Origin of the sequence: Sulfuricurvum sp. (assembly GCF_028713855.1) — a bacterium.
Taxonomy (GTDB): domain Bacteria; phylum Campylobacterota; class Campylobacteria; order Campylobacterales; family Sulfurimonadaceae; genus Sulfuricurvum.
On the sequence record NZ_JAQTNN010000002.1, the window covers coordinates 1 to 56580 of the forward strand.

Genomic DNA, 56580 nt, shown 5'->3' on the forward strand with positions numbered 1-56580 from the left:
AAGGGGTTCTTCCTAACGATAAAGCATTCGAGCTTGGCGTTGGCGGTGAAGTCCTTTGTACAATTTGGTAAGGAGATAAGATGTCACGTATTGGAAAACTTCCTATTTCTGTCCCAACTGATGTAAATGTAACTCTCGATGGAACGGTACTTACCTTCGTAAAAGGTGCTACAACACAAACTTTGGATACTCTTGGTAACTGTGGTGTTGTTCTTGAAGATAATACTTTGACGTTTAGCACAAATTCTGACCAACGTGCGGATCGCGCTTTCTGGGGTACATACCGTGCACTAGCAGCAAACATCGTTACCGGTTTGACAACAGGTTTTGAGAAAAAACTTGAGATCAACGGTGTTGGTTACCGTGCATCGGTTGAAGGTGCTATTTTGAAACTTCAACTTGGATTTAGCCATGATATCAATTTCGATATCCCTACTGGAATTGCGATTGCAGTAGAGAAAAACGTTATCAGTATCAAAGGCGCTGACAAACAACAAGTTGGTCAAGTTGCTGCTGTAATCCGATCATTCCGTCCACCTGAGCCTTATAAAGGTAAAGGTGTTAAATATACCGATGAGACTATCCTGCGTAAAGCCGGTAAGACATCTAAGAAATAAGGAGCGATGATATGACAGGTAAAACACTTAAAATTAAAACGGCTAAGCGTACTCAACGTAAACGCCGTATTCGCTCTAAAATTTCAGGATGCGCGTCATTGCCACGTGTCTCTATCTTTCGTTCGAACCGTTACATCAGCGCGCAAGCGATTAATGATGAAGCAGCGGTAACGTTAGCAGCAGTACACTCAAAAACTTTGGGTCTTAAAGCAAACAAAGCGGACGCTGAAAAAGCAGCTGCAGTATTTGCAAAAACCCTCAAAGATGCCGGTATCAATGAAGTTACGTTCGATCGTAACGGATTTTTGTATCACGGTGTTGTAAAAGCGTTTGCCGAAGCACTTCGTGCAAATGAAATCAAGTTTTAAGGCACGATGATGAATCCAATTAACAGAGAAGAATTTTCAGAAGCGATTGTAAACATCGGTCGTGTAACCAAAGTTGTAAAGGGTGGTAGACGTTTTCGTTTTACCGCTCTCGTAGTTGTAGGAAATAAAAAAGGAACCGTAGGTTACGGAGTCGGTAAAGCCAAAGAGGTTCCCGATGCTATCCGTAAAGCGGTTGACGAAGCGTTCAAAAACTTGACTAACGTGAAGATCAAAGGTACTACCATTGCTCACGATATCGAAGTTAAATACAACGCAAGTCGTATCTTGCTAAAACCTGCATCTGAAGGTACAGGGGTTATCGCCGGTGGCGCAACCCGTCCTGTACTTGAGCTTGCGGGAATCCAAGACATCTTAACGAAGTCTTTGGGTTCTAACAATCCAAACACCGTGGTACGTGCGACAATCGACGCACTATCACGTATCAAAGGATAAGTTATGGCATTAGAAAACCTTACTCCTGCTGAGGGTTCAACCCACAGCACAAAACGTCTTGGCCGTGGCCAAGGCAGTGGCCAAGGTAAAACAGCCGGTAAAGGTCACAAAGGGCAAAAAGCACGTAAAGGTTACAATGAAAAACGTAACTTTGAGGGTGGACAACAGCCCCTTGCTCGCCGTTTGCCAAAAATCGGATTTACATCACGCGTTATTAAACCGTATGTGATCAACGTAGAGCGCGTATCGGAAGTTGCTGCACTTGAAGAGATCACAATGGATAGTATCCGTGCTGTACATCGATTAGCTAAATCGGTTACAAGTGTTAAACTTGTCGGCGCTAGCGCTATCAATTTAGCATCTAAAATCAAAGATGAAAACGTTACAACAACTGGTAAATAATGAACCAACAAATTGTAAACAAGATCTTAATTACGATCGGTTTTCTCTTTATCTACCGACTACTGGCATACGTGCCGGTACCGGGTGTTGACACAGCCGTCCTTGCTTCTTTTTTTGACTCCCACCAAGCTGACGCGCTAGGTTTATTTAATATGTTTAGCGGTAAAGCCGTGGAACGTCTCTCCATTATCTCTCTTGGTATCATGCCTTATATCACTGCTTCAATTATTATGGAACTTTTGGCTGCAACATTTCCGAATTTAGCCCAAATGAAAAAAGAACGTGACGGCATGGTTAAATACATGCAGATTATCCGTTATGCAACGATCGTTATTACCATTATTCAAGCAATCGGTGTAAGTATCGGCTTACAAAGTATGACAGGAAAAGATGGTGGAAGTGCCATATTGGTCGATCATTCAACGTTTGTTCTTTTGGCAACAGTATCAATGTTGGCAGGGACAATGCTGTTGATGTGGATCGGTGAGCAGATTACTCAAAGCGGTATCGGAAACGGTGTCTCTTTGATTATTTTTGCCGGTATCGTTTCGGCAATTCCTAGCGGATTATCGCATGCGATTTCAATGGTAAATACGGGCGCTATGAGTATATTTTCGTTGTTAGCGATTATTGCACTTATCGCTGCTACGGTATTGGTTATTATCTATGTCGAATTAGGTGAACGCCGTATCCCGGTTACGTATGCTAAAAAGACAATGCTCCAAAATCAAAATAAACGGGTTATGAACTATATTCCGGTCAAAGTGAATCTTTCAGGGGTTATCCCGGTTATTTTTGCTTCAGCAATTTTGATGTTTCCGATGACGGTTATGTCATCAAGTACGAACCCTTATGTTCAAGCGGTAGCGGATGTTTTGAATCCGAATCACTACTTCTTTAATATTTTACAGTTTACATTCATTGTATTCTTTGCGTTCTTTTATGCGTCTATTGTATTTAACGCTAAAGATATTGCCGATAACCTAAAACGCCAAGGTGGATTTATTCCGGGCGTTCGTCCGGGCGAATCGACTAAAGAATTTTTAAATGACACTGCAGGTCGTCTTACCATAACAGGTGCTATCTATCTTGGTTTGATTGCAACCTTGCCATGGGTTATTGTCAAAGCGATGGGAGTACCGTTCTTCTTCGGAGGGACGGCGGTTCTAATCGTGGTTCAAGTTGCACTGGACACAATGCGTCGTATTGAAGCACAGGTTTATATGTCAAAATATCAAACCCTTAGCGCGGTTGGCCTGTAACAATGGCGATTGCGCTACGCAAAAATGATGAAATAGCCAAGCTTCGTGCCGCGAATCAAATCGTCGGTGCGACGCTGGAACTGTTAGCTTCCCAAACTAAGCCTGGGATGACCCTGAAAGAGCTTGATGCCATGGGTGAGGAATATATCCGAAGTCAAGGTGCCATCCCCTCTTTTAAAGGTCTCTATGGTTTTCCAAGTGCCGTTTGTACCTCTGTCAATGAAGTCATTATTCATGGCATACCGACCGATTACGCTTTATGCGAGGGTGATATTGTCGGATTTGACGTTGGGACAAAAAAAGGGGGATATTTTGGAGATGCTGCAATTTCTGTCGGGGTTGGAGCAATAAGCTCTGAAGACGAAGCCTTGATTGCATGCTCTAAAGATGCCCTCTATTTTGCGATCGACATTATCAAAGATGGGATGCGTTTTAAAGAGCTCTCCTATGAGATAGAGCAGTTTATTCTTGGACGGGGATTTGTCCCTTTACGAGGATTCTGTGGTCACGGTATTGGGAAAAAACCGCACGAAGAACCTGAAATCCCAAATTATTTGGATGGGACGAATGCGAAAGCAGGCCCGAAAATTAAGAATGGAATGGTTTTTTGTTTGGAACCGATGATTTGTCACAAAGAGGGAACCTCTAAAATTTTGGCAAATGGTTGGGATGTGGTAAGTACGGATGGGCTGAGAGGCTCTCATTACGAGCATACGGTTGCAATTATCAACGGTAGAGCTGAAATATTATCAATCGCGTAAAGGAATATATATGGCAAAAGATGATGTCATTGAAGTAGACGGAAAGATTATTGAGGCACTACCCAATGCAACGTTTCGTGTTGAGTTGCCAAATGGTCATGTAATTTTGTGCCATATCGCGGGTAAAATGCGTATGCACTACATCAAAATTCTCCCAGGGGATACGGTGAAAATCGAACTAACCCCTTACAGCCTTGATAAAGGGCGAATTACGTATCGCTACAAATAAGTGTCACTGCTTAGGCAGTCGACACACTTATGTATTATAATAGTGCATCTTTTTAAGAGAGAAATTATGCATAACCATCCAAAACATCCTCTTCTCCAGTCACTAGTCAATACGCTTCGAGACATAACTCTATCCCCATTGGTCTTCAGACACACACTCAAAGAAATTACTAAAATATTACTCTATGAATCGATGAGAACATTTCCAATGCAACTTAAGTCTTTTATGACATGGCGTGGTGAACAACACGTAGAATGTATAGACGAATCGCAGATTATGGTTGTATCGGTACTTCGAGCAGCGTTGCCGATGCACGATGCGGTTATTGAGACGCTAAACCTCTCCGTGTCAGGATTTTTAGGAATCAAGCGGGATGAAAATACCCATAAAAGTCATCTGTATTACGATAGGGTAGGGGATTGCAGCGGTAAAACCGTTATTTTAGTTGATCCGATGGTAGCAACAGGCGGTTCGTTATGTGATGCGATTGAAATTCTAAAGAAAAAAGGGGCGGAAAAGATTATTTCGCTCAATGTTATCGCTTCACCGGAAGGGATTGCAACGATAGAAACTATGTATCCCGACGTTACAATTTATATAGCTCAAATCGATGAACGGCTTGATGAAAACAAATTTATTATTCCGGGATTAGGTGATGCAGGTGATCGAGCATTTAATACCCTCTAAGATGATGAAAATAGTGCAATGGATGATCATACTTGTATGTATTGGGTATGCTAGCAGCATATTCGCGGATGAACTGAATGGAAATGAACCGCAAAAATCCTTTTGGGAAACCTATACGTCGGCATTGCGTGGCGATAAAGTTTCACAGTTTAATGTCGGAGTGATTTATGAGCGGGGGATTGGTGTCGATAAAAATCAATCCATGGCGGCAAATTGGTATCTTAAAGCAGCCGAGCAGGGGCATGTAGACGCACAATACAATGTCGCGATAATGTATGTTACCGGACGGGGTGTGGATCAAAACACAACTGCCGGTATGATGTGGCTCGCCTCTGCAGCAAAACATGGGGATAAAGAGTCACGAAAGCTTTTACTGGAAGTAATTGACGGCAAGTATGATAAAGTAGCCAAACCCAAACTGGATAAGGGTATTTCAATCATAGCACTACGGATGAAAACGATTAAAGACACCATGATATGCGATGGTGCAGGAGAATGTAGCCCCATTAAAGCTCAAACGACAGTAACATCAAAAGTCAAAAATGGAAGTTACTATAAAGTAAGCGGTATCGGTGGCAAAAATGGGTGGGAACCGTATGAAAAAGAGGGTTGGATAGACGAAGCTAGCGTCGAAATCCGACGCTAAGGCAATTATTTAACGAAACTACAGCAGTAGTCTGAAACGGTTTTAACTTGTAAATGAAATGCGCTGTTGGCCGGGACATCAAAACTTTGCGGTCCTGTGATAGTAACCCATGCTTCTGAATCCGGAAGTTGAACGTCCATCTCACCACTCATGATTTCCATGATCTCAGCATCACCTGTGTTAAAGGTGTATTCACCCGGTAACATGATCCCTAGAGTTTTGATGGTTCCGTCTTCAAAACGAAGGGTTCGGCTGGTAACTTTTCCGTCAAAATAGATATTGGCTTTTTTATCAGCGGTGACGTTAGTAAATTGTGACATAGATTTCTCCTAAAAATAATGGTGCAATTATAGCGGATTGAGCTCTTGCTTGATCTTTTTAGGCAAGTGGGCAAACGGGAAATCGGTGACAATCTTCGTCTGATCCCCATCTTTGATATGAACTTCTAAGAGCATCGTCTCTCGGTTAAAGCTGATAAGGGTAAACGTTTGGTCATTTTCGCTGTATACGAGGTTACGCGCTTTTAGGTGACTAAAAGGGCTTTTGCGTGGTCTATATCCCATAAATTCCGTTCTCCTGAACTGTTATTTTTTTACTATCGACGAGTTGTGTTAATGCGCTTTTAAAATTCTTTTTACTTAATCCAAATGTTTTTTGAATCAAATCGGGGTCGCTTTTGTAGTTGTACGGGAGCATTCCACCGTTGGCTTTTATCATCGCGAGAATTTTATCGGCGGCATTAGAGGCTTTTGCTTTTCCGACCATCTGAAGTGAGAGATCAAATTTGCCATCCGGTCTGAGAAGTTTTACAAATCCGTTTTTAACCTGTCCGACACGAACATCTTCAAAAATTTCGTTGCTATAAATCATCCCCTCGTATTTGTGATCGACGATAACTTTATACCCCATAGGCGTTTTGGCAATAATCATAAAACTTACGGGGGTGTTAGGATAAAAAGTTTTCGGAGGCATCTCTAATGCCCCGCTGATTTTCTCAGTTCCGACGAGGCGGTTAGTTTGCTCATCCAAGATAACACGCACGAGTCGTTTTTCTCCGACGGTAAAAGGGCGCTTCTGCAATGTTTTGGGGACGAACAGATCTTTCGGCAACCCCCAGTTGACAAATGCACCGATAGGTGTGGTATCAACCACCTCGACAAAGGCGATCTCATTCACCATTGCTTTGGGCATTACGGTTGTCGCAACGGGGCGGTCTTCACTATCGGTGTAGACAAATACATCAATCGTATCACCGATATGCATTGTATCCGTGACGTATTGGTTAGGCAATAAAATATCGCTCTCATCCAATGCGCGTAAAAAAAGTCCGGGTGTAGTGTCCCGGTCGATAACGAGGATATTAATCTCCCCGATTTTTAGTGTTTCATTCATGGTGAAATTATAGCGGGTTTAAGGAAGTATCATAAGTTTAACAATATAATATGAAAGATAACATATAAAATTGGAATATAAATGAAAACAGTATTTTTAGGCTTTGTTGGAATATTACTAATTATGGTCATAAGTGGATATGTAATTTTAAAAAATAGTGCGGTAGCAGGTGATACGATTTTGAAAAATAGTTTTGTGATGGATGATATATTTTTTAATAACATTGCAATTAACCAAAATCACGGCTTTAAGGACAGAGTGACTGCTCTTGCATTTAATAAGAATTCTACAATGTTTGCTGTTGGATATGAATCTGGAAAAGTAGACGTATTTGATGGAAAAAGTTTGAAGTTAGCATATGGTTTTTTTCCCTCTTCAACACGTACTGATATTTTAAATTTTTCTAATAATGGGAATTATTTAAGTACGGGGGGTTATTTTGATGGTAATACAAAAATTTATGATTTAACAAATGGAACATTGAAATTCAATATTAATGAAAGTATGGGTCGAGAAACTTTTACAAACGATGGTGATTTTATCTATATGGCTGATACTGGAAGTTTTAAAGTTTTTGATCTAAAGAAAGAAAGTTTTGTAGGTAAAACATATGAGTGTGATGGTGTTATTACATCAATAGGTAAAGATAAAAATGAAAATTATCTTGCAGTTGGTATGACTGGTAGTATACAAATATTTGAAATAAATGGATTTGATCCTACCGTGTTAAAGTTGGTAAGCACACAAAAACCTTATGAATTGCAAGACTGGATAACTCACGTGTGGTTTGATAAAAAAGATATGAGCTTTATAGATACAATATTTGATAGTCTGTTTTATCATAAGAGCACAACTTTAATTACTATTAGTAGATTTGGTCATGTGGATAAGTGGTCAGTTCCTGAGTTGAAAAAAATTGATAGTATCCATATTGTGTCAACAATGGTTCAAGATGCTCTAATAAGCGAAGATGGAAAATATGTAATCATTTTAGGGATTAATGAAAATCGCAGGGATGGGGAATATTTTGTAGAAAGAATAAATTTAGAAACAAAAAAGTCTGAAATTATTGGACAATTAAGTACAAATTCCTCGAATATTACTTCATGGTTTAAAAAGGATGGCGTTGAATATGCGTTTGTGGAACATAACGGTAAAAAAGAATTAGTTAAATTTTCTGATAAGTGAGGAGGAAGTTATCTTATGACGCTTATGGAACCTGAATGGCAAAGAATTGTAGCCGGAAGTGGATTTGCTTCAGCTATTCTAGGAGTGGTGTTAGTAATGCTGAAAAATAAAATAGAGCATAAAAATAGGCTTAAACTTGGAATTGTATTGATAGCAGTTGGTGCTGATATGTTAATGCTATTTTTACGAAGAACACCAAGCTTTGATATAGGGTTTAATGCGATGATATTGATGGGGGTATGGGGAACATATTATTTTTCATTGTCAGGTGAAGAAGAAACACGGTGTAATCCACGCAAACTAAAAGTATTAGAAATGAAAGAACAACGGCAGATGTTGAATGTTGAAGAAGAAAAACCTTATCTCTATATTTTGACCGGATGTTTTATTGTTAAAGTTTCGATAGTGACATTTTTTATAGGGGTTATTGCTAGTGCATTACGGACTAAAATGGGGTATTGAATCTTCATAATTCCAGACGTCACATACCCTTTTGGGTAGACCAGGAATGACGGACGTGAAGATACATCAAGATAATCAAAACAATGGCTAAAGGATAATCAAGCAGTGATTGAAAGTATAATTCGCGTAAAGAGAATATAGTGAATGGATTGAGACGGTTCTAATAGGGAGAGATTTATGCGCATAATTATTACCGGTGCAAGCAGCGGATTAGGTGAAGCATTGGCGATTCATTATGCGACGTGTGATAATCAGCTCGTATTGATTGCCCGTCGCGTTGATCGTTTGAACGATGTAGCACAGCGATGTCGAGAGAAAGGTGCCGAGGTGGAGATGATTGTTGCCGATGTCAATGATTTTAAGCGGATGGGAGAGATCGGGGAAAGTTTATGTGAGAAGAGGGTTGACCGCATCATCCTCAATGCGGGGGTGTCGGTCGGTCACGGTGGGGGAGTAACCCCATTTGAGGATTTTCATCGAGTTTTTCAAACCAATTTTCTGAGTATCCATGCTCTTTTGGAGCCAATGATTCCAAAACTAATGGAACAAAAAGTGGGAGAGATTGTTTTTATCTCTTCGCTGGCATCCCTCTTTACGATGCCGACTTCGATCGCCTATAGCAGTTCAAAGCGTGCCATTAATGCGTATGCTGAAGGATTACACTATCAGTTAAAACTGTATGGAATAAAGGTAATGACCATTATGCCCGGATTTATCGATTCGGAGATGACGCAGAAGAACCGATTTAAAATGCCGTTTTTGATGACAACAGAAAAGGGGATAGCGCGGATAACCCATGCGATTGAACGGAAAAAAATACGCTACGCTTTTCCTTTTAGATTTTACTTAATGATTCGAATTGTCTCGCTACTTCCGCAGTCCTTAAGAGACAAAATTGTAAACTTCACTAATTTTAAAAAGGGTGCATAACCCGTACTATCAAGGAAATATCCGATGGTTATCGACAGCGTTTGTACCTATTGCGGCGTGGGATGCGATATTTCCGCTGAGGTTGAGGATAATAAAATCCAAAAGATCTTCGCAAAAGAAGAGGGAACCGTCTCTCAAGGGCGGCTTTGTATCAAGGGGAAGCAGGGGTGGGATTTTGTAACCCATTCCAAACGGCTTCGTAATGCCCGTGTTCGAAAATCATTTTTAGCTAAAAATGCCGCACTGTTTGCTGATCTGGACATGGATTATCTCGAACCGGTGGATCACGATTTTTACGAGATCAGCTATGAGAGTGCGTATGAACTCGTTGCCCGTAAACTCCGAGCCATTACCGATGAACACGGCGCGCACAGTTTTGCAGCGATTGGTGGAGCCAGAACCAGCTGTGAGGGATCATACCTTTTCCAACACTTTACTCGCCACGTGGTCGGTTCTCCGCATGTCGATAACTGCGCCCGTGTTTGCCATTCTCCATCGCTGAAGGGGATGCGTACGACGATCGGCGAGGGGGCGATGACCAATCCGTTTGATGATATCTACGAAACAGAGTATATGGTGGTGATGGGTTCCAACACGACCGAAGGGCACCCGATCGTTGCCAACCGTATGCTCGATGTGATTAAACAAAAAGATATTGAGCTTGCCGTGTTAGACGTGCGCCGTATCCAGCTCTCCAAATCAGCAACAAATCATCTAAGCATCCCGTACGAAGCCAATCTGATGATCCTGAACATGATGGCCTACGTTATCCTTTCTGAAAATTTGGTCAATACAGATTTTGTGAACAGCCGTACCAAAGGGTATGAGGAGTACAAAAATTCTATTCTCAACGATCCGTATGCCAACCCTGAATATCTTCTCAAAATTCCGGGGTATGAGTCGTTAATTGAGGAGATTCGCACCGTTGCCCGTAAATATGCAACCCGTAAAAGTCTTTTTTTCTGGGGATTAGGAATCACTGAACATCTTGATGGGTCGTATGCCGTAATGGCGATTACCCATTTGGCAATGTTGACCGGAAATATCGGTAAGCGCGGAGCGGGGTTAATGCCGCTTCGGGGACAGAATAACGTTCAAGGGACATGTGATGTCGGGATGCTGCCGTATTATGCTCCTGATTATCAGCCACCGAAAGAAGTGGGGATGATGACCCCTGATTTAATCAATGCGATGGTTGATGGGAAAATAAAGGCGCTTTACAATATCAGCGAAGATATCGCCCATATCCATCCGAACCAAAATAAAATTCACGCGGCTTTGGGAAATCTCGATCTTTTGGTTGTCAATGAACTCTTTGATAATGAGATTACCAAATTTGCCGACATTATTTTCGGAGTCAAAAGTGCGTATGAGAAGACGGGTGTCTATATTAATGCGGAACGCCGCCTCCATCTCTCTCAGCCTCTGATCAATGTTATGATGCCCGATGACTGGGAAGTGATTGCGGAGATATCTAAACGCTACGGAACCGATCTCGGATTTAAAACCACTCGGGATGTTTGGGAAGCGGTACGTATCGACGCTCCTATCCGTTTCGGCGGCGCGAGTTATGAAAAACTGGAAGCAAACCGCTTACGCGGGTTACAATGGCCGGTTCAGGAAGAGGATATGCCGGTACTGCATATCGATACCTTCCGAACGAAAGATGGATTCGGCACCTTTCATTATCATCAGTATGTTCCGCGTGGTCAAGTCGAAGAACTGCTCAATGCTAAAACGCATGAAGGATATTATCTCACGACCGGACGGGTGTTGGTTCATTACAATAACAGTGCCCAAACCAATGCCTGTGAGAAACTCAACCGCAGTCACAGTGAAGATACGCTGTTAGTCAGTGTTGATGATGAAGATTTCTTCGAGTACAAAGACTTTGTCGTACTCAAAAGCGAATACGGGCAAAGTGCCCCTTTGCGCGTAAAAGTGAGCTCTACGGTCAAAAAAGGGACCCTTTTTACGACCTTCCACCATGCTAAGAGCCAAATCAACTTTTTATTCGGTGACGAGTCCGACGAGTTGATTAAAACGGCACGGTTTAAATCGATCAAAGTCGAGGTGATTAAACCCGACTATCTGGATTAAATACAATGCACACTCGTGCCAGAGGAAATATTGCCGAAGAACGAGGGTGTGAGTATTTACGAAATAAAGGGGTCCGAATTATAGACCGTAATGTCTATAACCGTTTCGGAGAGATTGATATTATTGCCATGCATGAGAATGTGATGCACTTTGTCGAAGTGAAAAGTGCCCAAAGCTATGAGCAAGCTGTCAATAATATTACCCCCTCAAAACTGCAAAAACTGAACCGGACTATCCAAACGTACCTCCAGCAAAAACGGCTAACTCTTGATTATTGCATCGATGCGCTTATTGTCACCGATAATAATATTGAGTGGATTGAGAATATAACGCTTTAGAGCGGAAAAACAGCAACGGGATGCGGAGCAGGTTCATAAAAAAAGAATCCTTGTGCGGAATCAATTCCAAGCTCTGAGACGATATTGGCAATCGCTTTGTTATGGACAAATTCAGCAACGGTTTCAATCGAAGCACTTTTTGTAAAATTGACAATCGTTTGGACGATCGTGATTGCTTTATCATCGGTATCGAGATAACGTATCAGTGAACCGTCAATTTTGATGATATCGATGGTCAGATTAAGAATACGGGAAAAATTCGAATAGCCGCTTCCGAAATCATCAATAGCAATACGGCATCCGTAATGGTGCATTTTAGCAATGAAATGGGCAATACCTTCGTATTCTTTGATTGCTTCGGACTCTAATATCTCAAAAATAATCCGTTTACCGATGTCTTCATGCTGTTCTAATATTTTCTCGATCATTGCGACTGTCTCGCTGCTGTTAATATCTTCGATGGATAGATTAATGGAAAATTCTCCCGGATACTCAGCAATAACTGCCAGACTTTGAGCAAGGATAGTATGGGTAATCTGAGAATACAGATTTGATTCTTTTGCAATAGAGAGATACGGGAAGATGGAATGAACCTGCGTATCCTTCATGATAATACGTGCAAGCACTTCATGTTTGGTGACTTTACAGGTTGAAAGATCTATAATCGGCTGAAAATAAGGGATAACCCGTTTTTCTTGAAGAGCATCTTTTAGCTCTTTGACTTTTGTAACATTATCTTGAATAACTTGACGAAGGTTGAGCCCTTCGTGATAGATAATAGGATTTTTATGTGAATTGCTTTTAAGTGCCATGTCGGCAGTTTCCAAAAGCGGCTTATAGTCTGATGCAGAAACAACGATAGAAGGGGTACGTACTTCATTATTGATGATAATCGGTGTTTCTGAAAATGCGGATAAAACTTCCTTGGCCAATGTTTCGAGGGCATAGGTGGAAGTTTGTTCAAATAAAATACCAAAATCATCGGCACCCAGACGATAATAGGTAGGATTACTTCCGGAAAAAGGCATTGTGCTGATGTGTCGGGCCGTTTCAATCAGTAATCGATCTCCTTCTGAAACACCGTAAAAATCGTTGTAATGTTTAAATTTACTGATATTTATCAAGATGAGTGCCAAATCATTAATGGAGTGCTGTATCCGTTCTTCATAGGCTTTACGATTTTTTAATCCTGTAAGGGTATCGATTCGAGACTCTTTTTCACTGCGAAATAAAAAGAAGGTGATGATTCCAAGGCTGAGAATATACAAACCCATTAAAAAATAGGAGAAAAAGGTAACGGATCGAAGTTCATGCGCTGATTCGTCAAGATAGATTTTTTGGATCTTTTTTAATGTTGTTTGAGCTAAGGGATTATTAATGTCATTCATCAATTGAAGATAATGGGGAAAATAATCTTCGATGACCTGAAAATTGGAAATAACCCTTTGTGCGAGTTCTTCTTTCTCTTTATCATTAAAGTGATATCGGGATAGTTCTACGATATCGGAATGCAAAGAGGCGATGAGATGCAAATCGTGTGCATTTTTCCCTAGTAAAACCGTTCCGCTGATTTGATTCATGGTTTGTAGAAACTGCCGTTCTTTCGGATTGGCAGTATCCATTATTTCCAAAACCCGTTGTTGTAACAGCGGAATGGTCGATGTTGAGTTTTTAACCACGGTATTGGTCGTTTGAAAATCGTAGATAAGGTTCACTTTGTGTTCGAAAATTTGAGAGTATTGTTTGAGCATAACTCGGGTACTCGGGTGCTCTTGTATAATATTGGGATGTTGGATGAGCTGTTCGATTTGCTGACGTACAGCATCTATTTGTGTATTGACGGTATCTTGATTGGTGTAAAGGAAAAAGGTATTGTGTAAAATCTCATAATCGAGTTTTTGCTGCGTTGTTTCGATGGCATTGATTTGGAGTTCAATTGCATTGCGCTCAATAAAATATTGCATGGTAAATGTTTTAAAGAAAATCAAAGCGATAACGGCACTCAGGCCGAGTATGATGACCAACGTGAATTTATAGGATAGTTTCATGGATAGGCCTGAGCCGGGATCTCTCCGTTAAGTGTAGTTAAAAATGCAATCAGGGAATCGATTTCGGACGGCGTGAGTTTGACCCCCAAATTGTGGTAGGACATTGTTGAAATAGCCTTTTTAAGGGTTCCTGCACTTCCGTCGTGAAAATAAGGAGCAGTGCGTGCGATATTACGTAATGTCGGTACTTTGAAAACATTTTTATCTTGTTCTCGTCCTGTCAGGACAAAACGGTCATCTATATGGGCATTGTGCTTAATAGGGACGATAACACCCATTTTTTGATAAGAGTTTCCACCCACATTGACCCCGTTATGACAGCTTATACACCCGAGAGTTTTAAATAAAAGATACCCTTCGGTCTCTTTGGGCGTTAGGGTACTTTTCCCCTCTAAATAACGGTCAAATTTTCCATTTGGGGTTATGAGTGTTTTTTCGTATTCAGCAATCATGACGGTGATATCGTTGGGTGTGACCTTGATACGTCCGGTGATTTTAGAAAAAGAACGGCTGTAAGCAGGATCCGTCTGAAGACGTAATGCCGCTTGCTTTAGAGAAAGACCCATTTCGACAGGGTTATGGATGGGGCCTAGTGCTTGTTCTGTGAGGTTTTTTGCTCTGCCGTTCCAAAATTGGTTAAAATTAAAGACGGCATTAAGAACCGTCGGTGCATTCATGGATCCTTTTTGACGGTGTATGCCGGTTGAGACATTTTGGGCGTCAGCTCCCCCTTTGGAAAAATCATGGCAGGAAGCGCAGCTTATTGTGTAATCATGAGAGAGAATCGGATCAAAAAAAAGTTTTTTACCTAAAGCGACTTTGGCAAAATCGTGTGGAATACTTTGCGGTATCGGAGAGATCGGTTCTTGTGCATACAGCATGGTTGAAACCATGAGTACGACTATCCTAAATGCATTCACGATATTCTTTTCACTTTAGTTTGTAAGTAAAGACTATTATGGCGCAAACTATCTTAAAATATTTCCAAACTATGCATGCCCTGAGAAAAAATGTGAGGGTTATGTAATAAGTCATTTTAAAGATTGGGGCGTTATAATGACCCGATATAAACATTGAACTCAAGGAAGTCACATGGCTAAATACACTGAATTGACAGTATCTAATTTTGACGAAGTAACCAAAGAGGGTGTCTCATTGGTAGATTTTTGGGCTCCATGGTGTGGACCTTGCCGTATGATCGCTCCGGTTATCGAAGAATTAGCAGGCGAATTTGAAGGAAAAGCAAAAATCTGTAAAGTAAATACAGATGAAGAACAAGATATCGCTGTAAAATACGGTATCCGTTCTATCCCTACAATCCTTTTCTTTAAAAATGGTGAAGTGGTTGAACAAATGGTCGGTGCTGCTTCTAAACAAGCATTCGCAGATAAACTAAACGCATTACTGTAACAATCGCACTTCTAAATTTTGCCCTTCAGGGCAAAATCTTCCCTCTTCTCTAAAAATTTTCTAAAACGATTTTTTGCTTAACTGTCTTTTGGTATGGTTTAACTACAAATGAGTATGATACGTCAAATTAAAAGCGGAGGCTTTGGATGTTGGATTGTGCGATCATCGGAGGAGGACCGGCAGGATTAACTGCTGGTTTGTATACCACACGTGGCGGTTTGGATAATGTCACTATGTTCGAAAAAGGGATGCCCGGCGGACAGATTACGATGAGTTCGGAAATTGAAAACTATCCCGGAGCTACAGGGCATATTTCAGGGATGGATTTGATGATTCCATGGCCTGAACAGTGCCAGCGTTTTGGCCTCAAGCATGAGATGTCAGAAGTGACCCGGGTATCGCGCCGTGAAGATGGAGTTTTTAGTATCCAAAAATCAGACGGTACTGCGGATGAAGCGAAAAGCGTTATCGTGTGTACTGGATCTGCTCCTAAACGTGCCGGATTTATCGGAGAAGATGCTTTTTTCGGTCGGGGTGTGAGTACGTGTGCAACGTGTGACGGATTTTTTTATAAAAATAAAGAGGTCGCGGTTATCGGCGGGGGTGATACGGCTCTCGAAGAAGCGTTGTATTTGGCAAAAATCTGTACCAAAGTTTATTTAATTCATCGCCGTGATACCTTTCGCTCCGCTCCCAATACCATCGCGAGAGTCAAAGCGGCTGAGAATATTGAACTCGTTGTAAATGCTATACCTGAAGAGGTTTTTGGAGATGCCAAGGGCGTTAATGGAATCCGTGTAAAGCTCCAAGATGGTTCATTACGTCAAATTGATGTTCCCGGTGTATTTGTTTTTGTCGGCAATAATGTGAATAATCAGGTATTAATCCAAGCGGACGGATCTTTTTTATGTGATATGACACCGTGGGGTGAAGTCAAAGTTGATTTGAGTATGAAAACTTCTGTGCCCGGTCTTTTTGCAGCAGGTGATATGCGTGCTGAAGCTCCGAAACAAGTCGTTTGTGCCGCAGGTGACGGTGCAGTGGCTGCATTGCAGGCGATTGCTTTTGTGGACGGACATCAATAGCTTTTAAACACTATGACGCTAAAATGTCATCAGAATAATGCAGTATAGGGATTGTCCAAAATGATAAGAGCAGGTGTATTTGGCGCTGGCGGGCGTGTCGGAAAGCTGTTGATTGAAGATTTACGTCATGAAAGCGAGATTTCATTGGGTGCGGTATATGTCCGAAATGAGCTCAATTTTTCAATCGATCCTTCAGTCTTGGTGACGAATGATATGGCAACATTGCTCAAAGGGTCTGATGTTGTTATCGATTTTTCGTTGCCCGAAGCAACACAAGTTTTATTAGAACGTGCGATTGAGAATCCTAAACCTTTGGTTATTGGTACGACAGGATTGGATACTCATCAGATGAATCTCCTCAAAACGGCGAGTGAATCGATGCCGATTTTGTATGCAACGAATATGTCTCTTGGGGTGGCACTTCTGAATCAACTCGTTCATATGGCGGCTAAAACATTGGACGGATTTGATATTGAGATTGTTGAGCAGCATCACCGTCATAAAAAAGATGCCCCAAGCGGGACAGCATTAACGTTGGCTCATTCAGCGGCAGCGGGACGAAATCTCGATCTCGATGCCGTACGTGTCAGCGGACGTAACGGTAACATCGGTGAACGTACTAAAGATGAGATTGCGGTGATGGCATTGCGCGGCGGAGATATTGTCGGGCGTCATACGGTCGGATTTTACAACGATGGCGAGTTTATTGAACTGCACCATACCGCGACCACTCGCAATACCTTCTCCAAAGGTGCCATTCGTGCCGCAAAATGGCTGGCCGGAAAACCAAACGGTCTGTACAGTATTCAAGACTGTTTAGAACTTGCATAAGGAAACACAGTGCGTAGCTTAAATGAAAAATGTGCAGTAGTCGGTATTTTTGACCATGCAGAGGCGTCCAAATTGGCTTATTTCTCCCTCCATGCTCTCCAGCATCGGGGTCAAGAAGCCGCAGGAATCAGTACCAGTGACGGTGAAAAACTCTATACGATCAAAGATCGCGGATTGGTGACGCAGGTTTTTGACAATCAAAAGCTCACCACCCTCAAGGGGAATATGGCAATCGGGCATACCCGTTACTCTACCGCAGGAGATGATTCGATTCTTGATGCACAGCCGGTATTTGCCCGCTATGATCTGGGAGAGATGTCGATTGTTCACAACGGTAACCTTACCAATGCTAAAGAGGTACGTGATGCTCTGATTAAAAAAGGGGCGATTTTCCAAACCTTTATGGATACGGAAAATCTGATCCATTTGATCGCCAAAAGTGATCAGCATCATCTAACCGACCGTATCATCGATGCGGTCAAAAAGATTGAGGGTGCTTATTCTCTCGTTTTCCTAAGCCGCTCTAAAATGTTCGCGATGCGCGATCCGCATGGCTTCCGTCCTCTGAGCCTCGGACGGGTCGGAGATGGGTACGTAGTAGCGTCTGAAACGTGTGCGTTTGATTTGATCGGTGCCGAATATATTCGTGATGTTGAACCGGGCGAACTCCTCATTTTTGAAAAAGGTAAAGCACCGAAATCGATCAAAGTGTTTGAACCGACCCCAAAACACTGTATTTTTGAATACGTCTATTTTGCCCGTCCCGATTCCAATGTTTATAATCAGAACGTCTATGAAATGCGTAAAGCGATGGGAAAAGCACTGGCACAAGAGCAGCCGATTGAAGCGGATATGGTTGTTCCGGTTCCTGATGGCGGCGTACCCGCTGCGATCGGATATTCACAACAAAGCGGTATCCCTTTCGAGATGGCGATTATGCGTAATCACTATATCGGGCGTACGTTTATCGAACCGACCCAAGAAATGCGCGATTTGAAAGTCAAAATGAAGCTCTCTCCGATTAATGATCTTATACGTGGGAAACGCCTTATCGTTATCGATGACTCTATCGTTCGCGGAACCACTAGCCGTCAGATCGTTCGTATGCTTAAAGCTGCGGGAGCGGCAGAAGTTCACATGCGAATCTCCAGCCCTCCGACAACGGATCCGTGTTATTACGGAGTTGATACACCGGATAAAGAGAAACTGATTGCAGCGAACATGACCAATGCGGAGATTTGTGCATTTATTGAAGCGGATTCACTCGGTTATCTGAGCAACGAAGCACTCTTGCAGAGTGTCAACGGCAAAGAAGAGAATTACTGTACTGCCTGTTTTACCGGCAAATATATCATCTAAGCGTCTTTTATGCGGGAACAGATTTTTACGTTTGGGCAATATTTGCATCGTAAATTCGGGGTAAAAATCTCAAAAGTTCCCGTCTCCATTTCCGGGTTTACCTGTCCCAATATCGACGGTACGGTTGCTAAAGGGGGATGTACTTTTTGTGAAAACGATTCATTCAGTCCAAGTCTGGATCACGCTCGTGAGCTTAAAGGTTTTTTTCTCAACCTCACTTCTTCAAGCAACCCTAATTTAGATAAACAGCTTCAGCAGTTACAATGGCAGTTTGATGCCCTCTCTAAACGCCTTCGAGACGAAAACAGTGCTGAAAAGTTTATGGTCTATTTTCAAAGTTTTACCAATACCTACGCCCCTTTTGATACCCTCAAAGCCCTCTATGAAAAAGCTCTCAGTTTTGAGAACGTTGTGGGGCTAAGTATTGGAACCCGATCGGATAGTATCAGTGATGAAACATTTGAATATCTCGCAGAGCTTTCCAAAAAAACCGAAATTTGGGTCGAATTCGGGATTCAATCGATCTACGATGAGACATTGGTACGTATCAACCGTGGGCATGACAGTGCTAACGTCAAAGAGGCGATTCTCAAAGCGAAATCATACGGGTTGAATGTTTGCGGTCATCTGATTTTCGGGCTTCCGGGTGAGACAAAAGAGATGATGCTTGAGACGGCTAAAGAGGCGTATGCACTAGGAATTGATTCGGTTAAATATCATCCGCTCTATGTGGTAAAACGGACGGCCTTGGCGAATGAATATGCCCGAGGAGAGTTTACCCCTATTTCTCAGGAACTGTATTTGGAAGTTCTTACCGAGGCGGTTCTTATGAAACCGTTAGACGTGAGCGTACAGAGGATCAGTGCGGGAATCGACGATGATTCTTTGATTGCACCGCAATGGTGCAGAGATAAAAAGGATCAATTCCGTACGGTTAATGAAGCGCTGAAAGCGGTAGGGCTTAAATATTAACCTTTAGTGGCCTATGGCCTTTGTTGTGTAGCTTCCGTTGTTGAAATATGGAGGATAGTCAATTAAAAGGGTAAATTGTTTCGATGCTTTTGGCTCGATATCGGTAGCAATGGTATAGTTGTAAGTGAGTTTTTGGGGCAGGTATTTTGAATCTAAAGCTTCATTAAAAGCATGGGGTGCCCCTCCGAAAATTCCTGTTCCCGGTTTCGGTGCATTTTCTATAATTAACTGCAACTCGACTGTATTGAGGTGATATTCTCCCGTGTTTTTTACCGTACCGATAAAGACAATTTGCTCAGTCTGAAGTAATCGGTTGTAGCGCAGATTGTATATCTCCGCTTTTTTAGTCGTTTTTTCCAGCCCGGTGAACATGAGAACTAAAAGAGAAACACTGAAAAATAATGAGGATAAAATAATGAGTAGCTGTGCCCATAGACGTTTGGCGTAAAAAGCTAAAAGGGAAAAAAGAATGAATAAAATGAGGGAGAGGACGATAGCGCCATAGTGCCAAAAGGTAAAATAGATATTCATCGACACTCTGCCTTGTAGGTTAGATTGAAATCTTTATCATACCGGAATGGTTCGATAAAAAGTTTAAAGGGGGCAGACTCCCCTGGAACAATCGGCGTACTAATTGTCAATGAACCTTTTTTAAACGGAATAAAGGGGTATATTCGGTCGATATATCGGTTGTGAGTCACTTTATAAACTCCGGCATGAATAGTACACTCACTAAAAGAACGTTTAGAGGTATTATTGATGTCCCCTTTGATGAGGAGGGCTTCGGTAAACTCCAGTGCTTTGACTTCATGAATAATAATGCTGTGTTTAAAGAGATATTGATGGAGTAGAATGTATCCGGCAACGGGGCCGACCGTTAATACCCCAAATGCGATGAATACTAAAAAAATCGCCAATCCTATTTTATTACGTAAAGCGATAGCTAAAATTAATAATAAGAGAAAGAGGATGAAAATACCTCCGAAGAGGAGGTAATCATAAACAAGAAGGTGATGAATAAAATCGATGATACGAGTTTTCATTTGTTCCTAGAGTTTTTCTCCGCAATACCGCTTATTCCACTGCGGCGAGCGAGTTCTTGTTTAATTCGATCCGGTGAGATATTCTTATGTCCCAATGCCACCAGTACGTGATACACTAAATCGGCACATTCATAAATAATTTCATCTTCATTGCCATCTTTGATCGCAAAACTAAACTCTCCCGCCTCTTCGACCACTTTTTTAAGGATAGCATTGTCACCGCTGCTTAGAAGCTTCGCCGTCCATGAGCTGGAGGGATCGCTGTTTTTACGCGAGAGGATGGTGTGATAAAGCTCATCGATGATTCCATACGTTGCAGCGGTATCGATTTGAGGTTCACTGATAGTCGCACCGCTTTCGATGTCCGTAAAGAAGCATGATTTACGCCCAGTATGACACGCTACACCTTCTTGACGAACGATGATGAGGAGGGTGTCATTGTCACAATCGAGTAAAAAGCGTTCGATATGTTGCAAATGACCGCTGCTTTCACCTTTTTTCCAAAGGCGCTGTTTAGAGCGGGAATAGTAGTGGGCGATACGCGTCGAGAGGGAGAGCTCTAAGGCTTCACGGTTCATGTATGCCATCATGAGCACTTCCATCGTCCCTGATTCTTGGACGATAACAGGGAGAAGGTCGGATTTTGCCCAGTCGATTTGATCAAGATTCATCGATTATTTCCCTGTCGAGCTTATTTTTTGGCTGTCGCCGCTTTTGGTATCAAGCCAAATATTTGGGGTTGATCCTCCGGGGGTAAGGAAAATTTTAGCATCTTTGTTCTCTTTGAGTGCCTCGTTAAATTTACCTTGCACTTGGATTTGCTCTAATTTGAGTAATCCGGGAGTTAATGATGCCCCGATGAGATGGTTGGCTTTGGCTTGAGCTTGGGCTTGGATCGTGATCGCGTTTGCCGTACCTTGAGCCTCAGTCTCTTTTTTAAAGGCCTCTTGTTTAGCTCGTTCAACATCTTGTTGTGCACGCTCTACCTCTTGTTTGGCAACTTGTACCCGCTCGATCTGATCTTTCACTTTTTGAGGGAGAGTGATTTCGCGCAATTGAACCGATTCGAGTGCAGCAGGGGAATCTTTACCGTGCTCAATAGCGCTTCGAATCCCTGATTCAATCTTTTGGGCGATAGTATTGCGCATAATCGGTAACGACTCTGCTTCGTATTGACCGACGACGTTGCGGACGACATCACGGGCAACCGGATCGATGACTTTGTCTTCCCAATTAAAGCCCCAGTTGGAAACCGTTTGAGATGCAAGGTGCGCATTCATGCGGTATTGAACTGTGATGTCGATGGCGACAGGAAGTCCCCGTTTATCAAGAACCGTAATGGCCGGTTTGAGCAAAATTCCATCTCCTGCAGTGGCTACGGTATCCACTTTGGCACTGTAATTGATGATATGCATTTTGGTATCGACAATGTAAATTTGCTGGATTAACGGAATCATAAAATGAAGCCCCGGCATCAATACCTGCTCCCCGTATTTTCCGTTAGTGGATAAAATCCCCCGTTCTCCCTCGGTAATGATGACAAACGGTTTGGCCAGAACGAGTAACAAGACAACACCTGCGATGAGCCACACCATTCCCATTTTATTACCGTTCATATTAAAATCGATCTTGGGTGGTTTAGGGGTATTGAATCCGCCCCCTTTTTGCTCTTCTTTTTTCTTCTTGTTGAAATAGTCGTTCATATCACTTGCCATGCAAATAATCCTTAGTTGATATAGGTTAAGTAGTGTTCGAAGTCTGGATTGCGTCCGTAAACGATGTCAAAATAAGCACTTTGCAGTTTTTCGGTCAACGGTCCACGTCCTCCTGCACCCAGTACTCGTGCATCGACTTCGCGAATTGGAGTTAGTTCTGCGGCAGTTCCAGTGAGGAATGCTTCATCTGCGACATAGATCTCTTCACGGGTGATTTTGCGACGAGACACTTTGACTCCCATTTTTTCTGCCATTTCAATAACCGTTTTTTGGGTGATAGAAACAAGAGAATTGTCGTTCGGAGGGGTGATCAATTCGCCGTCTTTGATGAGGAAAAACGAAGCCCCGCTTGCTTCGGCAACGTATCCCTCATCATCAAGGAGCAACGCTTCGTCGTATCCTGCTTCAACCGCTTCAAATTTTGCCATTTGAGAGTTAAGATAGTTTCCGACCGCTTTGGCTTTACCCATGTTTGATTTGTTATTCGGGCGGCTGAACGATGAGATTTTCAAACGAATTCCCCGTTTCATCCCTTCCTCACCGAGATAAGCACCCCATTCCCATGCTGCTACCGCAACTTCGACGGGGGCATCTTTATGATAAATCCCCATAACGCCATATCCGAGGTAAACGATAGGGCGAAGATAGACATTTTCACCGGTAAAACCGTTTTCGCGAATAACATTGATTTGTGCTTGGTTGAGCTCTTCTAATGTATATGGAACATTTAAAAGGGTCATTTTTGCCGATTCAAGAAGACGCTTCGTATGGTCGTTCAGACGAAAAATTGCATATCCTTTTGGGGTTTTGTAAACTTTTGTCCCTTCGATAACACCGTTTCCATAATGCAATGTGTGAGCAAGGACATGAATTTTTGCGTCATTCCATGCGACAAGATTACCGTTCATCCAAATGTATTTGGCTTCATTCATAGGGAAGATCTCCAAAAGAAAAATTGGGAGATTTTAGCGCAGATGTGATTTAAGGTATATTAAGGGGGTGAATATTCCCGCGTTTGCGGGAAAAATTAATGCGTCGGTGTATTGATCATCCAAATAGAAAATACGTCGATGTACTCCCAAAACGATTGAATGTATTCAGGGTTGATCCCTTCTTCTTCGAGTTTAGGGAGTAAGACAGCATAAAATTCGAGCCATCGGCGGCGTCCATGCTCATCGATACGAAACGGCGCATGACGTCCGACCATACGAGGTTCACCACGTGTTTGAGCAAAAAAGTCGGGTCCTCCGCAAATTTGAATAAAAAAATCGGCAGCATGTTTTTTCGCATTCGAAAAATCTTCTTCATCATTCACCGGAAATAAAAAGGCGATATCGCTGTTACGGATCATTTCATAATGATCATCGACCAATTTGCGAAAACGCTCTTCACCTACTTGGAAATAGAAGCCCGGATGAGGTTTCGTGACGGGAGGGCGTACCCCTAGAACCCCGTCGGTAATATTAAGTTCAAGCATGATGATCCTCTGCGTATTTTTGAGACACATTCTAAAAGGAAGATGAAAAGAAACTCCTTAAAACATCCTCTTCCCCCTCTTTTTAGGTGATGATTTGTATAATTGAAACATAATTTAAGGGTGGAGACGATTGTATGGATGCACATATTTGGATGGGATCACGACAGGTAATTGCACAAAGCTATAGTGACCGTCTCAGTCCGTATGATAGACGTGTCGTTTCTCGTGCCGCTCAGTGCAGTGCAGAGGATGTTCATGAGGCACTTATCATCACGCGAAATGCTGCAAAATCTGCCAAAAAAGTTCCGCTTCATCAACGATGTTCATGGCTGTTGGATGTCGCTTTAAAGCTGGGTGAACAGCGCGAAGAATTTGCTCGTGTCTTATGTGATGAGGTAGGAAAACCGATCACCTATGCACGGATTGAAGTGGATCGATGTATCGAGACGATCACCCTCTCTGCTGAGACTATGCGGACAATGCACGGCGAGACAATTAATACGGATGCGATGCCAAGCGGCCGCAAAGCGCATGCGTATTGGCGACGAGAGGCGGTAGGGGTTGTGGTCGCGATTACCCCGTTTAATTTTCCGCTCAATCTGGTTGCGCATAAACTCGCACCTGCTCTGGTAGCGGGAAATACGGTCGTTCTCAAACCGACCCCCGAAGCTCCTCTTTGTGCGTATAAATTGGCGAAACTCTTTATCGAAAGTCCCTATGCTACCCCTGATGCTCTGAGTGTCGTTTATGGAGATGCTGAAGTGGGAAGTGCATTGGTCGGCAGTGATATCCCTCGTGTTATCAGTTTTACGGGATCGGTCGGAGTGGGAAATATCATCACAAAAAGTGCGGGGATTAAAAAAATATCTTTGGAACTTGGCGGTAATGCAGCGACTTATATCGACACGAGTGCCGATTTCGATTATGCGGCAGGGCGTTGTGCTATCGGTGCATTTGTCAACTCTGGGCAGGTATGTATTTCTCTGCAACGTATTTATGTAGAGAGCAGTATTTATGATGAATTTGCTCTCAAAATGGCAGAAGCTACCGCTAAACTGACCGTTGGTTCGCCGTATAATGAAGACACTTTTTTAGGACCGCTGATTAATGACGAGGCGGCGGAGAGGGCGATGAGTTGGGTTGAGAGTGCTATGGAAGAGGGCGCGCGTCCTCTGACACCGCCACATCGAGAGGGACGGATTTTTTACCCGTGTGTTATGGCGGATGTGACTGAATCGATGAAAATTGTATGCGAAGAGGTGTTTGCACCCATCGTGAGTTTGGTGCGGGTCGATGGAATCGATGATGCAATTGAGCGGATGAATAATTCGCCGTATGGATTGCAGTTTTCAGTCTTTACAAACAATCTTGCTCATGCGACCAAAGCGATTGATGAACTCGATGCCGGTGGTGTGGTAATCAACGATATGCCGACACTCCGCTTTGATATTCAGCCTTACGGCGGGATAAAGCTCAGCGGTGTCGGACGTGAAGGTCCGCGCTTTGCGATCGAAGAATTTACCGAAATTAAATCGGTAGTCATTTTATAAAAAAAGGAAAATAGTATGTTAGAAGTAGGAAGCTTGTCCCCCGATTTTTGTTTGAGTAACCAAGATGATGTAGAGATTTGTTCACGTGATTTACGCGGTAAATGGATAGTTCTGTATTTTTACCCGAAAGATTCCACTCCGGGATGTACAACGGAAGCGTGTGAATTTAGTGCCTCGGTGGATGAGTATGATGATATGGGAGCGATTATCCTTGGGGTAAGCGCGGATAGTACCAAATCCCATCGAAACTTTATCGGAAAACAAAATCTGGAAATCACACTTCTCAGTGACCCGACTACGCAGATGATGCAAGATTACGGTGTATGGTCGATGAAAAAGAATTACGGTAAAGAGTATATGGGGATTGTCCGCTCAACCTATATTATTGATCCGAAGGGGATAGTCAAAGCGGCATGGACGAACGTGAAAGTAAAAGATCATGTGGCTAAGGTAAAAGAGGAATTGGCGAAACTAATAGGATAGTTTTGTCATACCCTATAGGGCACGAGAACCTCTGTGAGGTTCCCGCGTAGGCGGGAATCCAGCTGGATTACCCGATTAAGTCGGGTAATGACGAGATATTTAGAATTTATAACGGATATACGCGCGGATATCTTGAGCTTTGTCGACGATTTGGCTACCGTAGCCTGCATTTACCGCATCGCTCATACTCATAGGAGTACCGGTTGTCGTACCGAAGAAACCATTACTGCCACTATAGTTATAGTTGATATACGTATAACGAAGTTGGAAGGTAAGGATATCATTGACCAACGGTTCGGTAAAGTAGAGTTCATAGGCATCTCCGCGTGCGGCGATTTTGGAGCCGATTAGAGTGTCTTCACCATAGGTGATCGGACGCCAATATTGGCTGCCGTGATTAAACTCGACTCCCCATCGTCCCTCATCGCTGATAAGCGATGGGAACTGTGTACCGATCCAGTAGCTGTAACCGGTTTGACTTTCAAGTGATCCGAGCATCCCTTGTCCCCCGGCATACGGATCAGTTTTTGACATTGCACCGCTGACGAAGATCATTGAATCATCCAAAAACTCGCTCCATCCATCTCCGATACCGTTGACCATGGCAAATGCAGTTGCTGTGTGTAATCCCCCAACCGTAGTCATACCCAACGCAGGGTCAGTCGGATCGACCATATCGATCAGATTGTTAGCGTAGGTATATTGAAAGCCGCTGCTGTATTGTTTATCATCATAAGGGACGACGATAATGCCGACCATATCAACGTTATTGGTTTGTAAATCGGAGCTGGTTGCATAAGGCGCAGCATTAAATCGAGGTTCCGCATTGCTCATCCCACGTCCGGCACAAAGTTTAAAATATGATCCGGTAAGTCCGGTAAGCTCTTCGGTTCCGAATTTCGCACTGGCTCCGTCAAACTCAACGTTTACGGTGTGTGCCAGCGGAGAAGAAGCTTTGACGTCGTCACGGAAGTTGATGAGGTGTCCCTCGGTGGATGGGCGGCGTCCTAGACTGAATGTCCATGGAATATCGAGTCCTGCAAGTTCATCCTCGGTATAGAAAAAATAGGCTGAACGGACACGTAACGTATCATCGTGCGCAGACTCACTACTAACCCAGTCAAATCCGTCATAGGCACTTAATGAGCCATCCGGAGATTTGGCACGGTCTCCAAAAGTTTTATTGTATGCCAACTGGCCGACAAAACTGAGTTTCTTCGTCGCGGCATAACTCATGTTAAGCCACAAACGGTTGCTGAGAAGGGCATCATTTTTCTGTTTGCTTCCATCCGCCATGGTGTAGTGAAGATTGTCAACACTGGTACGGAGGTCAACACCGAATTTCAGGTTGTTGCCGTTCGTTTTTTTGTTTAGATTGCTGAGCTCATCTTGGATGTCTTCAAGTGTTTTGGCAATATCTTTAGGTTCATCGGCAGAGGTAATCTCTACTTTTGTGCTGCTTTTTTCAACCATCGGAGCTTTGGCAATTGATTGTGCTTTTTCTGTTTTGAGAGCATTGAGCTCAGCTTTGAGCGCTGCCATCTCTTTTTCCATTTTATCAAACCGTTGCATTAACGTTTCGTCCGCAAACGCGTTTGTGGTGAGTAACGCGGCAGTGATAACTGAACCTATGATTCGTTGTCTCATTATTTCTCCTTATTTTAATGCACATGCATTGTTGGGCCTGATATTAACAAAAATTATATAAAAGTAATTTGAATAGTGCTATTTTGTGTGATAAAAACGTGACAGAAGCGACAACATTAAACACAGCTAAAATTAAGTGCTGTTTCAGTATAATCCGCCCGATTTTCTCTCCTCATTTTATGACGTAAGAAAAAAATCGCAAGCGAATCGTGCTGTTCTCGTGCATCCGATGTCTCATCGGCTCTGTTTGCGCTCGCCCAAGTAAACGAATGAACAAAAAAATACATTAACACAGGAGCCACTTATGGTAACTATGAAAGACCTTTTGGAATGCGGTGTACACTTTGGTCACCAAACACGTCGTTGGAATCCGAAAATGAAAAAATACATTTTCGGTGTTCGTAAAAACATTTACATCATCGATCTTCAAAAAACATTGCGTTATTTCCGCAATGCGTATCAGCAAGTTGTTGATGCTGCGGCTGAAGGTAAAACAGTTCTTTTCGTAGGAACCAAAAAACAAGCTCGCGTTGCGATCCGTGATGCAGCTGAAAAATGTGGCATGCCATACGTTGACAACCGCTGGTTGGGTGGAATGTTGACAAACTTCCCGACTATCCAAAAATCAATTCGTAAACTTGATATCATCGAAGAGATGCAAGCAAACGGACAAATCAACCTTTTGACTAAAAAAGAAGCGTTGATGATGGATCGCCAAAAAGATAAATTGATTGCATACCTTGGTGGTATCCGTCACATGAAAACATTGCCTGATTTGATGTTCGTTATCGATGCGGTAAAAGAACACATCGCAGTTCAAGAAGCGCGTAATCTCGGTATTCGCGTTGTTGCACCACTTGATACTAACTGTGACCCGGACGTTATCGACATTCCAATCCCTGGAAATGACGATGCGATCCGTTCTATCCAACTTTTCTGTAAAGAAATGGCGGAAGCGATCAATGAAGGTAAAGCACTTCGCAACGGCGGAAACGACGAAGCGGTAGCAGAAGAAGAAGTTGCATCTGAAGTAGCAGTTGAAGCGGCTAGCGAAGAAGTAGCAGTAGTAGCAGAGGAAGCGTAATCATGGCAGAAGTTACAGCAGCGATGGTAAAAGACCTCCGCGCGGCGACTGATGCGCCGATGATGGATTGTAAAAAAGCCCTCACTGAGTGTGATGGCGACATGGAAAAAGCAAAAGAATTTTTGCGTGACCGTGGTATGGCGCAAACCGCTAAAAAAGCGGATCGCGTAGCAGCTGAGGGACTTTTGGGTCTTAAAGTTTCTGAAACGTTTGCGTCAGCTTCTTTGGTAGAAGTTAACTCGGAAACTGACTTCGTTGCGAAAAACGACGGGTTCATCGCTCTTGTCGGAAACACTGCTGCTCACGTATTTACTACGGGTGTTAGCACGGTTGAAGAGTTGAACGAAACATCGTATGAAACAGGTACATTTTCTGAATATTTCACAGCTCAAGTAGCACGTATCGGTGAAAAAATCGTAACACGTCGTTTTGTAACCCTCAATGCGGGTGAAAATGGATGTGTCAACGGTTACGTTCACTCAAACGGCCGTGTCGGTGTTCTCGTAGCAGCAACATGTTCGGATGCAAAAGTAGCAGAAGCGCTTGCTCCGATGTTGAAAAACATTGCAATGCATGCAGCAGCTATGAAACCGACAACATTGACCTCTAAAGATTTCGATCCTGCATTCGTAGAAGCGGAAACTATCGGTCGTATCGAAGCGATCAAAACAGAGAACGAAGAGCTAGCGCGTTTGAAAAAACCACTCAAAAACGTTCCTCAATACATCTCAGCATCACAATTGACTCCTGAAGTTATGGCTGCTGCTGAAGAAGCGATCAAAGCTAAATTGCTCGCTGATGGCAAACCGGAAAAAATCTGGGCAAACATTATCCCGGGATCATTGGCTCGCTTCGTAGCGGACAACACAACTTTGGATAAAGAGCTTGCACTTTTGGATCAAAACTACGTTATGGATGATTCTATGACGGTTGCTGAAGCGATTACAAAAGAGGCTGCTAAACATGGCGGTACTGCTGAAATCGTCGAATTCGTTAAATACGAAGTCGGAGAAGGTTTAGAGAAAAAAGTTGACAACTTCGCAGAAGAAGTCGCTGCCCAAATGGCGTAAAGAAACCTTTCGGTTTATTTTTCGTCATTCCCGCTCACGCGGGAATCTTTCTCTTTTTACTCCCCTTAAACATTTTTTCCCTATAATCCCTTTATGACACTACTAAACGCAATTTCTTTATCCCATGCTTTTGATTATCCCCTTTTTGAGGATATTTCCCTTTCCCTCAATGCCGGAGAATCGATTGCTATTGTCGGTGTAAGCGGCAGCGGCAAATCAACTCTTATGCATATTCTTTCCTCGCTCTTAACCCCTTTGCAAGGACGTGTAGAACTTTTTGGAAACAATATTTATCAGCTTGATGATAAAGCATTGGTGAAGTTACGCCGAAATGATTTAGGTATGATTTATCAAAGCCATTACCTGTTTAAAGGGTTTAGCGCTTACGAGAATCTCGAAGTGGCAACCCTCCTTTCCGGTGAAGTAATCGATCCGATATTATTAAAACGGCTTGGAATCGATCATGTTATTAATCAAAAAGTGACCGAACTCTCAGGTGGGCAACAACAGCGTGTCTCAATAGCTCGTGTAATGTCCAAAAAACCTCGCTTGATCTTTGCCGATGAGCCTACGGGAAATCTCGATCATGCAACGGCAATGGATGTGATGGAAATCTTTGAAGACTATCTCAAAGAGCATCACGCGGGAATGGTTCTTGTAACGCATGATGAGGCTTTGGCATCACGCTGTACCCATATTTATCGTATGCAAAACGGTCTGTTAAAAGAGGTCTGAGAGTATGGAATGGGCACAAATATTTAGCGAGGGGAGAACCATCGCTTTTATTTTGTTATTTACCCGTTTTAGCTCTTTATTCATGGCTGTTCCAATATTCTCTCATGCAAATATTCCTATCTCGATCAAAGCGGCAATGGCTTTTTTCTTTACTATCGTTTTTTTTGGTGCCGTCCCCCCGCTAAATATTCCTACTGATGCTTTGAGTTTGACGGTCGCCATATTAGGTGAAATGCTTTTTGGACTTGCCGTCGGTACAGTGCTACAGTTGGCGTATAATGTTATTACGTTTGCAGGGGGTCAGATATCCTTTATGATGGGGTTCTCACTCGCATCCGCGATTGATCCGCAGTCGGGAGTTTCGATGCCGATTATCAATCAGTTTTTATCGTTAATGGCATTGATGATTTTACTCGTATTTGATCTGCACCATTGGATACTTCTGTATGCCTCAGCCTCGATTGCAGCGGTTCCGTTGGGGGGCTTTATGGTGACTCCGTCATTGTTTAAATACATCATGCATGCTATGGCTAACATGTTTGTAGTCGGGTTTATGATCGCTTTTCCGATTACCGCATTGTCGATGTTGGCCGATGTCATTTTCGGCATGCTGATGAAAACAATGCCGCAATTTAATCTTCTCGTTATCGGGATGCCGATCAAAATTGCGGTTTCGTTTCTTGTATTGATGGCGACACTTGGGGCGACACTAATGATTGTTACCGCGCAGACTCAGGATGCGTATAATTTTCTTGAAAAGCTATTCTAAGTAGGGTTTGGAATCCGTATAGAGTAGTTTGAGAGAGTGTCGGACCGATTCGATCTCTTGAACATCATCACTGCATCGGATACGGGAACGGGTAGATGTTGAACGTTCTTCATCGATCGAGCCGGGAAGAGTACAGACAAGGGTATTATCGACAAGGATAATGCTTGTATCAAAAGGGTGCGCTGTGTATCGGTGGAGCGTGATCCGTTCATACTGAACCATTGAAAGCGGGTCGTTTTGGAGATTACACAGGATCATTGTGACGTTACTGCCATGCTTGGCTGCTTGTAAAAGCCCTTTTTTCAATTCGGAGTGATTAAATGAGGGGGCAGCAATAACGATTTGTTTCGATCCCTTTTTGAATGATTGATTCAATTGATGAACAAAACGGGTTTGGTGATCAGGTAGAATATAAATAGTTTCCCCGCTGTATAGGAGGGTAACGGTAAAAAGAAGTCCAAGAAGTTTTATCATTTAATTTTTTTTTAGTTACAATGATACCATGAAGCTTTTGAGAGAACAAGAGCGAGTAAAAGGGGTCCCAGCAATCATGAAAATTTTGCTTTTTAACGATAATCCGGTTGTCCGAAAACTGGTGGCTCTCAGTGCACAGAAAACGAAAGACGATTTGAGTGTTATTTGGTCAGTGGATGAAGTCGAAGAGAGCGGATATGATTTGCTCATTGTTGATGATGCTCTTTACAGTGATGAGATGTTTTCATCGTTAAAAGAATTGGTCACTTTTAAAAGTACTTTACTAATGGCAACCCGTGGAAAAGCGATTCCGGCAGGGTTTGATAATGTTATCAACAAACCGTTTCTTCCGACCGATCTGGTTGATATGTTTATCCAAATCGAGAAAAAGTTTTCAGATAACCCTACAATACCGGAAGTTGTTTTCGCTGAAACTCCGATTGAAGAAGAAAAACCGGCCTATGCCATCAATCTTGAAGAGACGCTTCCGGATTTGGGACCGGAGGATCTAAATACTTTTGAATCCTTTGATTTAGAAGGACTGGACGATCTTACCGAGGGGTTGGAAATGGATGAGGATCTTGATTTGGATAATTTTGAGGATGCGATCCCTGAAACGGCTATTCTGGACAAAGAAGAGGTTCAAGAAGTTCAAGGATTATTGGATGACACTGAAAATGATGATTGGGATTTGGAAGATGAGATTGAACTAAGCGGGATTGATGAGGCCGAAGAGGTTGATCTAAGCAAAGATGATGATATTGAAATCTCGAATCCAATCAGCTCATCTGCCTCACCTGCCGAAACGCTAGGAGATGAGTTTGATTTTGACGACGAACTTATTTCAGGATTTGAAGAAGAGGATACCGACAGTGAAGCGACACTGCCGGAAATGGATGCAGAAGACCTCCTTTTAGGGGATGAAGAATTGGGTGCTTTAGAATCAGAAATTCAAAATGCGGTTAATACTCTGGAAGCGGATACGTTGGATCAGGAGTTAGAGCCTGAAGATTTTGATATGCAGCTTGATGATAGTTTCCTCGAAGAGTTGAAACTTCCAGATATGGAAGATGACAATTCTTTTAGCGGAGTGGATGATTTGGATATGCTCGATGAACGTGAACTTAAACTTGCTATTGGGGAAGAGGTAGAGGATGAGCCTGAGCCTGATGTAGAAGTTGATCTCCTTAAGGAAGAAGAGGAGATAGCGGAAGAAGAAGATGCAGATACTCTTATTGTTGAACCTGCGGTAGAAATGGGTCATGAAGTGACCCATGCCGAAGGCGTTGAGGCATTGCAGGCACTTCTAAAAGCCCTTTCAAACGAAGATGTGGCTAAATCCCTTAAAGGGCTCAATATCAGTATTAACATCAATTTCGGGAATCAACAGTGAATCGTAGCAGCGGAGCCATATTAGTACTCTCAGGGCCAAGCGGAGCAGGGAAAAGTTCATTGATTGCAAAAATCATTGATCAGATTGGACCGACTTACTTTTCGATATCAACGACAACCCGTCCGATGCGCGAAGGTGAGATTGATGGAGTGCATTATCACTTTGTCAGTGTAGAGGAGTTTAAACGAGAGATCGATGAAGAGATGTTTTTGGAATATGCGGTAGTTCACGGCAATTATTACGGAACCTCTTTGGGAGCAGTGAAAAAAGCACTTAAAGAGGGTAAGCTTGTTATTTTTGATATCGATGTTCAGGGGCATGATGCGGTTCAAAATCGTCTAAGTGATATTACGACCTCCGTATTTATCACCACGCCTACTCTTGAAGAGCTAAAACGCCGTTTACATAGCCGTTCAACAGACAGTGAAGAGGTTATTGCCAAACGGGTTGAAATGGCGAAAAGGGAAGTTCAGCGTATCAGTGAGTACGATTTCTTGGTCGTTAATGATCAGTTGGATGATGCAGCTGAAGTTCTTGTTTCCATAGCCAAAGCGGCTCGGATGAAAATTCCGACCTTACAGATCAATGAATTCGTCCAATTATGGGAAGCTAACGCGTAAGCACGCTTCCAAATCTCATAAGGACTGTTACAGCAAAGCGGCGTTATAATGTTTGCTTAATCTTCCAGTAAAGGAACTACCTCAATGGCAATGCCAAGTGGATCTGAATTATTACTAATTTTCGGGATAGTCGTATTGCTTTTCGGTGCGAAAAAAATTCCTGATCTCGCAAAAGGTTTGGGTCAAGGGATCCGTAGCTTTAAAAAAGAGATGAAAGACGATGAAACACCGCCATCAACGACGGCAACATCGACACCGGTAGAAACGCCAAAACAGGTAGAATCTTCTACAGCAACAATCGTAGAAGCGACTCCTACAGATCACGTTAAACAAGCGTAAGCATTGAAACAGCGAGTCAATGCGCTGTTGCGCGATAAATTTAATTGTGATGTAATCCTCGAGAAACCGAAAGATCGTTCTTTCGGTCACTTCGCTACCCCCATTGCTTTTTCATTAGCCAAAGAACTTCGACAATCACCGATGGTAATAGCCGAAGAGATTGCCGGATCGTTTGGCGATGAATCAATGTTTAGTGCGATTGAATCGGTCAAGGGTTATATTAATTTTCGTCTTTCTGAATCCTTTTTGGACGAGTATGCATCATGGGCTTTGAGCCATGGGGAACAGTTTGGCAGCAGCGATAAAAATGGCTCCATTCTTCTCGAATTCGTCAGTGCCAATCCGACAGGACCATTGCATATCGGTCATGCACGCGGTGCCGTGTATGGCGATACAATGCTACGACTCGGACGTCACTTGGGCTACGATATTACGGCAGAGTATTACGTCAACGATGCGGGTAATCAGATTGATCTGCTCGGTGTCTCTTTACAGCTTGAAGGACGCAGTTCTCTTTTGGGTGAAACGGTTGAATGGCCGGAGAAATACTATCGCGGCGAGTACCTTAGTGATGCGGCCAAAGAAGTTGTAGAACTGTTTGGTGAAGATGCCCTTCGGGATGAGAGCCGTCAAAAAGAGCTTGCTCTTTGGGCAAAAGATAAAATTCTAGCTCTCATCGTGGATGATTTAAAAGCTATTAATGTCCATTTTGATACCTTTGTCGGGGAAGCTTCTCTCTATAATGAGTGGGATCGCGTCATGGCTAAAATGGGTGAGGGTGTTTACCAAAACGAAGGCAAAACCTTTATCCGTTCATCTGAATACGGTGATGATCATGATCGCGTCGTGGTGCGTGAAGACGGACGTCCGACCTATCTTGCGGGCGATATTATCTATCACAACCAAAAGTTTGAACGCGGATACGATGATTACATCAATATCTGGGGCGCGGATCACCACGGCTATATCGCTCGTGTGAAAGCGGCGATTACCTTTTTAGGTTACGATGCCTCCAAGCTGGAAGTACTTCTTTCTCAAATGGTCAGTCTTCTCAAAGATGGTGAACCGTTCAAAATGTCTAAGCGTGCCGGAACCGTCATTTTGATGAGCGATGTGGTCGAAGAGATCGGTGCGGAAGCGCTGCGTTTTATGTTTGCAAGTAAAAAATGTGATACGGCATTGGAATTCGATATTGAAGAACTTAAACGTCAAGACAGTTCAAACCCGATCTATTACATCCAATACGCCCATGCCCGTATCCAAACTTTGATCGCCAAAAGTGAAAAAAGTATGGATGAGATTATGGGGTCACGTTTGCACGGGTTGAGCGCCGATGCAGACGGATTGTTGTTTGAGGCATTATTGTTGCCTGAAATAATTGAAGATGCATTTGAATCACGTCAAGCGCAAAAAGTGCCGGATTATCTAAAAGTATTAGCGGGACGTTTGCATAAATTTTACTATGATACCCGTATTATCGGTACGGAAGATGAAGCGAAATTACTTAAACTTCTTCTGGTTGTAGCCCTTTCTATCAAAACAGGGCTCTCCCTCCTCGGAATTCAAGCTAAAGATCGAATGTAAAAACTTCGATCTTTAGTGCCTCTTTTACCCCAATAACCGTGTAACATTTTGTTGAAGCATATTACTTTGATGCGCCATTGTGATTTGAGCTATATCAAGTTTTAGATTACTTTGCTGAAAGTCACTGGTTGCTTTCGCTATATCTGTATCGGCAATCTGACTTTTAGCCGCTGAAACAGCACTGATTTGATCTAAAAGTGTATACGATGCACTAATGAGACTATTGGTAGTCGAACCGACATCCGAGCCGGCTTGTGTCAAAGAATCTCTGTACGCCATAATCGTGTCTTGATTCTCGATTGAAAGAGATGACGGTGAGAGTTCCGGAATCGAAGAAGAGACGGTTGAATTGCCTAATGAAAATGTTGTATTGTTACCAAATAATCCTTTTCCGTTAAAGCTGGCATTGTCGATACTTTGCTGCATGGATTCAACGGTACGGCTAAATTCGCTTTTAAGCGATTGTTTTTGAGAGTCGCTAAGGGCAGCATTGTTGTAACGGACACTAAGATCATTCAGGATTTGTGTTTGATCACTTAGGCTGCTGATGGTACCGTCAGCTATTTGCATCATGGAAATCCCATCCGTGGCATTGGAAACCCCTTCAGACATACCGGATAAATCACTTTGCATCATGGATGCAAGCAATCGTGAAGCGCTATCTTCCATGTTTAGTTGCTGGGCTGAAGCAATTTTTTCAAGCGTTTTGTCCCTCTTGGACGATTCGGTATTCATTTGAGGCAGGAAAGAAGAGAGAGAATCAACTTTCATACTGGCTCCTTTAATTCAGATGACAATAGAGTAACATTGGATCGATTAACGTTTTATAAGTCCTTGGATATAATTTTAGAAACATTCTGTATGAGGGTAACATGATCAAAGTTGCAGCAATTCAAATGCAAATGGGTGCGGACAAAGCTTCGAATGTGGCAAAAGCAGAATCGATGGTACGTGAAGCGGCGCGTAATGGAGCCAATATCATTTTGATCCCTGAACTGTTCGAGGGATACTATTTTTGCAAAGATATGGATAAAAAGTATTTCGACTGGGCACAACCGCTTGAAAATAATCCCCTTGTCGGACATTTTAGCGCGTTGGCAAAAGAGCTCGGAGTCGTGCTGCCGATCAGCTATTTTGAGCGTGACGGAGAGCGCTATTTTAACTCTCTCGTGATGATCGATGCAGACGGTACTGTGATGGAAAACTACCGTAAAACTCACATCCCTGACGGTCCGGGATACGAAGAGAAGTTTTATTTTGAACCCGGAGATACGGGATTCAAAGTTTGGCAAACCCGTTACGGCAATGTCGGTGTGGGGATTTGCTGGGATCAATGGTTCCCTGAAACAGCACGTTCTCTTACTCTGCTTGGCGCCGATATGATTTTCTATCCGACCGCTATCGGCAGCGAACCCGAAATCGGCGTCGATTCGGCATCGCACTGGCAGAGGGTTCAGATGGGGCACTCTGCGGCGAACATCATCCCTGTTATCTCCGCCAACCGTATCGGTGAGGAAGCAGGGGAGAGTTGTACACTGACGTTTTATGGCTCATCGTTTATCACTGACCATACGGGTGCAAAAGTGGCTGAAGCCTCTCGTGATAAAGAGGAGATTCTTTACAGCGAGTTCGACCCCGCCTCTATTCGCGAACACCGCCACTATTGGGGTCTTGTTCGCGATCGCCGTCCGGAGTGTTATGGAGAGATTGTCAAGCAATAACGATATGGAAAAGCTAGCCACAAAAAATCTTCACGTTTTATATGTCGAAGACGATGATGTGGCGCGTGAAAACGGTATCGAGTACCTCGAAAACTACTTCGAACATATCTATTCCGCTTCGGATGCTTTTGAAGGATTAAAACTCTATCGCGAGGTTCATCCCGAAATCATCATTACCGATATTCAGATGCCTAAACTGAACGGTTTAGAGTTTATCAAACAAATTCGTAAAGAGAATAAAGAGACTCAGATCATAGTCATTAGCGCGTACAGTGACACGACCTATCTTCTTCAAGCAATCGAGTTGCAATTAGTCAAATACCTCATAAAACCGGTGCAGGAGAGCGCTTTTAAAGAAGCGTTGCGGCAATGTATCGAAAGTATCCATCATAAAGATTCGAATATCATTAATCTTCCGGATAACACCTGTTTTGACAGGTACAATCAGACCCTTGTCCGCGATGGTGACGTTGTTGCTTTACGGACGAAAGAACTTCAGATGTTGAGTCTGCTCCTCAAATATAAAAACCGCTATGTCACCTATAGCGAGATCGAAAACCATGTTTGGCGAGAGAGTGCCATGAGTAGCGATGCCCTTAAAACCCTGATGAAAAATCTCAAAGCGAAACTCCCTGCAAATCTCATTTCCAACCTCTCAGGGACAGGGTATAAAATTGAGTACTGAAGCATTCACGCACTTAGCCTACGGCGCGACGTTCGGCATTTTGCTGATGAGTATCGTCTATACGCTCGTGCGCTATGTCTACTCCAAAGAGATCATGTATATTAGCTATTGTGCCATGCAGGTTTTCTCTCTGGGATATATCAGCGCCTATAGTCATCTTTTCCATTTTGCACCTTTTATTCAGGAGATTTTTCTTCTCTTAGCAACGCTAAGTGCCGTTATGTTTGCGATAACGTTTCATGAGGGAAATTTGATTCCAAAGATTGCTAATTTTAAAGAGTTGGTGATCAATACCCTTTTGCTCAATGTCGTCATTTTGACCGCCTTTTATCACTATATCCTTTTTGAATATCTCCCCTATACGGTGGTATATGCGATCTTGTTTCTCTCAATCGTATTTAATCTCCGCTCAGGATTTAAACCGACGATCGTCTATGTCATCGGATGGTCGTTGCTATGTATTTTGCTGTTTGTGTTTCAGCTCAAACAGGTATACGTTGAACACGGTTATATCGATATTGTATTGGCGGCATTTGCAGTGGAAGCGGTGTTGTTTACGATCTCTATTTCGTACAAATACAATCTTTTTAAAAATCAAGCACTCGATCATCAAAACATGCTGTTTCAGCAGTCAAAAATGGCAAAAAGCGGGGAGATGATTGCCAATATTACCCATCAGTTTCGTCAACCCCTCAATAACCTCTCCTACCTGTTGATGAATTTGAAAAATCGGTATGAAAACCGTACGATAGACGATGCATATTTTGATAATAAAATTGCTTCGGCGCAGGAACAATTGCAATTTTTATCCAAGACGATTGATGATTTCAAAGAGTTTTATACCCCTGCCAAAGCGAAAGAGCCTTTTTCCCTCACTGAAGCGATTCGTAACAGCGTTGCCGTCATTGCTCCCGATTTGAAGAGCAAGGGAATCGTATTGGAGGTTGTTGGTTGTGATGACGAGATCGCTATTTTTGGAAAAAAGAATGAGCTCTCACAGGTTCTTTTGGCGTTGATCTCGAATGCGTCGGATGCATTGAGTGGGGTGAGTGAACCAAAGATTATCCTTCGTAGCCACTGCAACGGGAGCGAAGCAATGATTAGACTCGAAGATAACGGGCACGGGATTTCAAGCGATATGCTCGGAAAGATTTTTGATCCCTATTTTACGACGAAATCACAAGGGAGCGGGATCGGGCTCTATTTGTGCAAAATGATCATCGAAAAAAGCTTCGGAGGAAAAATAGAGGTGGAGAGCAAGGTTCGAGAGGGGAGCGCGTTTACCCTCTCGATGGCGCTCTATCACTGAGCTCGCGGATACATAAACGAAATCTCTTTGACGACAGAGATTTTCGGGTCTTCTTTTGCAAAGATAGTCAGTTTGACTTTCAACGCGGTGTCTCTTCGATCCGACTTCGATAGATTTTGATTTGTCGAGATCACCAATATCCGTTTTCGCATTCCATCTGGTTTGAGACTTAGCGCTTCAAAGCTATCGATGTGGAAGTTTTTATCGTCCACTTTGACATCGTAGGTATAGGTTTGTTTTTGGGTATTGTGAATATTGACAATATAGTTGTTGCTCACGATACCGTTTTGCTCTTTGTAGAGTTCGTTTGGTTTATTGATATTGACCAATACCCGTTCTTGTTCCGATGCAAACGCTGCCGCAAACATCAAGGATCCAGCCATAGCGACGAAATACATAATATTGCGTTTGGAAAAAATAGAGCATTTTATGTCATGTAAAACAGATTTTGGGCTTCCCCACTCGATCAGCGATTTTTTACCCAGTTTTCCCATAACAGAAGTGCATGCATCGGCACATCCCAGACAGTTGATGCACTCTAACTGTAGCCCTTGACGTATATCGATATGGGTCGGACATACTTTGACACATGCTTCGCACGTAGTGCACTCTTCAGAACCCATCCATTGTTTGACATCGGTAATTCGTTTTTGATTCTCAGCGTATATCACACCACCTCGATTGGTGTTATAGACGACGTGTTTGGTATTGTCATCATATAGTACGGTTTGAATACGTGAATAGGGGCATAGATAGGTACAAAAACTCTCCTGCATCCAGACAATATCATAAATCAAAAATGCCGCAGTTGTAGCAATGAAAATGATGATAAAGAGATGATCTTGCGGGTGTTGCATGTAAGTGAAGAAATCTTCGGGAGGGACGAAGTACCAGATAAAATTGGTCGATGCGGTTATGGCGATCAGTGCCCAGAGTAAAAAACCGACAACGACTTTGATCTTATTTTCAAGAGATGATGTATTCATCCGCTTTTGTTTGTTCGCATTGTTTCTCAAATCGAGGAGGGTTCCTTGAATCAAATCCCGATAAATAGTTCTAAAAATTGTCTGAGGACATCCCCATCCGCACCAAGCTCTGCCAAGTATGGAGGTGAGGGCAAAAATTCCGATAAACAAAAACATCAACAAAAACGGCATGATGTAAAACTCGTTGACATCGTATGCCAATCCCATAAAATGAAACTGGAGCTTCTCAAAGGAGAGAAGCAAAAGGTGGTTGTCATTGACTCTCATAAACGGAACGGTGAAGATAAAGAGGGTGACAAAGGCATAGAACCAATATCGTTTAGTCGCATAAGACATACAGACTCCTTGAAGATAGAATAGGGAACTGTAAAAGAATAAGGTGTCCTTTTGGTGGTATAGAGAAAATAAATTAGGAATGGTATTTGCTTTATTTGTGCAAATAATACCGCATCGGGGGGATCCGTGAAAGTTGTTTTGCGCAATAACGCTATCTTCGTCCAAGGGGGTTCTAAAACCCTCGAAGAACCGTGGATGGAAGAATTTTTTGACCATCATATTCAAAACACCCTTTTTCTGGATAATGGCGTATTGGTGCTGAACAATGAAAACTCTTCGGATCAAAAAGAGGAATTTTTGGAGAGTCTCAGTAAGCGCTATACTAAAGCCAATGAACTTTCCGGCTCTTTTTACAGCCGATCCCTAAAACGATGCAAAACAGCGGCGATACGGATAGAAATACCGTATCGTACAAGTGAAAAAGTGGATGTTGAACTGTACGCCTATGGTCCCGATCGAGTGAAGTTTAGTGTCTTGATACCGAATGCATGGGTCATGCGATATCTTAAACAGCAGCTCTCCTCCTTCCTCGTAAGTTCGACATCCACTGCCCTCTATATCGATGTCACAACTGCGCAGGCCAAAGCACGGCTTGAAAAAACGCTTAACCGTCGTGAAGTCCTCCATTTCGTCATCAATTATCGTTACGATGATGCGTTTATGAGTCGATTGTACGGAAACTATAGAGGGTGGGGTTATGGAAACGATGCCATCGATAAGATGATACGCTACCATGCGATTTTTGAGATTCCGATGGGTTCATCGACTGAGGATTTGAAAAAACGGTATCGTATGCTGGCAAGACGATATCACCCTGACCGCGTTCAAACCCAAAGCCCGGATATCATTAACAAATACACCCAGAAATTTCAGCTTCTCCAAGAAGCGTACGGTGCATTACAAGCGGTCAGTTAACGGAGATAAATCTTCGGCATAAAAGCGGTAGAGCCGTTTGTCTTTTAGGGTATTTAATTCATTCGAAAAACCCCGTTTGGTAAAAAGCAAAATCTTATCAGGTGATATGGAAAGTTTGGTACATTTTTCTTCGAGTTTATGAAACTCTTTTTTGTTGACTTTGTGGTTCGTCCATTTGCACTCCCCGACCCAGATTTCCCCTTCCATCGTTTCGGTGAACAGATCAATTTCCACTTCACGATCCCAATAACTTCCTGAATCGAGGATATCGCTTTTAAAGTTGGGTGCAAAAATTTCTTGAATATACATATTGCATAACTCTTCGAAGGTAAAACCGACGAATGCGTTAAAATAGGTATGAAAATGCTCATAAAAGCGCTCAGTATTACCCTCTTTGATCGCTTCGCTAAATGGTTCCACAAAAGCGAACCAAAAGCGCAAAAATGGGGAAGTAAATCGGTATTTATGGGAAATCCGATGATGTTCGATTTCTTTTTTAAATCGCTGTTTCGGATGGGCTCGCTGTAATGGCATTTCACGTGAACGTTCCAGTGTGAGATAACCGTTATAACGTAAAAATTCAAAAGCCTCAGCTCCGCGCTCTTTGCCGATACGGGCACGACGATAGGCAGATCCTTGCCGTCGATCGCCAACGGCTACTGCGTGCAGAAGGTTGAGATAGAGCGGATCGTCTTGAAGCGGCGCGAGGAGGTGATCTCTGTGGGAATCAAAGGGTTCAAGTATATGACGGAGGATAAGCGATTCGACCGGCTCATCGGTATTGATGGGCTCATCGTATCCGCCGAAGATAGAGAAGAGTTCGATACACTGCTCCATATCTTGGGGGAGATTACGCTGAAAAAAATCGCTTAAAAGTTTTCTGTCCATTCGAGAGATTATAACGAATAACTGAACTTTCCACTATGCTGGAGAAACTAAAGGGGGAAAGGTACCGTTATGAAGCAAGTACGGTTCCTATGTTTTTTAAAATTTTATTGACACGCTCTGAATATTCGGCTAATTTGTCGGTATAGGTGTTCTCGGCGGTTGCATTGATTTCAAGTTCTCCTAGAACATCCATCATTGAACGGATGAAATCGCGGTGATTAGCACATTCATGGCATACCGTAGCATTAGCACACATGCCACTGTTCATAATAAAATAAGCCTCTTCAGTTGCAATACTCAGTTTGGTAAAATAGTCAGTATTTCGTTTTTCCTGATTGGTTAACAAGCTATTAATACCTTGAAATTGCTTTTTTGCTTCACTTAAAACATTTTTCATAGTTTCCTCCTGTTTTTTTTGAATTTTAAATTGTACCTCAAAAAACGGTAGAATACAATTACAAAATAATTACCAGTGAAACGAGAATCAATGCAATATCGCTATATCGGGCGCAGCGGTCTGCGCGTATCACCGATTTGTTTGGGAACAATGACATTCGGAAGCCAGTGTGATGAAAAAACCGCATTTAAAATTATGGATAAGGCGTATGAATCGGGAATTAATTTTTTCGATACCGCTGAACTATATCCTGTTCCGCCGGAAGAGAAGCTGGCCGGTTTAACGGAAGAGATGGTGGGACGTTGGTTAAAATCCAAACCGCGTGAGAGTCTTATTCTGGCAACAAAAGTGGCGGGTGCCGCTTCGGGATGGTTTGTGCCGCCGATTCGTCACGGATATACCGCGTGTGACCGTTTTCATATCGAGCGGGCAGTTGAAGGATCTCTCAAACGCCTCGGAACAGACTATATCGATCTCTATCAGATGCATTGGCCTGATTCGGTTGTTCCGATCGAGGAGACGATGAGAGCGTTTGATGCATTGGTGCAAAGCGGCAAGGTACGCTATATCGGAACCTCCAATGATACGGCACGGGGAACGATGAAATCGCTGATGGTCAGCAAATACGAAAAATTGTCCCGTTTTGAGTCAATCCAAAATAATTTTTCTCTCCTTAACCGTCGTGATTTGACTGAAATCGGTGCGTTATGTCGTGAAGAGAAAATTTCGCTGCTCCCTTATTCTCCATTGGGCGGAGGGGTACTAAGCGGTAAATACAATCAAGATATCAATGCTCAGGGACGTTTCAGTGATTACGTTAAATCGACCAACAAGCGTCAGCGTCTGATGGCGGCACGGTTTATGAATGATAAAACGCTCTCTTCAACACAAGAATATATGAAAATTGCCCATGAATCCGGGCTCCATCCCGTCACGATGGCGATTGCGTGGAGCAAGCAGTTTGATTTCGTCGCCTCTACGATCATCGGAGCAACATCGGCAGAGCAGCTGGATGCGAGCATCGCGGCAATGAACGTCACGCTCAGCAGTGAAATTTTACAAAAACTGGATGAGGTACATGCAAAAATTCTTTATCCTATGGGTTAGTCTTCTGGTTCTTGTGATAGGAGGGTGTGCGCCGAAACACTATGAAATCAGCAAACCGAAACTGATTATTTTGAAAACACCTAAACTCAAATTTGCCGATACGGGGTATATCCGCTCCAGCGGGGAGAGCGTCGAAGCGGAGCTTTTTACCGCCGGAGTTGCGGTAGAGAAGATTTCGATCGACGATCAGGTATGTGTCAGTGCAGGCTGTATGAGTGAAGAGGCATTTGTCCGCGAGTATCTCTCGCCGGAATATCCCAAAGATATACTCAGACGGATTTTGCTGGGTGAGCCGATTTATAACGGACAAGGTACGAGTGAACAGTGCAGTGGGATACGGACGCAATACATCCGAAGCGATAAAACGGATATTGTCTATCGGTTAAAACCCGATGAGACCTATTTTAAAGACCGTATTAACGGGCTTGTGGTTAAAATCAGCGATATCGAGGAAAATAATGCGACTGAGTGAACGAAGTAAAACAATAGAGCAATCTCATATCCGCTCTATGACGCGAGCATGCAACGCCATAAATGGAATCAACATGGCGCAGGGAGTCTGCGATCTCGTAGTTCCCCGCGAGGTAATCGAGGGTGCGTATGCGGCGATGAATGCTGGCATTAATATCTACACACCGACCGAAGGATTGCCTCGTCTGCGCCAAGCGATAGCCGATAAAATGAAACGGTTTTACGAGGTCGAAATCGTACCTGAGCAGGTACTCGTCTCTGATGGTGCAACGGGGGCATTTTATACGGCGTGTATGGCGTTGCTCAATCCGGGTGATGAGGTGATATTGTTCGAGCCCTATTACGGCTATCATCGTTCAACCTTAACCTCACTCGGAGCGGTTTCGACGTTTGTACGTCTCGAAGCACCCGAATGGAAACTGGATTTAGAAGCACTCGAAGCGGTAATTACCCCTAAAACGAGAGCGATGGTGATCTGTAACCCTGCCAATCCGAGTGGCAAAGTTTATACCCGTGACGAACTCGAAGAAATAGGGCAATTTGCCGAAAAACACGATCTAATCGTATTTGCCGATGAGATGTATGAGCACTTTTTATACGGTGATGCAGTGCATATTACGGCACTGAGTGTTCCGAGGTTGAGAGATCGATGTGTTGTTTTGAGTGGATTTTCCAAAGTGTTCAGTATCACCGGATGGCGATTGGGATACGCTATTGCCCCCGTGAGTGTTATCGAAGCGATGGCACAGCTTAATGATCTCATCTATGTCTGCGCCCCTGCACCGTTACAGATTGGTGCGGCGGTCGGACTGGAGAATTTAGGAGATGAGTACTACACCGAGCTTGCCCGTATCCATGAACATAAACGCGATCTCTTTTGCGATGCACTCCGTGATGCGGGACTGACTCCGAGTGTCCCCGCAGGTGCGTATTACGTCATGACGGATGTGAGCAGTGTGCGCGGCAATGATGATTTTGAAAAAGCAATGGCGATTTTAGAGAGAACGGGGGTTGCATCCGTTCCGGGGCGTGCGTTTTATCATGACGATGCGGGGAAAAATATGGTTCGCTTTTGCTACTCTAAACCGCTGGGTGTACTCGAAGAGGCAGCGGAACGGATAAGAGGGTTGTGTTAAAATATCAAATATTAAAAATCAGGAAATTATCATGTCTAAATTCGTAGGAGCACACGTTTCCGCTTCGGGCGGCGTTTTTAACGCTCCTCTCAATGCAATGGCGATCGGTGCAAAAGCATTCGCCCTCTTTACCAAAAACCAAAAACAGTGGGCGGCAAAGCCTCTCGAAGAAGAGACTATTGCACTCTTTAAAGCGAACCTTGCCAAAAGTGGGATTCTCCCAAAACACATTCTTCCCCACGATTCCTATCTGATTAATCTGGGACATCCCGAAGAGGATAAGCGGCAAAAATCGCTCGAAGCGTTTATCGATGAAGTGAATCGTTGTAGTCAACTGGGACTCGATCGGTTGAACTTCCATCCGGGGAGCCATTTGAAACAAATCAGCGAAGAAGAGTGTATCGATCGCATAGCGATGAGTATGAATGAAACACTCAGTGTTACAAATGGTGTCACTTTGGTAATTGAGAATACGGCAGGTCAGGGGAGCAATCTGGGATGGAGATTTGAGCATCTGAGTGCCATTATAGAGCGTATAGAGGACAAATCACGTGTGGGTGTGTGTATCGATACGTGTCATATGTTTACCGCAGGTTACGATATCCGAACCCGTGAAGCCTATGATGCAACTTGGGGAGAGTTTGATAGAATAGTCGGGTTTAACTATCTCAAAGGGATGCACATCAACGATTCTAAACCTGATTTGGGGAGTCATGTCGACCGACATGACTCAATCGGCAAAGGGAAACTTGGAATCGAGCCGTTCGGATTTATTATGAACGATCCGCGTATGGATGACATCCCGCTGGTGCTGGAAACGATCGATGAGACGATTTGGGCGCAGGAGATAGAGCTACTCTATTCACTACAGGAGAAATAATGAGAAGTTTGGTATTACTGTCCGCTGCAGCAGCGACAGCTATGGCAGGGGGATACGCGATCCCTGAGAGTTCGATCAATGCTACCGCGCTGAGTGCAGCGTATGTGGCTGCTTCACACGGTGCCGATGCGGCGTACTATAACCCTGCAGCGATGGTGTATAACGATGATGCAAATCTGCTTGAAGTGGATGCGACCTATATCGGACTTTCGAAAATTCATTATGCGTCAACAAGCGGAACAACCAATATCGATTCCAAAAGTGAATCATTTTTGGTCCCTACACTCCATTTTACTTCTAAAAAACTAGGTGAAAACGGTGCACGTTTAGGATTGAGTATTGTTGCTCCGGCAGGTCTGTCGAAACGATGGGATTCTCAACCGGCGAAATCAAGTGCAGAGGAATTTACACTCCAAACTATAGAAGTTAATCCTTCTATGGCGGTGCCATTGAGTGATACGGTAAGCATGGGTGTCGGTTTTAGAATTGTTCGAACGGATGGTGTCGTTAAAAGCGATAGCGGAGCGTCACAGGTTGTTCGAGATTTACAGGGAGATTCTATAGATGTTGGGTATAACCTTGCATTGATGGTGAAACCTAGACCTGAACTTTCGCTAGCAGCTACCTATCGTTCTAAAATCAATTTAACGGTAGAAGGGGATGCCACTTTAAACTATTTACCTTCCGCCCATCCATCACATGCGGCATATAATGGTTCTGCCAGCGTTACGATTCCTCTTCCTGCAGCACTTAATCTAGCGGCTGCTTATACATTTGATACAGGGACTACGGTTGAAGCCGTTTATGAAAGAACTTATTGGTCAGCGTATAAAAATTTGGATTTTGATTATGACGGTACCGTGAATGCCGCAACGGTTGCTTTTGGTACGGCAGTTCCAAAAAATTATGAAAATTCTAACAGCTACCGTCTCGGTTTGACCCAAAAATACGATAAATGGACGGCGATGGCAGGGGTAGCTTACGATGAAACTCCTACACCGGAAACAACCCTCGGTTATGAGTTGCCGGATTCCGATGCGTGGATTGTCTCATTGGGCGGACGCTATCAGCTTGATTCCCATTGGAACATTGGTCTGGCCGGTTTGGTGGATATGAAAAAGTCGCGTGAAGTACATCAAAGCGGCGGTAGCAATCCGGTTAACGGTGAATTTACCGATGCACGAGCTTATCTGGTTACAGCAGGAATTGAGTATCGCTTTTGATCCGTTACCCGTATGAAAATTTTTATGCAATGCTTTCTAGCGTTGCAAACGAAAACCCTTCAAAAAAGCTTTTGTTTATAGAGGACAAGAGTTATACCTATGGGCAGTTTCTTATTCAGGTAGATCAGTATGCACGTGCTTTGGAGCTTCTTAGTGTTGGAAAAGGGGATCGGGTCGCTTTGATTTGTCCTAATAGCACTGAGTTTGTCGCAAGTGTTTTTGCCATAAGTAAATTAGGCTCGACAGTAATCCCTATCAATACGCTGCTCAAAAACGAAGAGTATCAGTATATTTTGGGCGACTGCGGTGCTAAAGTGCTGATTACCGGTTCCAAATTGAGTAAAGAAGTCCAAACCCTTTGCGATGATGTTGAATCCATCGAATATACAATATGGATAGATAAAGCACCGATTAAAGATCCTCGCCATTTGTTATTAAATGAGATTCTCTCTGAGCATCTGAATACCGACTTTTCTAATTCTTTCGGAGGATTGGACGATACGGCCGTTATTTTTTATACGTCAGGGACAACCGGCCATCCCAAAGGGGCAATGGTTAGCAACCGAAATCTTTTTTCCAACCTTATCGCAGCAAAAGAACGATTTGATTTACGTCAGAGTGACCGATTTATCGTCTACTTACCGATGTTTCATTCGTTTACTTTTTCGATTATGGTGATATTGCCATTTTTTATGCGAGCATCTTTTGTAATTATCCCTTCGATTTTGCCGTTTAGCAATATAATCAAACAAACACTGCTCAAGCGGGTAACGATCTTTATGGGGGTTCCCGATATTTACAATGCCCTGATCCGCGCCAAATTGCCATGGTATTTTCTTTGGTTTAACCGTATCCGAGTTTTTGTTTCAGGCGGTTCGGCACTGAGTCAAGATACTCTTAATCGATTTCGATCCACTTTTAAACGAGCCACAATGTTAGAAGGATATGGATTAAGTGAGTGTTCTCCGGCCGTAGCAATCAACCCCCTCGAAAAACAAAAGCCTCTTTCTGTTGGATTGCCGTTGTTCGGGTATGAGGTAAAAATTGTTAATGATGAGATGATGGAACTTCCCTTTGGTGAAGCGGGTGAACTGATTGTTCGCGGTGATTGCGTGATGCAAGGGTATTTGAATAATCCAAAAGAGACGGAAGAGACGATTCAAAACGGTTGGTTGCGTACCGGAGATATCGCAAAAGTCGATGAAGAAGGATATATTTACATCGTTGATCGGATCAAGGATTTGATTATTTCCAAAGGGATCAACATCTACCCCCGTCAAATCGAAGAGCAAATGATGCTTTTACCGAGTGTTAAATTAGCGGCAGTGATTGCGCAAAGCGATCCACACAGCGGAGAGGTTCCCATCGCCTTTATCGAACTGGAAGAAGGGCATGAAGGTACAACTCAAGCTTCGATCAAATCTCAGCTCAAAGAGCATTTGGCTGCATTTAAAATCCCCAAAACCATAACCGTGGTAGAATCTCTTCCGAAAACCGCGACAGGCAAAGTTCTAAAGCGCATTCTGAAACAAGGATTGAATTGAAATACTTAGTAGATTTTTTAGAAAATAAAACGATTGAAAAGAGCCATATCTTTGCTCAACTCAAATGTACGGTTGATGAAGCGAAAGTACTTCAGCTGTTAACTCGTAAATTTTTACAATCCCAAGAAGATGTGATTGTTGCCGAACTGCTTCAAGAGCTTTATGGCGCCGATGATTATTCGTATCTCAGCCATTTCGGAGAGGTGAAAACTCTGCTGGAATTAGGATGGATTACGCATCATTCATTCACACCGATCAAAATCAGCGATATGTCACAATTGGAACTTTACAATACTCCTGTCGCACTTACGTCGGTCTTTATGAAACTTCTCGAAGAGGGTTCTTTGGAGATGACGCTTCCTGATATCAAACCTTATGCCGATCATTTGGAATATCTCCAAGATCAGTTTTTCCGAATCGAGCTTTATCAGAAGATGTCGATTATCCGTCATAACGGAAATGAGCATTCCCTCGGGATCAACCGTATCCAAAACAAACTCGATCTCCTCGAAAAACGGATCGATGAGCGGATTGCCCAAACCTCACTCGATGTTGTGCTGGATCGTTTTTTCAAACAAAAGAAACTCGAACCCAAAGAACAGGTTATCTTTCTCGCCCTTTTAAAAGAAGAGTACAGTGCGACGGAGGGTAATTTGAGAGAGATGAATACCCTCATCGATCTGATCAGTTTCGATGATTATGAACGGATTAAAAATCGTGCTCTTCTCGAAGACGGAGCACGTCTCATCAATGAAGAAGTGATCGATTACGAAGAGATGCTTAACCCGTTCGGCGGTATCAGCCGTGCTTTTTATATTGTCGATGAGGTACTTCAGTCGATCATGCATCCGCAGAAAAAGAAAAAAGTACGCAAACTCAAACTCGATATGTTGATTAAAGAGCAGGAGATTTTTGAGTTGATCGAACCGACAACTTCATTGGAAAATGTTGTTCTCAACCCTTCTACTGAGCAGACACTCTCAAACCTGATGCGTCAGCTCGATCGCGAAGTGATTGCACGCCTTCATGAATGGGGAGTCAAGGATAAAAAAGCGGGGATTGACGCGCGGATTATTTTCTACGGCCCTCCGGGGACAGGGAAAACATTGACGGCACATTCTCTTTCCCGTTCACTTAAACGACAAGTTTTGAGTTTTGACTGTTCTAAAATCCTCTCGATGTACGTCGGTGAGTCGGAAAAAAACGTCCGCAAGATTTTTGACACGTATGCCGACTTGACCCGTCAAACAAAAACGGAACCGATTTTATTGCTCAATGAAGCCGATCAGTTTCTCTCATCACGTTCGCAAGGTGCAGGCACATCGGCAGATCAGATGCACAATCAGATGCAAAACATCTTTTTGGAACAGATCGAGAAGTTTCAGGGGATTTTGATTGCGACGACTAACTTGCTTGAAAATATCGATCAAGCATTTTCGCGTCGATTTAACTACAAAATCGAGTTTAAAAAACCGGATCAGAAACAGCGATTGACGCTGTGGAAAATGATGCTACCGAAAAACGCACCGTATGCGGATGGATTTGATATTGAGAAACTCGCTTCCTATCCTCTGACGGGCGGGCAGATCAATCTGATCGTCAAAAATACTGCCTATCAGGTAGCGGCACGAAAAGAGGGATCGTTTAAACTCGAAGATTTTGTTGCAGAAATACAAAAAGAGCGTTCAGGCAGTTTCGAAGGGGAAAAATCAATGGGCTTCATAAACCATTAAATAGTAAATTTTTCTATAGAGATCGTAATCTCGATGCTCACCACTCAGAAAGGGGAATTCGTTCCCTTTCATAAATCTTTCATTATCGACAGTCATTTATTCATATTTTTTGTTTTTTGATGAAATGTAGAAATTTGTGACACATTTAATACTTAACATTCTATTTTGTTACAAAAAATAACACTTGCCTGCAAAGTACGCGTTTTAGGTGTTTCCTATTGTGACAATAGCTAAAAAAGATAAATGAATGATTAAGAATTAAGGGTTTGCTTTAATTCTCTTTTTGTTATAGTGCAACAACTGTTTTTATCTAAAACCGTATCGTGCAACAGGAAACTTTTTTGTTGCAGGATAGGCCATCAACCACGAAAAGGTCGGAACTATGGAGCATTACCACGTAGCAAATCCTTATTTTGGGGTATTTGTACTGTTTGTATTGACGTTTGGGGCATTTTATGCCACGACGGTTATTGCACGCTTAGCCAGTCGCGCATTAGCGGCTAAGGACACTGAAAAGATTAAACTCTCGGTTTATGAATGCGGACCGGAAGTGACAAAACAGCCTAACCGTATTTCGCCGCAGTTTTATCTGTTTGCATTGCTGTTTTTACTGTTTGATGTCGAGATTGTTTTCATGTTTCCGTGGGCAATTGATTTCAAACTATTAGGCTGGTTCGGCTTTGCAGAGATGATGATGTTCATCTTACTGCTAGCTATCGGTTTCGTTTATGCGTGGAAGAAAGGGGCACTCGAATGGCACAACATCAAGTAAATTATCTCAAAGACGGCGGACTTCCCGTCGCATTGACAACTATCGACAAAGTGGTCAACTGGGGTCGATCGAACTCAATCTGGGCATTGACATACGGTTTGGCATGCTGCGGTATCGAAATGATGGCTTCCGGGGCATCCCGCTATGACTTTGACCGTTTTGGTACGATCTTCCGTGCATCACCGCGTCAAGCAGAATTGATGGTTGTTGCGGGAACGTTGACGAAAAAACATGCGGAGTTTATTCGCCGTTTGTACGATCAAATGACGGAGCCTAAATGGGTTATCTCCATGGGTTCATGCGCAAACACCGGCGGTATGTTTAATACCTATGCTACGGTTCAGGGTGTGGATCGCGTTATTCCTGTCGATCTCTATCTTCCCGGCTGTGCACCGCGTCCTGAAACCTTGCAATATGCCGTATTGTTGTTACAACAAAAAATTCGTAAAGAGAGTGCATCACGCGCTCAAAAACCAAAAAGGTTGATGTAATGAGAGCTTACACCCCTAAAGACGATGTACAGAAAAAACCTTACTATACCGATCGCTATTGGGTTGCCCCTCAAGTAGCGAAAAGTGATGTCAGCGAGGATGCTGTATTTGCCGCTGATCTTGAAGCGATTAAAGCCAAATTTGATGTATTGGATGCGTATATCCAAGTGGGTCAAATGGTGGTCGTTATCAATGCTGTAGATAACTTCAGCGTTATTGAGATGATGAAAAATGTTCTTGCATACAATCAACTCTCCGAGATGTCTGCGATTGACTGGTTGGCAAGCGAGGGAAAATTTGAGATTTTCTACCAAATGCTCAGTATGTCCAAGCGTAAACGTGTTCGCATAAAATGCAAAATCGGCGAAAAAGAGTCGATCCAAAGCGTTGAAAAATTGTTCCGTTCAGCTGACTGGTCGGAGCGTGAAATGTATGATATGTTTGGTGTAGTAGTGAACAACCATCCATTTATGAAACGTATCTTGATGCCGGACGATTGGGAAGGATTCCCTCTGCGTAAAACTTATCCGCTTCAAGGGGATGAGTTTGCTCAATGGTATGAGGTAGATAAAATCTTCGGTAAAGAGGCACGTGAGATTATTGGGCCTGAAAACCGTGATCCGGCACGAATAGACCGATACGATACCGAACGTTTTGCCCGTTTGGGACATGAAGTACCGCATGGTACCGATATTTCTCAAGGCGAACCGGATACTCCGTTATGTTACCAAGAGAATGATGGAGTCTTCATGATCGAAAAATTTGACGCAGAGAAGAGTGTCGTGATCTCTGATCGCCACCGTTAAGGATCACATATGCAACAAGCCAATAGACTAAGACCTTTTTTCGAAAATATTACCTTTGACCGTGACGACAATGAGTTGATCCTAAACTTCGGTCCTCAGCATCCATCGGCGCACGGACAGCTTCGTTTGATGCTTCATTTGCAGCAAGAACAGATTACGAAAGCGCATCCGGATATCGGATATCTCCACCGTGGTATGGAAAAAATGGCGGAGAACATGATCTATAATGAGTTCATGCCGACAACCGACCGTATGGACTATATCGCTTCAAGTTCGAACAATTATGGATTTGCATTAGCAGTTGAAAAACTCATCGGTCTTGATGTTCCGCGCCGTGCGAAAGTGATCCGCATGATGCTTCTTGAGACCAACCGTCTTATGTCCCACCTTTTCTGGTTGGCGACGACGGCTCTGGATATCGGAGCAATGACGGTGTTCTTGTTTGCGTTTCGTGAGCGTGAGTATTTGATGGACTTGATCGAGGATTACTGCGGTGCACGTTTGACCCATGCGGCGATTCGTATCGGCGGTGTTCCTCTCGATCTACCGGACAATTTCATTGCTGATTTACGTAAATTCCTCGATAAATTACCGGAGAATATCAAAGACTACGAAGACCTTCTCGATACCAACCGTATTTGGTTAATGCGTATGGAAAATGTTGGGGTTATTTCTACCGAGATGGCTTTGAGCTGGGGATGTTCAGGGGTAATGCTACGTGCATCCGGAGTGGAATGGGATATTCGTAAAGAAGAGCCGTATGAGCTTTACGATGAAGTGGACTTCAATGTTCCTGTTTCCGACAAAGGGGACAACTATGCCCGTTACAAACTTTACATGGCAGAGATGCGTGAATCAGCAAAAATCTTGTACCAAGTAATCGACATGTATGAGGGGACTGAACCTGCATTGATGGCACATGCACCGCAATACATTTCGGCACCTAAAATCGACATTATGACTCAAAACTACTCGTTGATGCAGCATTTCGTCCTTGTGACCCAAGGGATGCGTCCTCCGGTAGGAGAAGTGTATATCGCGACCGAATCGCCTAAAGGAGAACTTGGGTTTTACATCAACTCCCAAGGAGGAGCTTATCCGTACCGTCTTAAACTCCGTGCGCCGTCGTTCTGGCATACCGGAATTTTGACCGACTTATTACCGGGGCACTACATTCCGGACGTTGTATCTATCATCGGGACGACCAATATCGTCTTCGGTGAAGTAGACCGCTAAAAGGAGCATGCAGTGAAACGTTACGACTTACGTCATTTAAAAGAAAATTTTGCAGATCGCATGTCCGTCATCATCAAAGAAGAAGCAACACCGGGTGAAGTGTTGATCTTTTTGTTTGAAATCGGTGATTTTACCCCGATCCAACAATCGGCTGATTTGGTTAAAGAGCTTGGGTGTGAACTCATGAATTCGTTGAAATTCAACGAAGCTGACTGGACCATCGTGGTCAAGAAATAAGGAACCGCTGTGAGTAAAGTCTATTTCTCCACGTGGCGGGGTGAGCAAATCAACAACATCGGCAAAAATGACGATGCTTGGGAAAATTCTGCTTACAACCTCCCGTTGGAATACAACGAGCATGCCCATTCCAAAGCATTTATCGGCTGGGATGGCGTAGCGCTTTTTAATCCGGATGTTGATGTGGTTCGTTTAGCGACGGAATATGCAGCACAATATCAGGTTTACTCCGAAGCGTGCGGACGCTGTGCACCGGGACGATGGGGCGGACGTATTTTGTACGATTTGCTTGATAAAATCGCTCGCGGTGAGGGTGCGGTATCGGATATGGAGCATCTCAAAGAGGTATCTCGCACAATGCAGGAGACTTCCAAATGTGAGATTGGTAAAACGGTTCCAAACCCGTTATTGGATCTGATGACTCACTTCGAGTCAGAGTTCATGGCGTGTATCGAGAACCAAAAACCTTCCAAGCATTACCATATGGAAGATACCAATTACATTGCAAAAATCACCGCACCGTGTATGGATGCCTGTCCGGCGCATGTCGATATACCGGCATACATTGAGGGTGTAAGAGATTTGCGTTTTGATGATTCATTGATGGCAACCCGTCAGACGATGCCACTTGCACATACCTGCGGACGTGTTTGTCCTCACCCGTGCGAAACCGAATGTCGTCGTACTAACCTCGATGAGCCGATTTCGATCATGGAACTCAAACGTTTGGGTGCCGATTATGAGACCGATCACGGTTTCGGATTCTTCCACCCGAGTGAGAAAAAAGCCTCTATCGGTAAAAAAGTAGCGGTAATCGGTGCGGGCCCTGCAGGCCTTACCGGTGCTTATTATTTGGCATTGGATGGTATTGATGTTGATGTGTATGAAGAACTGCCGGTTCTCGGTGGCGAAGTAGCGGTCGGTGTACCTGAATACCGAATGCCGATTGATAAATACAATCAAGACATTGAAGCGGTTCGTTCTCTTGGGGTAAACTTTATCACAAACACAAAAGTGACTGCGGATATGATGCGTCAGTTCGAAAACGATTATGACGCTACATTGGTAGCTACGGGTACTCGTATTTCGAAAAAAGTCTATTGTGATAATGAACGCAAAGAGATTGCTGGATATTGGGGCGCGATCGATATGCTCGATGAAGTGAATTTGTTTGTGAAATACGGAATCGGACAAGATTTGGATCTTACCGGCAAAACTGTTGTTTGTGTCGGTGGCGGATTTACCTCGATGGACGTTGTACGCTGTTCAATCCGTGCCAATGCGGCAAAAGTTATTATGCTTTATCGCCGTGATGAGAAAACGATTATCAAAAACACGACCTACGAAGAGTATCATGAAGCGGTCGAAGAGGGAGTTGAATTTATTTTCCATTCTGCTGTCGCGCGTATGAACGATGAGAATGATGTTCTCAAATCGCTCACCGTGGATCGTTACGAACTGGTTCCTGATCCAAACGGCGGACGTCCGACTTTAGAGAAAATCGAAGGGGCTTCGTTTGACATTGAGTGTGATTTTCTAATTCCTGCGGTATCTCAAAGTGCTGATTTGAAGCTGATCCCTGAAGAATGGGAAGTTGAGCGTACGTCATGGGCGACGATTAAAACCAACGGTAAAGACTACATGACCTCTCGCAAAGGGATCTTTGCGGCAGGTGACTGTGAATACGGGCCGATGACAATTGTTAACGCCGTAGGTCAGGCAAAACGTGCAGCATCGGTGATGTCACGCTATGTCGTAAACGGTGAAATCACCTTAACCGATGATGAGATTATGGAAGATCACCTCCGTAAACTCAAAGTCTATGATAAAAAAGAGAAAATCGTCGGATGGCTTCCGGGCTTGCCGCGCCAACACAGTGAAGTGCTTACTGTTGATGAACGCAAAGACAATAACCGTGAAGTTAAATACGGCTTTACGCAAGAAGAGGCACTTGCGGAAGCGGAACGCTGTATGCGCTGTTACTACATCGCGATGGTAGCACACTAAGGAGGGATGGATGATCAATTTTACGATTAACGGCCAGCCCGTCATAGCTTCAAAAGGGGAAACAATCCTCCAAGCAGCACGCAAAGCGGGATTCTATATCCCGACGATGTGTTATTTGGAAAAAACAACCCCGTGTGCGTCATGCCGTTTGTGCGTGGTTGAAACGGACAAAACGGA

Annotated in this window: 64 protein-coding genes (1 of these 64 only partly in view); 47 read left to right on the plus strand and 17 right to left on the minus strand. The window is 43.3% G+C overall.

The window, feature by feature from the left end; all coding sequences use genetic code 11:
• Window positions 1-80: 80 nt before the first annotated feature.
• The 9 genes from rplF (at window position 81) to PHI47_RS02085 (ending at window position 5425) form a co-directional block, all read left to right on the plus strand.
• The gene (gene rplF / locus PHI47_RS02045) at window positions 81-617 is read left to right on the plus strand and encodes a 50S ribosomal protein L6 (protein ID WP_299933212.1); all 537 of its coding nucleotides are present in this window, start codon (window positions 81-83) and stop codon (window positions 615-617) included.
• Window positions 618-628: 11 nt separating this feature from the next.
• Window positions 629-985: a 50S ribosomal protein L18 gene (gene rplR, locus PHI47_RS02050; RefSeq protein ID WP_299933214.1), complete on the plus strand. Its 357-nt coding sequence runs from the start codon at window positions 629-631 to the stop codon at window positions 983-985.
• Window positions 986-994: 9 nt separating this feature from the next.
• Window positions 995-1438 carry a 30S ribosomal protein S5 gene (gene rpsE, locus PHI47_RS02055; protein WP_015652609.1) on the plus strand — a complete coding sequence of 148 codons (444 nt, stop codon included), beginning with the start codon at window positions 995-997 and terminating at the stop codon, window positions 1436-1438.
• Between the two features lie 3 nt (window positions 1439-1441).
• Window positions 1442-1840 carry a 50S ribosomal protein L15 gene (gene rplO / locus PHI47_RS02060; RefSeq protein WP_299933216.1) on the plus strand — a complete coding sequence of 133 codons (399 nt, stop codon included), beginning with the start codon at window positions 1442-1444 and terminating at the stop codon, window positions 1838-1840.
• A complete protein-coding gene (gene secY / locus PHI47_RS02065) occupies window positions 1840-3102 on the plus strand; it encodes a preprotein translocase subunit SecY (protein WP_299933218.1) in 1263 nt (420 codons plus the stop codon). Before rplO ends, secY begins: the two co-directional genes overlap by 1 nt.
• A 2-nt stretch (window positions 3103-3104) precedes the next feature.
• Window positions 3105-3863 (plus strand): type I methionyl aminopeptidase, encoded by a 759-nt coding sequence (gene map, locus PHI47_RS02070; protein ID WP_299933220.1) that lies wholly within the window; start codon window positions 3105-3107, stop codon window positions 3861-3863.
• Between the two features lie 10 nt (window positions 3864-3873).
• Entirely contained in the window at window positions 3874-4092 is a 219-nt protein-coding gene (gene infA / locus PHI47_RS02075) for a translation initiation factor IF-1 (protein WP_013459075.1), read from the plus strand.
• 66 nt (window positions 4093-4158) lie between these two features.
• Window positions 4159-4779: a uracil phosphoribosyltransferase gene (gene upp / locus PHI47_RS02080; RefSeq protein WP_299933248.1), complete on the plus strand. Its 621-nt coding sequence runs from the start codon at window positions 4159-4161 to the stop codon at window positions 4777-4779.
• 1 nt (window position 4780) lies between these two features.
• Window positions 4781-5425: a tetratricopeptide repeat protein gene (locus tag PHI47_RS02085; RefSeq protein WP_299933250.1), complete on the plus strand. Its 645-nt coding sequence runs from the start codon at window positions 4781-4783 to the stop codon at window positions 5423-5425.
• A 5-nt stretch (window positions 5426-5430) separates the two neighbouring features.
• On the opposite strand, the gene PHI47_RS02090 is transcribed toward PHI47_RS02085, so the two are convergent.
• The 3 genes from PHI47_RS02090 to PHI47_RS02100 are packed head-to-tail and all read right to left on the minus strand — an operon-like array spanning window position 5431 to window position 6817.
• Window positions 5431-5745, minus strand: coding sequence for a pyrimidine/purine nucleoside phosphorylase (locus PHI47_RS02090; protein WP_299933252.1), 315 nt, complete (start codon window positions 5743-5745; stop codon window positions 5431-5433).
• Window positions 5746-5772: 27 nt separating this feature from the next.
• Window positions 5773-5988, minus strand: a complete 216-nt coding sequence (locus tag PHI47_RS02095) for a hypothetical protein (protein ID WP_299933254.1) — start codon at window positions 5986-5988, stop codon at window positions 5773-5775.
• On the minus strand, window positions 5978-6817 hold the full coding sequence (locus tag PHI47_RS02100; protein WP_299933257.1) for a S1-like domain-containing RNA-binding protein: 840 nt from the start codon (window positions 6815-6817) through the stop codon (window positions 5978-5980). Before PHI47_RS02100 ends, PHI47_RS02095 begins: the two co-directional genes overlap by 11 nt.
• Before the next feature lie 81 nt (window positions 6818-6898).
• Here PHI47_RS02100 and PHI47_RS02105 point away from each other — a divergent pair, with 81 nt between their 5' ends.
• The 5 genes from PHI47_RS02105 to PHI47_RS02125 all read left to right on the plus strand — a co-directional run bounded on the left by PHI47_RS02105 (window position 6899) and on the right by PHI47_RS02125 (window position 11835).
• Window positions 6899-8005, plus strand: coding sequence for a WD40 repeat domain-containing protein (locus tag PHI47_RS02105; protein ID WP_299933259.1), 1107 nt, complete (start codon window positions 6899-6901; stop codon window positions 8003-8005).
• 15 nt (window positions 8006-8020) lie between these two features.
• Window positions 8021-8467, plus strand: a complete 447-nt coding sequence (locus tag PHI47_RS02110; protein ID WP_299933261.1) for a hypothetical protein — start codon at window positions 8021-8023, stop codon at window positions 8465-8467.
• 177 nt (window positions 8468-8644) lie between these two features.
• Window positions 8645-9397: an SDR family NAD(P)-dependent oxidoreductase gene (locus tag PHI47_RS02115; protein WP_299933263.1), complete on the plus strand. Its 753-nt coding sequence runs from the start codon at window positions 8645-8647 to the stop codon at window positions 9395-9397.
• A gap of 24 nt (window positions 9398-9421) precedes the next feature.
• Window positions 9422-11497, plus strand: coding sequence for a molybdopterin-dependent oxidoreductase (locus tag PHI47_RS02120; RefSeq protein WP_299933265.1), 2076 nt, complete (start codon window positions 9422-9424; stop codon window positions 11495-11497).
• A 5-nt stretch (window positions 11498-11502) separates the two neighbouring features.
• The gene (locus PHI47_RS02125; protein ID WP_299933267.1) at window positions 11503-11835 is read left to right on the plus strand and encodes a YraN family protein; all 333 of its coding nucleotides are present in this window, start codon (window positions 11503-11505) and stop codon (window positions 11833-11835) included.
• On the opposite strand, the gene PHI47_RS02130 is transcribed toward PHI47_RS02125, so the two are convergent.
• Window positions 11832-13883 (minus strand): EAL domain-containing protein, encoded by a 2052-nt coding sequence (locus tag PHI47_RS02130; protein ID WP_299933268.1) that lies wholly within the window; start codon window positions 13881-13883, stop codon window positions 11832-11834. The genes PHI47_RS02125 and PHI47_RS02130 overlap by 4 nt on opposite strands.
• Window positions 13880-14776, minus strand: coding sequence for a cytochrome c peroxidase (locus tag PHI47_RS02135; RefSeq protein ID WP_299933270.1), 897 nt, complete (start codon window positions 14774-14776; stop codon window positions 13880-13882). Before PHI47_RS02135 ends, PHI47_RS02130 begins: the two co-directional genes overlap by 4 nt.
• Window positions 14777-14975: 199 nt before the next feature.
• Between PHI47_RS02135 and trxA the strand changes: the two genes are divergently transcribed.
• The 5 genes from trxA (at window position 14976) to PHI47_RS02160 (ending at window position 19540) form a co-directional block, all read left to right on the plus strand.
• Window positions 14976-15293 (plus strand): thioredoxin, encoded by a 318-nt coding sequence (gene trxA, locus PHI47_RS02140; protein WP_299925558.1) that lies wholly within the window; start codon window positions 14976-14978, stop codon window positions 15291-15293.
• Window positions 15294-15439: 146 nt separating this feature from the next.
• Entirely contained in the window at window positions 15440-16378 is a 939-nt protein-coding gene (locus PHI47_RS02145) for an FAD-dependent oxidoreductase (protein ID WP_299933272.1), read from the plus strand.
• 60 nt (window positions 16379-16438) lie between these two features.
• The gene (gene dapB / locus PHI47_RS02150; protein WP_299933274.1) at window positions 16439-17209 is read left to right on the plus strand and encodes a 4-hydroxy-tetrahydrodipicolinate reductase; all 771 of its coding nucleotides are present in this window, start codon (window positions 16439-16441) and stop codon (window positions 17207-17209) included.
• 9 nt (window positions 17210-17218) lie between these two features.
• A complete protein-coding gene (gene purF, locus PHI47_RS02155) occupies window positions 17219-18568 on the plus strand; it encodes an amidophosphoribosyltransferase (RefSeq protein ID WP_299933276.1) in 1350 nt (449 codons plus the stop codon).
• Window positions 18569-18577: 9 nt separating this feature from the next.
• Entirely contained in the window at window positions 18578-19540 is a 963-nt protein-coding gene (locus PHI47_RS02160; RefSeq protein WP_299933278.1) for a TIGR01212 family radical SAM protein, read from the plus strand.
• A 3-nt stretch (window positions 19541-19543) separates the two neighbouring features.
• On the opposite strand, the gene PHI47_RS02165 is transcribed toward PHI47_RS02160, so the two are convergent.
• The 6 genes from PHI47_RS02165 to PHI47_RS02190 all read right to left on the minus strand — a co-directional run bounded on the left by PHI47_RS02165 (window position 19544) and on the right by PHI47_RS02190 (window position 23775).
• Window positions 19544-20071, minus strand: coding sequence for a DUF2393 family protein (locus PHI47_RS02165; protein WP_299933280.1), 528 nt, complete (start codon window positions 20069-20071; stop codon window positions 19544-19546).
• Window positions 20068-20583, minus strand: a complete 516-nt coding sequence (locus PHI47_RS02170) for a DUF2393 family protein (RefSeq protein ID WP_299933282.1) — start codon at window positions 20581-20583, stop codon at window positions 20068-20070. The genes PHI47_RS02165 and PHI47_RS02170 overlap by 4 nt, the downstream gene beginning before the upstream one ends.
• Entirely contained in the window at window positions 20580-21254 is a 675-nt protein-coding gene (gene hisIE / locus PHI47_RS02175) for a bifunctional phosphoribosyl-AMP cyclohydrolase/phosphoribosyl-ATP diphosphatase HisIE (protein ID WP_299933284.1), read from the minus strand. The genes PHI47_RS02170 and hisIE overlap by 4 nt, the downstream gene beginning before the upstream one ends.
• 3 nt (window positions 21255-21257) lie before the next feature.
• Window positions 21258-22298, minus strand: a complete 1041-nt coding sequence (locus tag PHI47_RS02180; protein WP_299933286.1) for a prohibitin family protein — start codon at window positions 22296-22298, stop codon at window positions 21258-21260.
• A gap of 11 nt (window positions 22299-22309) precedes the next feature.
• Complete coding sequence (locus tag PHI47_RS02185) at window positions 22310-23230, minus strand: branched-chain amino acid transaminase (protein ID WP_299933289.1); 921 nt, start codon at window positions 23228-23230, stop codon at window positions 22310-22312.
• A gap of 95 nt (window positions 23231-23325) precedes the next feature.
• Entirely contained in the window at window positions 23326-23775 is a 450-nt protein-coding gene (locus PHI47_RS02190) for a globin (protein ID WP_299933291.1), read from the minus strand.
• A gap of 134 nt (window positions 23776-23909) precedes the next feature.
• Between PHI47_RS02190 and PHI47_RS02195 the strand changes: the two genes are divergently transcribed.
• Both PHI47_RS02195 and PHI47_RS02200 read left to right on the plus strand, forming a co-directional pair.
• Window positions 23910-25325, plus strand: coding sequence for an aldehyde dehydrogenase family protein (locus PHI47_RS02195; protein WP_299933293.1), 1416 nt, complete (start codon window positions 23910-23912; stop codon window positions 25323-25325).
• A gap of 15 nt (window positions 25326-25340) precedes the next feature.
• Window positions 25341-25808, plus strand: coding sequence for a peroxiredoxin (locus tag PHI47_RS02200; RefSeq protein ID WP_299933295.1), 468 nt, complete (start codon window positions 25341-25343; stop codon window positions 25806-25808).
• A gap of 99 nt (window positions 25809-25907) precedes the next feature.
• Here the strand turns inward: PHI47_RS02200 and PHI47_RS02205 are convergent, their stop codons facing one another.
• Window positions 25908-27455 carry a DUF3373 family protein gene (locus PHI47_RS02205; RefSeq protein WP_299933297.1) on the minus strand — a complete coding sequence of 516 codons (1548 nt, stop codon included), beginning with the start codon at window positions 27453-27455 and terminating at the stop codon, window positions 25908-25910.
• A gap of 304 nt (window positions 27456-27759) precedes the next feature.
• On the opposite strand from PHI47_RS02205, the gene rpsB reads away from it, so the two are divergent.
• From rpsB to fliR, 4 genes are all read left to right on the plus strand, one after another.
• The gene (gene rpsB / locus PHI47_RS02210) at window positions 27760-28539 is read left to right on the plus strand and encodes a 30S ribosomal protein S2 (RefSeq protein ID WP_299933299.1); all 780 of its coding nucleotides are present in this window, start codon (window positions 27760-27762) and stop codon (window positions 28537-28539) included.
• A 2-nt stretch (window positions 28540-28541) separates the two neighbouring features.
• Window positions 28542-29609 (plus strand): translation elongation factor Ts, encoded by a 1068-nt coding sequence (gene tsf, locus PHI47_RS02215; protein WP_299933301.1) that lies wholly within the window; start codon window positions 28542-28544, stop codon window positions 29607-29609.
• Between the two features lie 93 nt (window positions 29610-29702).
• Entirely contained in the window at window positions 29703-30344 is a 642-nt protein-coding gene (locus PHI47_RS02220; RefSeq protein ID WP_299933303.1) for an ABC transporter ATP-binding protein, read from the plus strand.
• Between the two features lie 4 nt (window positions 30345-30348).
• Complete coding sequence (fliR, locus tag PHI47_RS02225; RefSeq protein WP_299933305.1) at window positions 30349-31113, plus strand: flagellar biosynthetic protein FliR; 765 nt, start codon at window positions 30349-30351, stop codon at window positions 31111-31113.
• Here fliR and PHI47_RS02230 read toward each other — a convergent pair.
• Entirely contained in the window at window positions 31105-31587 is a 483-nt protein-coding gene (locus tag PHI47_RS02230) for a hypothetical protein (RefSeq protein WP_299933307.1), read from the minus strand. The two genes, fliR and PHI47_RS02230, sit on opposite strands and share 9 nt — an antisense overlap.
• A 76-nt stretch (window positions 31588-31663) precedes the next feature.
• On the opposite strand from PHI47_RS02230, the gene PHI47_RS02235 reads away from it, so the two are divergent.
• The 4 genes from PHI47_RS02235 (at window position 31664) to argS (ending at window position 35523) form a co-directional block, all read left to right on the plus strand.
• Complete coding sequence (locus tag PHI47_RS02235; protein WP_299933309.1) at window positions 31664-32980, plus strand: hypothetical protein; 1317 nt, start codon at window positions 31664-31666, stop codon at window positions 32978-32980.
• Window positions 32977-33600: a guanylate kinase gene (gene gmk, locus PHI47_RS02240; RefSeq protein ID WP_299933311.1), complete on the plus strand. Its 624-nt coding sequence runs from the start codon at window positions 32977-32979 to the stop codon at window positions 33598-33600. The genes PHI47_RS02235 and gmk overlap by 4 nt, the downstream gene beginning before the upstream one ends.
• An 84-nt stretch (window positions 33601-33684) precedes the next feature.
• The gene (locus PHI47_RS02245) at window positions 33685-33939 is read left to right on the plus strand and encodes a twin-arginine translocase TatA/TatE family subunit (RefSeq protein WP_299933313.1); all 255 of its coding nucleotides are present in this window, start codon (window positions 33685-33687) and stop codon (window positions 33937-33939) included.
• A gap of 3 nt (window positions 33940-33942) precedes the next feature.
• Window positions 33943-35523 carry an arginine--tRNA ligase gene (gene argS / locus PHI47_RS02250; RefSeq protein WP_299933315.1) on the plus strand — a complete coding sequence of 527 codons (1581 nt, stop codon included), beginning with the start codon at window positions 33943-33945 and terminating at the stop codon, window positions 35521-35523.
• A 24-nt stretch (window positions 35524-35547) separates the two neighbouring features.
• On the opposite strand, the gene PHI47_RS02255 is transcribed toward argS, so the two are convergent.
• Window positions 35548-36294: a flagellin gene (locus PHI47_RS02255; protein ID WP_299933317.1), complete on the minus strand. Its 747-nt coding sequence runs from the start codon at window positions 36292-36294 to the stop codon at window positions 35548-35550.
• A 101-nt stretch (window positions 36295-36395) separates the two neighbouring features.
• Here PHI47_RS02255 and aguB point away from each other — a divergent pair, with 101 nt between their 5' ends.
• From aguB to PHI47_RS02270, 3 genes are read left to right on the plus strand one after another with little or no spacing between them, the layout of a single operon-like run.
• Window positions 36396-37244: an N-carbamoylputrescine amidase gene (gene aguB, locus PHI47_RS02260; RefSeq protein ID WP_299933319.1), complete on the plus strand. Its 849-nt coding sequence runs from the start codon at window positions 36396-36398 to the stop codon at window positions 37242-37244.
• A gap of 4 nt (window positions 37245-37248) precedes the next feature.
• Window positions 37249-37929, plus strand: coding sequence for a response regulator (locus tag PHI47_RS02265; protein WP_299933321.1), 681 nt, complete (start codon window positions 37249-37251; stop codon window positions 37927-37929).
• On the plus strand, window positions 37919-39238 hold the full coding sequence (locus tag PHI47_RS02270) for a HAMP domain-containing sensor histidine kinase (protein WP_299933324.1): 1320 nt from the start codon (window positions 37919-37921) through the stop codon (window positions 39236-39238). The genes PHI47_RS02265 and PHI47_RS02270 overlap by 11 nt, the downstream gene beginning before the upstream one ends.
• On the opposite strand, the gene ccoG is transcribed toward PHI47_RS02270, so the two are convergent.
• Window positions 39232-40560, minus strand: a complete 1329-nt coding sequence (ccoG, locus tag PHI47_RS02275; protein WP_299933326.1) for a cytochrome c oxidase accessory protein CcoG — start codon at window positions 40558-40560, stop codon at window positions 39232-39234. The genes PHI47_RS02270 and ccoG overlap by 7 nt on opposite strands.
• 126 nt (window positions 40561-40686) lie before the next feature.
• Here ccoG and PHI47_RS02280 point away from each other — a divergent pair, with 126 nt between their 5' ends.
• The gene (locus tag PHI47_RS02280; protein WP_299933328.1) at window positions 40687-41475 is read left to right on the plus strand and encodes a J domain-containing protein; all 789 of its coding nucleotides are present in this window, start codon (window positions 40687-40689) and stop codon (window positions 41473-41475) included.
• Here PHI47_RS02280 and PHI47_RS02285 read toward each other — a convergent pair.
• Together PHI47_RS02285 and PHI47_RS02290 are read right to left on the minus strand one after the other, a co-directional pair.
• Window positions 41458-42363 carry a DUF234 domain-containing protein gene (locus PHI47_RS02285; RefSeq protein ID WP_299933331.1) on the minus strand — a complete coding sequence of 302 codons (906 nt, stop codon included), beginning with the start codon at window positions 42361-42363 and terminating at the stop codon, window positions 41458-41460. The two genes, PHI47_RS02280 and PHI47_RS02285, sit on opposite strands and share 18 nt — an antisense overlap.
• A 67-nt stretch (window positions 42364-42430) precedes the next feature.
• Complete coding sequence (locus PHI47_RS02290) at window positions 42431-42760, minus strand: hypothetical protein (RefSeq protein ID WP_299933333.1); 330 nt, start codon at window positions 42758-42760, stop codon at window positions 42431-42433.
• A gap of 90 nt (window positions 42761-42850) precedes the next feature.
• On the opposite strand from PHI47_RS02290, the gene PHI47_RS02295 reads away from it, so the two are divergent.
• The 14 genes from PHI47_RS02295 to PHI47_RS02360 all read left to right on the plus strand — a co-directional run.
• Window positions 42851-43867 (plus strand): aldo/keto reductase, encoded by a 1017-nt coding sequence (locus PHI47_RS02295; RefSeq protein WP_299933335.1) that lies wholly within the window; start codon window positions 42851-42853, stop codon window positions 43865-43867.
• Window positions 43839-44339: a hypothetical protein gene (locus tag PHI47_RS02300; protein WP_299933337.1), complete on the plus strand. Its 501-nt coding sequence runs from the start codon at window positions 43839-43841 to the stop codon at window positions 44337-44339. Before PHI47_RS02295 ends, PHI47_RS02300 begins: the two co-directional genes overlap by 29 nt.
• Window positions 44326-45474, plus strand: a complete 1149-nt coding sequence (locus tag PHI47_RS02305) for a pyridoxal phosphate-dependent aminotransferase (RefSeq protein WP_299933339.1) — start codon at window positions 44326-44328, stop codon at window positions 45472-45474. Before PHI47_RS02300 ends, PHI47_RS02305 begins: the two co-directional genes overlap by 14 nt.
• A 31-nt stretch (window positions 45475-45505) precedes the next feature.
• On the plus strand, window positions 45506-46354 hold the full coding sequence (gene nfo, locus PHI47_RS02310; protein WP_299933341.1) for a deoxyribonuclease IV: 849 nt from the start codon (window positions 45506-45508) through the stop codon (window positions 46352-46354).
• Window positions 46354-47577 (plus strand): outer membrane protein transport protein, encoded by a 1224-nt coding sequence (locus tag PHI47_RS02315; protein ID WP_299933344.1) that lies wholly within the window; start codon window positions 46354-46356, stop codon window positions 47575-47577. Before nfo ends, PHI47_RS02315 begins: the two co-directional genes overlap by 1 nt.
• Window positions 47577-49121, plus strand: a complete 1545-nt coding sequence (locus PHI47_RS02320) for a long-chain-fatty-acid--CoA ligase (RefSeq protein WP_299933763.1) — start codon at window positions 47577-47579, stop codon at window positions 49119-49121. The genes PHI47_RS02315 and PHI47_RS02320 overlap by 1 nt, the downstream gene beginning before the upstream one ends.
• Window positions 49118-50854: an ATP-binding protein gene (locus tag PHI47_RS02325; RefSeq protein WP_299933346.1), complete on the plus strand. Its 1737-nt coding sequence runs from the start codon at window positions 49118-49120 to the stop codon at window positions 50852-50854. Before PHI47_RS02320 ends, PHI47_RS02325 begins: the two co-directional genes overlap by 4 nt.
• Before the next feature lie 382 nt (window positions 50855-51236).
• Window positions 51237-51626: an NAD(P)H-quinone oxidoreductase subunit 3 gene (locus tag PHI47_RS02330; protein WP_299933348.1), complete on the plus strand. Its 390-nt coding sequence runs from the start codon at window positions 51237-51239 to the stop codon at window positions 51624-51626.
• On the plus strand, window positions 51608-52117 hold the full coding sequence (locus PHI47_RS02335; protein ID WP_298691925.1) for an NADH-quinone oxidoreductase subunit B family protein: 510 nt from the start codon (window positions 51608-51610) through the stop codon (window positions 52115-52117). Before PHI47_RS02330 ends, PHI47_RS02335 begins: the two co-directional genes overlap by 19 nt.
• A complete protein-coding gene (locus PHI47_RS02340) occupies window positions 52117-52923 on the plus strand; it encodes an NADH-quinone oxidoreductase subunit C (RefSeq protein WP_299933351.1) in 807 nt (268 codons plus the stop codon). The genes PHI47_RS02335 and PHI47_RS02340 overlap by 1 nt, the downstream gene beginning before the upstream one ends.
• Window positions 52924-52932: 9 nt before the next feature.
• A complete protein-coding gene (nuoD, locus tag PHI47_RS02345) occupies window positions 52933-54159 on the plus strand; it encodes an NADH dehydrogenase (quinone) subunit D (protein ID WP_299933353.1) in 1227 nt (408 codons plus the stop codon).
• A gap of 12 nt (window positions 54160-54171) precedes the next feature.
• The gene (locus tag PHI47_RS02350) at window positions 54172-54396 is read left to right on the plus strand and encodes an NADH-ubiquinone oxidoreductase subunit E family protein (protein ID WP_299933355.1); all 225 of its coding nucleotides are present in this window, start codon (window positions 54172-54174) and stop codon (window positions 54394-54396) included.
• Window positions 54397-54405: 9 nt separating this feature from the next.
• Window positions 54406-56403, plus strand: a complete 1998-nt coding sequence (locus tag PHI47_RS02355; protein ID WP_299933357.1) for an FAD-dependent oxidoreductase — start codon at window positions 54406-54408, stop codon at window positions 56401-56403.
• 10 nt (window positions 56404-56413) lie between these two features.
• Window positions 56414-56580, plus strand: the start of a protein-coding gene (locus PHI47_RS02360) for a 2Fe-2S iron-sulfur cluster-binding protein (protein ID WP_299933359.1). 2089 nt of this gene lie beyond the right edge of the window; only the first 167 of its 2256 coding nucleotides appear in the window; the start codon lies at window positions 56414-56416; its stop codon lies off the right edge, out of view.

Excerpts from the sequence above, each read along its gene's own strand:
- ccoG (WP_299933326.1), bottom strand. The coding sequence starts at position 40,560 with ATGTCTTATGCGACTAAACGATATTGGTTCTATGCCTTTGTCACCCTC.
- PHI47_RS02110 (WP_299933261.1), top strand. The coding sequence starts at position 8,021 with ATGACGCTTATGGAACCTGAATGGCAAAGAATTGTAGCCGGAAGTGGA.
- PHI47_RS02100 (WP_299933257.1), bottom strand. The coding sequence starts at position 6,817 with ATGAATGAAACACTAAAAATCGGGGAGATTAATATCCTCGTTATCGAC.
- PHI47_RS02115 (WP_299933263.1), top strand. The coding sequence starts at position 8,645 with ATGCGCATAATTATTACCGGTGCAAGCAGCGGATTAGGTGAAGCATTG.
- PHI47_RS02125 (WP_299933267.1), top strand. The coding sequence starts at position 11,503 with ATGCACACTCGTGCCAGAGGAAATATTGCCGAAGAACGAGGGTGTGAG.
- PHI47_RS02180 (WP_299933286.1), bottom strand. The coding sequence starts at position 22,298 with ATGGCAAGTGATATGAACGACTATTTCAACAAGAAGAAAAAAGAAGAG.
- PHI47_RS02315 (WP_299933344.1), top strand. The coding sequence starts at position 46,354 with ATGAGAAGTTTGGTATTACTGTCCGCTGCAGCAGCGACAGCTATGGCA.
- rplO (WP_299933216.1), top strand. The coding sequence starts at position 1,442 with ATGGCATTAGAAAACCTTACTCCTGCTGAGGGTTCAACCCACAGCACA.
- PHI47_RS02205 (WP_299933297.1), bottom strand. The coding sequence starts at position 27,455 with ATGAGACAACGAATCATAGGTTCAGTTATCACTGCCGCGTTACTCACC.
- PHI47_RS02265 (WP_299933321.1), top strand. The coding sequence starts at position 37,249 with ATGGAAAAGCTAGCCACAAAAAATCTTCACGTTTTATATGTCGAAGAC.
- PHI47_RS02235 (WP_299933309.1), top strand. The coding sequence starts at position 31,664 with ATGAAAATTTTGCTTTTTAACGATAATCCGGTTGTCCGAAAACTGGTG.
- PHI47_RS02245 (WP_299933313.1), top strand. The coding sequence starts at position 33,685 with ATGGCAATGCCAAGTGGATCTGAATTATTACTAATTTTCGGGATAGTC.
- secY (WP_299933218.1), top strand. The coding sequence starts at position 1,840 with ATGAACCAACAAATTGTAAACAAGATCTTAATTACGATCGGTTTTCTC.
- PHI47_RS02170 (WP_299933282.1), bottom strand. The coding sequence starts at position 20,583 with ATGAAAACTCGTATCATCGATTTTATTCATCACCTTCTTGTTTATGAT.
- PHI47_RS02330 (WP_299933348.1), top strand. The coding sequence starts at position 51,237 with ATGGAGCATTACCACGTAGCAAATCCTTATTTTGGGGTATTTGTACTG.
- PHI47_RS02190 (WP_299933291.1), bottom strand. The coding sequence starts at position 23,775 with ATGCTTGAACTTAATATTACCGACGGGGTTCTAGGGGTACGCCCTCCC.
- PHI47_RS02165 (WP_299933280.1), bottom strand. The coding sequence starts at position 20,071 with ATGAATATCTATTTTACCTTTTGGCACTATGGCGCTATCGTCCTCTCC.
- PHI47_RS02095 (WP_299933254.1), bottom strand. The coding sequence starts at position 5,988 with ATGGGATATAGACCACGCAAAAGCCCTTTTAGTCACCTAAAAGCGCGT.
- PHI47_RS02300 (WP_299933337.1), top strand. The coding sequence starts at position 43,839 with ATGCAAAAATTCTTTATCCTATGGGTTAGTCTTCTGGTTCTTGTGATA.
- PHI47_RS02130 (WP_299933268.1), bottom strand. The coding sequence starts at position 13,883 with ATGAAACTATCCTATAAATTCACGTTGGTCATCATACTCGGCCTGAGT.
- PHI47_RS02255 (WP_299933317.1), bottom strand. The coding sequence starts at position 36,294 with ATGAAAGTTGATTCTCTCTCTTCTTTCCTGCCTCAAATGAATACCGAA.
- PHI47_RS02200 (WP_299933295.1), top strand. The coding sequence starts at position 25,341 with ATGTTAGAAGTAGGAAGCTTGTCCCCCGATTTTTGTTTGAGTAACCAA.
- dapB (WP_299933274.1), top strand. The coding sequence starts at position 16,439 with ATGATAAGAGCAGGTGTATTTGGCGCTGGCGGGCGTGTCGGAAAGCTG.
- PHI47_RS02230 (WP_299933307.1), bottom strand. The coding sequence starts at position 31,587 with ATGATAAAACTTCTTGGACTTCTTTTTACCGTTACCCTCCTATACAGC.
- upp (WP_299933248.1), top strand. The coding sequence starts at position 4,159 with ATGCATAACCATCCAAAACATCCTCTTCTCCAGTCACTAGTCAATACG.
- PHI47_RS02220 (WP_299933303.1), top strand. The coding sequence starts at position 29,703 with ATGACACTACTAAACGCAATTTCTTTATCCCATGCTTTTGATTATCCC.
- tsf (WP_299933301.1), top strand. The coding sequence starts at position 28,542 with ATGGCAGAAGTTACAGCAGCGATGGTAAAAGACCTCCGCGCGGCGACT.
- PHI47_RS02145 (WP_299933272.1), top strand. The coding sequence starts at position 15,440 with ATGTTGGATTGTGCGATCATCGGAGGAGGACCGGCAGGATTAACTGCT.
- PHI47_RS02135 (WP_299933270.1), bottom strand. The coding sequence starts at position 14,776 with ATGGTTTCAACCATGCTGTATGCACAAGAACCGATCTCTCCGATACCG.
- PHI47_RS02295 (WP_299933335.1), top strand. The coding sequence starts at position 42,851 with ATGCAATATCGCTATATCGGGCGCAGCGGTCTGCGCGTATCACCGATT.
- PHI47_RS02160 (WP_299933278.1), top strand. The coding sequence starts at position 18,578 with ATGCGGGAACAGATTTTTACGTTTGGGCAATATTTGCATCGTAAATTC.
- rplF (WP_299933212.1), top strand. The coding sequence starts at position 81 with ATGTCACGTATTGGAAAACTTCCTATTTCTGTCCCAACTGATGTAAAT.
- trxA (WP_299925558.1), top strand. The coding sequence starts at position 14,976 with ATGGCTAAATACACTGAATTGACAGTATCTAATTTTGACGAAGTAACC.
- PHI47_RS02335 (WP_298691925.1), top strand. The coding sequence starts at position 51,608 with ATGGCACAACATCAAGTAAATTATCTCAAAGACGGCGGACTTCCCGTC.
- rpsB (WP_299933299.1), top strand. The coding sequence starts at position 27,760 with ATGGTAACTATGAAAGACCTTTTGGAATGCGGTGTACACTTTGGTCAC.
- PHI47_RS02085 (WP_299933250.1), top strand. The coding sequence starts at position 4,781 with ATGATGAAAATAGTGCAATGGATGATCATACTTGTATGTATTGGGTAT.
- nuoD (WP_299933353.1), top strand. The coding sequence starts at position 52,933 with ATGCAACAAGCCAATAGACTAAGACCTTTTTTCGAAAATATTACCTTT.
- PHI47_RS02285 (WP_299933331.1), bottom strand. The coding sequence starts at position 42,363 with ATGGACAGAAAACTTTTAAGCGATTTTTTTCAGCGTAATCTCCCCCAA.
- PHI47_RS02290 (WP_299933333.1), bottom strand. The coding sequence starts at position 42,760 with ATGAAAAATGTTTTAAGTGAAGCAAAAAAGCAATTTCAAGGTATTAAT.
- PHI47_RS02195 (WP_299933293.1), top strand. The coding sequence starts at position 23,910 with ATGGATGCACATATTTGGATGGGATCACGACAGGTAATTGCACAAAGC.
- PHI47_RS02340 (WP_299933351.1), top strand. The coding sequence starts at position 52,117 with ATGAGAGCTTACACCCCTAAAGACGATGTACAGAAAAAACCTTACTAT.
- infA (WP_013459075.1), top strand. The coding sequence starts at position 3,874 with ATGGCAAAAGATGATGTCATTGAAGTAGACGGAAAGATTATTGAGGCA.
- map (WP_299933220.1), top strand. The coding sequence starts at position 3,105 with ATGGCGATTGCGCTACGCAAAAATGATGAAATAGCCAAGCTTCGTGCC.
- rplR (WP_299933214.1), top strand. The coding sequence starts at position 629 with ATGACAGGTAAAACACTTAAAATTAAAACGGCTAAGCGTACTCAACGT.
- fliR (WP_299933305.1), top strand. The coding sequence starts at position 30,349 with ATGGAATGGGCACAAATATTTAGCGAGGGGAGAACCATCGCTTTTATT.
- PHI47_RS02105 (WP_299933259.1), top strand. The coding sequence starts at position 6,899 with ATGAAAACAGTATTTTTAGGCTTTGTTGGAATATTACTAATTATGGTC.
- aguB (WP_299933319.1), top strand. The coding sequence starts at position 36,396 with ATGATCAAAGTTGCAGCAATTCAAATGCAAATGGGTGCGGACAAAGCT.
- rpsE (WP_015652609.1), top strand. The coding sequence starts at position 995 with ATGAATCCAATTAACAGAGAAGAATTTTCAGAAGCGATTGTAAACATC.
- PHI47_RS02305 (WP_299933339.1), top strand. The coding sequence starts at position 44,326 with ATGCGACTGAGTGAACGAAGTAAAACAATAGAGCAATCTCATATCCGC.
- hisIE (WP_299933284.1), bottom strand. The coding sequence starts at position 21,254 with ATGAATCTTGATCAAATCGACTGGGCAAAATCCGACCTTCTCCCTGTT.
- PHI47_RS02185 (WP_299933289.1), bottom strand. The coding sequence starts at position 23,230 with ATGAATGAAGCCAAATACATTTGGATGAACGGTAATCTTGTCGCATGG.
- nfo (WP_299933341.1), top strand. The coding sequence starts at position 45,506 with ATGTCTAAATTCGTAGGAGCACACGTTTCCGCTTCGGGCGGCGTTTTT.
- PHI47_RS02090 (WP_299933252.1), bottom strand. The coding sequence starts at position 5,745 with ATGTCACAATTTACTAACGTCACCGCTGATAAAAAAGCCAATATCTAT.
- PHI47_RS02120 (WP_299933265.1), top strand. The coding sequence starts at position 9,422 with ATGGTTATCGACAGCGTTTGTACCTATTGCGGCGTGGGATGCGATATT.